This is a genomic window from Streptomyces iranensis (assembly GCF_017874715.1).
GTDB lineage: Bacteria > Actinomycetota > Actinomycetes > Streptomycetales > Streptomycetaceae > Streptomyces > Streptomyces iranensis.
In genome coordinates this window covers 1-57,671 of record NZ_JAGGLR010000015.1, presented here as the reverse complement: position 1 = coordinate 57,671, position 57,671 = coordinate 1, and the positions used below count along the sequence as shown (strand labels likewise).

At 71.9% G+C, this 57,671-nt stretch carries 35 protein-coding genes and 1 tRNA gene (1 of these 36 running past the window's edge); 11 read left to right on the top strand and 25 right to left on the bottom strand.

Translation table 11 applies throughout. From position 1 onward, the window contains the following. Nucleotides 1-11,436, bottom strand: partial view of a non-ribosomal peptide synthetase gene (locus tag J2Z30_RS26575; RefSeq protein ID WP_052701503.1) — the 5' portion only. 336 nt of this gene lie to the left of the window's left edge; only the first 11,436 of its 11,772 coding nucleotides appear in the window; its start codon is at nt 11,434-11,436; the stop codon falls past the left edge of the window. A gap of 157 nt (nt 11,437-11,593) precedes the next feature. After that, nucleotides 11,594-22,651: a non-ribosomal peptide synthetase gene (locus J2Z30_RS26570; protein ID WP_044573540.1), complete on the bottom strand. Its 11,058-nt coding sequence runs from the start codon at nt 22,649-22,651 to the stop codon at nt 11,594-11,596. Nucleotides 22,652-22,927: 276 nt separating this feature from the next. On the opposite strand from J2Z30_RS26570, the gene J2Z30_RS26565 reads away from it, so the two are divergent. Together J2Z30_RS26565 and J2Z30_RS26560 are read left to right on the top strand one after the other, a co-directional pair. Continuing rightward, a complete protein-coding gene (locus J2Z30_RS26565; RefSeq protein WP_052701496.1) occupies nt 22,928-24,145 on the top strand; it encodes a cytochrome P450 family protein in 1,218 nt (405 codons plus the stop codon). Between the two features lie 79 nt (nt 24,146-24,224). Beyond that, nucleotides 24,225-25,298, top strand: a complete 1,074-nt coding sequence (locus tag J2Z30_RS26560) for a MupA/Atu3671 family FMN-dependent luciferase-like monooxygenase (RefSeq protein ID WP_044573537.1) — start codon at nt 24,225-24,227, stop codon at nt 25,296-25,298. Nucleotides 25,299-25,388: 90 nt separating this feature from the next. On the opposite strand, the gene J2Z30_RS26555 is transcribed toward J2Z30_RS26560, so the two are convergent. The 3 genes from J2Z30_RS26555 to J2Z30_RS26545 are packed head-to-tail and all read right to left on the bottom strand — an operon-like array spanning nt 25,389 to nt 28,426. After that, a complete protein-coding gene (locus J2Z30_RS26555) occupies nt 25,389-26,183 on the bottom strand; it encodes an ABC transporter permease (RefSeq protein ID WP_044573534.1) in 795 nt (264 codons plus the stop codon). Next, a complete protein-coding gene (locus J2Z30_RS26550) occupies nt 26,180-27,154 on the bottom strand; it encodes an ATP-binding cassette domain-containing protein (RefSeq protein ID WP_078956811.1) in 975 nt (324 codons plus the stop codon). The genes J2Z30_RS26555 and J2Z30_RS26550 overlap by 4 nt, the downstream gene beginning before the upstream one ends. A gap of 45 nt (nt 27,155-27,199) precedes the next feature. Further along, a complete protein-coding gene (locus tag J2Z30_RS26545) occupies nt 27,200-28,426 on the bottom strand; it encodes a cytochrome P450 family protein (protein ID WP_044581771.1) in 1,227 nt (408 codons plus the stop codon). Nucleotides 28,427-28,751: 325 nt separating this feature from the next. Between J2Z30_RS26545 and J2Z30_RS26540 the strand changes: the two genes are divergently transcribed. The 4 genes from J2Z30_RS26540 (at nt 28,752) to J2Z30_RS26525 (ending at nt 34,250) form a co-directional block, all read left to right on the top strand. Then, nucleotides 28,752-29,363 (top strand): hypothetical protein, encoded by a 612-nt coding sequence (locus J2Z30_RS26540; protein ID WP_078956810.1) that lies wholly within the window; start codon nt 28,752-28,754, stop codon nt 29,361-29,363. 266 nt (nt 29,364-29,629) lie between these two features. Then, nucleotides 29,630-30,661: a 4-hydroxyphenylpyruvate dioxygenase gene (hppD, locus tag J2Z30_RS26535; protein ID WP_209468856.1), complete on the top strand. Its 1,032-nt coding sequence runs from the start codon at nt 29,630-29,632 to the stop codon at nt 30,659-30,661. Further along, on the top strand, nt 30,658-33,144 hold the full coding sequence (locus tag J2Z30_RS26530; protein ID WP_044573526.1) for an aminotransferase class I/II-fold pyridoxal phosphate-dependent enzyme: 2,487 nt from the start codon (nt 30,658-30,660) through the stop codon (nt 33,142-33,144). Before hppD ends, J2Z30_RS26530 begins: the two co-directional genes overlap by 4 nt. Then, the gene (locus tag J2Z30_RS26525; protein WP_044573523.1) at nt 33,141-34,250 is read left to right on the top strand and encodes a prephenate dehydrogenase; all 1,110 of its coding nucleotides are present in this window, start codon (nt 33,141-33,143) and stop codon (nt 34,248-34,250) included. The genes J2Z30_RS26530 and J2Z30_RS26525 overlap by 4 nt, the downstream gene beginning before the upstream one ends. A gap of 132 nt (nt 34,251-34,382) precedes the next feature. Here the strand turns inward: J2Z30_RS26525 and J2Z30_RS26520 are convergent, their stop codons facing one another. The 13 genes from J2Z30_RS26520 to J2Z30_RS26460 form a co-directional block, all read right to left on the bottom strand. Continuing rightward, on the bottom strand, nt 34,383-36,470 hold the full coding sequence (locus J2Z30_RS26520) for an ABC1 kinase family protein (RefSeq protein WP_044573521.1): 2,088 nt from the start codon (nt 36,468-36,470) through the stop codon (nt 34,383-34,385). Nucleotides 36,471-36,631: 161 nt separating this feature from the next. Next, nucleotides 36,632-36,838, bottom strand: coding sequence for an MbtH family protein (locus J2Z30_RS26515; RefSeq protein WP_044573519.1), 207 nt, complete (start codon nt 36,836-36,838; stop codon nt 36,632-36,634). A gap of 78 nt (nt 36,839-36,916) precedes the next feature. Further along, nucleotides 36,917-37,630, bottom strand: a complete 714-nt coding sequence (locus tag J2Z30_RS26510; protein ID WP_044573516.1) for a 2-hydroxychromene-2-carboxylate isomerase — start codon at nt 37,628-37,630, stop codon at nt 36,917-36,919. Between the two features lie 26 nt (nt 37,631-37,656). Next, complete coding sequence (gene fabG, locus J2Z30_RS26505) at nt 37,657-38,403, bottom strand: 3-oxoacyl-[acyl-carrier-protein] reductase (RefSeq protein WP_044573515.1); 747 nt, start codon at nt 38,401-38,403, stop codon at nt 37,657-37,659. Between the two features lie 56 nt (nt 38,404-38,459). Next, nucleotides 38,460-38,954, bottom strand: a complete 495-nt coding sequence (locus J2Z30_RS26500; protein ID WP_044573513.1) for a 3-hydroxyacyl-ACP dehydratase FabZ family protein — start codon at nt 38,952-38,954, stop codon at nt 38,460-38,462. Continuing rightward, nucleotides 38,954-39,379: a 3-hydroxyacyl-ACP dehydratase FabZ family protein gene (locus J2Z30_RS26495; protein WP_044573511.1), complete on the bottom strand. Its 426-nt coding sequence runs from the start codon at nt 39,377-39,379 to the stop codon at nt 38,954-38,956. The genes J2Z30_RS26500 and J2Z30_RS26495 overlap by 1 nt, the downstream gene beginning before the upstream one ends. Next, nucleotides 39,376-40,503 carry a beta-ketoacyl synthase N-terminal-like domain-containing protein gene (locus J2Z30_RS26490; RefSeq protein WP_044573507.1) on the bottom strand — a complete coding sequence of 376 codons (1,128 nt, stop codon included), beginning with the start codon at nt 40,501-40,503 and terminating at the stop codon, nt 39,376-39,378. Before J2Z30_RS26490 ends, J2Z30_RS26495 begins: the two co-directional genes overlap by 4 nt. A 31-nt stretch (nt 40,504-40,534) precedes the next feature. Then, the gene (locus J2Z30_RS26485) at nt 40,535-41,554 is read right to left on the bottom strand and encodes a hypothetical protein (RefSeq protein WP_044573505.1); all 1,020 of its coding nucleotides are present in this window, start codon (nt 41,552-41,554) and stop codon (nt 40,535-40,537) included. Further along, nucleotides 41,551-42,474, bottom strand: coding sequence for an alpha/beta fold hydrolase (locus J2Z30_RS26480; RefSeq protein WP_052701492.1), 924 nt, complete (start codon nt 42,472-42,474; stop codon nt 41,551-41,553). The genes J2Z30_RS26485 and J2Z30_RS26480 overlap by 4 nt, the downstream gene beginning before the upstream one ends. Further along, nucleotides 42,474-43,418: a beta-ketoacyl synthase N-terminal-like domain-containing protein gene (locus J2Z30_RS26475; RefSeq protein ID WP_044573503.1), complete on the bottom strand. Its 945-nt coding sequence runs from the start codon at nt 43,416-43,418 to the stop codon at nt 42,474-42,476. The genes J2Z30_RS26480 and J2Z30_RS26475 overlap by 1 nt, the downstream gene beginning before the upstream one ends. Next, complete coding sequence (locus J2Z30_RS26470) at nt 43,415-44,548, bottom strand: beta-ketoacyl synthase N-terminal-like domain-containing protein (RefSeq protein ID WP_044573500.1); 1,134 nt, start codon at nt 44,546-44,548, stop codon at nt 43,415-43,417. The genes J2Z30_RS26475 and J2Z30_RS26470 overlap by 4 nt, the downstream gene beginning before the upstream one ends. Next, nucleotides 44,545-45,786, bottom strand: coding sequence for a beta-ketoacyl-[acyl-carrier-protein] synthase family protein (locus J2Z30_RS26465; RefSeq protein ID WP_044573497.1), 1,242 nt, complete (start codon nt 45,784-45,786; stop codon nt 44,545-44,547). The genes J2Z30_RS26470 and J2Z30_RS26465 overlap by 4 nt, the downstream gene beginning before the upstream one ends. A gap of 54 nt (nt 45,787-45,840) precedes the next feature. Continuing rightward, nucleotides 45,841-46,092 carry an acyl carrier protein gene (locus tag J2Z30_RS26460; RefSeq protein WP_044573494.1) on the bottom strand — a complete coding sequence of 84 codons (252 nt, stop codon included), beginning with the start codon at nt 46,090-46,092 and terminating at the stop codon, nt 45,841-45,843. A 570-nt stretch (nt 46,093-46,662) separates the two neighbouring features. Here J2Z30_RS26460 and J2Z30_RS26455 point away from each other — a divergent pair. Together J2Z30_RS26455 and J2Z30_RS26450 are read left to right on the top strand one after the other, a co-directional pair. Beyond that, complete coding sequence (locus J2Z30_RS26455) at nt 46,663-47,160, top strand: hypothetical protein (RefSeq protein ID WP_044573491.1); 498 nt, start codon at nt 46,663-46,665, stop codon at nt 47,158-47,160. 139 nt (nt 47,161-47,299) lie between these two features. Then, on the top strand, nt 47,300-47,575 hold the full coding sequence (locus J2Z30_RS26450) for a hypothetical protein (RefSeq protein ID WP_209468855.1): 276 nt from the start codon (nt 47,300-47,302) through the stop codon (nt 47,573-47,575). An 84-nt stretch (nt 47,576-47,659) separates the two neighbouring features. On the opposite strand, the gene J2Z30_RS26445 is transcribed toward J2Z30_RS26450, so the two are convergent. The 7 genes from J2Z30_RS26445 to J2Z30_RS26415 all read right to left on the bottom strand — a co-directional run bounded on the left by J2Z30_RS26445 (nt 47,660) and on the right by J2Z30_RS26415 (nt 54,340). Further along, the gene (locus tag J2Z30_RS26445) at nt 47,660-49,528 is read right to left on the bottom strand and encodes an AfsR/SARP family transcriptional regulator (protein ID WP_308280073.1); all 1,869 of its coding nucleotides are present in this window, start codon (nt 49,526-49,528) and stop codon (nt 47,660-47,662) included. Between the two features lie 85 nt (nt 49,529-49,613). After that, nucleotides 49,614-50,339: an IclR family transcriptional regulator gene (locus J2Z30_RS26440; RefSeq protein ID WP_107073336.1), complete on the bottom strand. Its 726-nt coding sequence runs from the start codon at nt 50,337-50,339 to the stop codon at nt 49,614-49,616. 4 nt (nt 50,340-50,343) lie between these two features. Beyond that, nucleotides 50,344-51,087 carry a thioesterase II family protein gene (locus J2Z30_RS26435; protein WP_044581766.1) on the bottom strand — a complete coding sequence of 248 codons (744 nt, stop codon included), beginning with the start codon at nt 51,085-51,087 and terminating at the stop codon, nt 50,344-50,346. A gap of 157 nt (nt 51,088-51,244) precedes the next feature. Further along, the gene (locus tag J2Z30_RS26430; RefSeq protein WP_044573485.1) at nt 51,245-52,054 is read right to left on the bottom strand and encodes a helix-turn-helix domain-containing protein; all 810 of its coding nucleotides are present in this window, start codon (nt 52,052-52,054) and stop codon (nt 51,245-51,247) included. Between the two features lie 118 nt (nt 52,055-52,172). Then, complete coding sequence (locus J2Z30_RS26425) at nt 52,173-52,901, bottom strand: helix-turn-helix domain-containing protein (RefSeq protein ID WP_052701490.1); 729 nt, start codon at nt 52,899-52,901, stop codon at nt 52,173-52,175. A gap of 651 nt (nt 52,902-53,552) precedes the next feature. Beyond that, nucleotides 53,553-53,810 carry a LysR family transcriptional regulator gene (locus J2Z30_RS26420; protein WP_014061570.1) on the bottom strand — a complete coding sequence of 86 codons (258 nt, stop codon included), beginning with the start codon at nt 53,808-53,810 and terminating at the stop codon, nt 53,553-53,555. 457 nt (nt 53,811-54,267) lie between these two features. After that, nucleotides 54,268-54,340, bottom strand: a tRNA-Thr gene (locus tag J2Z30_RS26415). A 176-nt stretch (nt 54,341-54,516) separates the two neighbouring features. On the opposite strand from J2Z30_RS26415, the gene J2Z30_RS26410 reads away from it, so the two are divergent. From J2Z30_RS26410 to J2Z30_RS26400, 3 genes are all read left to right on the top strand, one after another. Further along, nucleotides 54,517-55,653: an ABC transporter ATP-binding protein gene (locus J2Z30_RS26410; RefSeq protein ID WP_044581764.1), complete on the top strand. Its 1,137-nt coding sequence runs from the start codon at nt 54,517-54,519 to the stop codon at nt 55,651-55,653. A 293-nt stretch (nt 55,654-55,946) separates the two neighbouring features. Beyond that, entirely contained in the window at nt 55,947-56,366 is a 420-nt protein-coding gene (locus tag J2Z30_RS26405; RefSeq protein ID WP_044573479.1) for a hypothetical protein, read from the top strand. A 102-nt stretch (nt 56,367-56,468) separates the two neighbouring features. After that, nucleotides 56,469-57,269, top strand: coding sequence for a nucleotidyltransferase family protein (locus tag J2Z30_RS26400; protein ID WP_044581763.1), 801 nt, complete (start codon nt 56,469-56,471; stop codon nt 57,267-57,269). Nucleotides 57,270-57,671 lie beyond the last annotated feature (402 nt).

Genomic DNA, 57,671 nt, shown 5'->3' with positions numbered 1-57,671 from the left:
GCGGTGGGTCAGCGGCGCGTCGCCCAGGGCGGCCACGTCGTAGCCCTCGAAGTCCAGCAGCACCCGCAGCGCGTCCTGCTCGTCCGGCAGCCGGTCGGGCAGCGGCTGGGAGCGGTCGAGCGGGTACTCGTCCAGATTGACCAGCAGCGCCACCTCCTCGCCCTCGGCCCGCAGCAGCGCCGCCATGGCGTGGATGACCGTGCCGCCGAGCGACCAGCCGAGCAGGGCGTACGGTCCGGTGGGCCGGACCCGGCGGATCTGGGCGACATAGTCGGCCGCCATCTCCTCCAGGGTCCCGGGGAGCGCGTCCCCCTCGCCGGTGAGTCCGCGGCACTGCAGCCCGTAGACCGGGTGCTCGGCGTCCACGCTCCGCAGCAGCGCCGAGTAGCTCCAGCTCAGCCCGCCCGCGGGGTGGACACAGAAGAGCGGGACGCGGCCGCCGTGCTCGCGCAGCGGAAGCAGCACGTCGAGCGAGTCCTGCTCCGCGTCGCCGCCGAGCCTCTGGGCCAGTTCGGCGACGGTGGGCGCGGTCAGCACCGTCCGCATGCCGAGCTTCACGCCGAACGCCGACCGGATCCGGTTGACCAGGCCCATCGACATGATGCTGTCGCCGCCCAGGTCGAAGAAGCTGTCATGGATCCCCACCACGTCAAGCCCCAGCGCCTCCCGGAACAGCCCGCACAGGATCTCCTCCTGCGGGGTGCGCGGTCCGCTCCACTCGCGGGGGTTGTAGTCGGGTGCGGGCAGCGCCTTGCGGTCGACCTTCCCGTTGGCGTTCAGCGGCAGCTCCTCGAGAACCATGAACGCGGCCGGGACCATGTAGTCCGGTACCGCCGCGGCCAGCCGCTCGCGCACCGCGGCGGCGTCCAGCCCACCGCCCGCCGCCGGCACCAGATAGGCGGCCAGCCGCTTGCCCGCGCCCTCGTCCGCGCGCAGCACGACCGTCGCCCGGCCCACCTCGGGGTCCCGGGCCAGCGCGGCCTCGATCTCGCCGAGTTCCACGCGGTAGCCGCGGACCTTGACCTGCTCGTCCACCCGGCCCAGGTACTCCAGCTGCCCGTCCGCGTTCCAGCGCGCCAAGTCGCCGGTGCGGTACAGCCGGCCGCCCGGCGCGCCGAACGGATCGGCCACGAACCGGGCCGCCGTCAGAGCGGGCCGGCCCAGATAGCCGCGGGCCAGCTGGCCGCCGCCGATGTAGAGCTCGCCGACGGCGCCGCGCGGCGCGGGCCGCAGCCCCGGGTCGAGCACGTACAGCCGGGTGTTCGGAGTGGGCCGGCCGATCGGCACCGCGCCCGACGGCGTCTCCTCGCCCGGTTCCAGCCGCAGCACCGCGCAGCCGACGGTGGCCTCGGTCGGCCCGTACTCGTTCACCACGGCCACGTCCGGGTGGGCGGCGCGCCAGGGGGCCAGTGCCTCGCCCAGCAGCTGCTCGCCGCCGATCACCAGCTCACGGGTCGGGGAGCACTCCGGGTCCACACCGGCCAGCAGCGGCAGATGGGAGGGGGTGACCTTGCAGAACGCCGGCCGGACCCGCCCTTCCGCGGGCTGCTCCAGCTCCGCCACGTGCACACAGCCGCCGGTCGTCAGCGGCCCGAACAGCGAGGTGACCGCCATGTCGAAGGAGACCGGCGAGTGCAGCAGGGCCCGCTCTCCCAGCGACGGGTACGCCTCGGCGGCGTAGTCGAGGTACTGGGCGAACGAACGGTGCTCCACCACGACGCCCTTGGGCCGCCCGGTGGACCCCGAGGTGTAGATCACATACGCGGGGCTCTGTGCCTGCCACCGGTGGCCGCCGGAACCGGCGGGGGCGGCGGGGGCGGGCTCGGGCGACTCACTCGTGGCAGCCTCGTCCAGCAGCCGCACCGGCGCCGCCGTCCGCGGCAGGCCGGGCGCGATGTCCGAGCGGGTCAGCACCAGCACCGGAGTCGCGTCGGTGAGGACGTGCGCCAGCCGGTCGGCCGGGTCGCCCGGGTCCACGGGCAGATAGCCGCCGCCCGCCTTGAGCACCGCGAGGGCGGCGATCACCAGGTCGGCCGAGCGCGGCAGGGCCAGTGCCACCAGCCGCTCGGGACCCACTCCGGCCCCGATCAGCTCGGCGGCCAGCCGGTCGGCGGCCGCGTCGAGCCCCGCGTAGCTGAGCCGGGTGCCGTCCGCGGCCAGCAGCGCCGGGGCGTCCGGGGTGCGGGCGGCCTGGGCCTGGAAGCGCTCGGGCACCAGGGCGACGGGCGCGGGCCGCGCCGTGGCGGTGAACTCCTCCAGCAGCGTGCGACGTTCGTCCGCGGTCAGCAGATCGACCCGGATCACCGGCTGCTCCGGCGCGCCGATCATGGCGTCGAACACGCGGACCAGCCGGCCGCCGATGGCCTCCACGGCGTCGGGGTCCACGAGGTCCGGCCGGTAGCCCAGACGCAGCCGCAGGGTGCGTCCCGGCATCGCCACCAGACTGATCGGGTAGTGGTTGGCGTCCGAGCCGTACAGGCCGATGATGCGCAGACCGTCCTCGACGGCGGGCATTCCGTCGCCTTCCAGCGGATAGTTCTCGGTCACCACGATGGTGTCGAACAGCGTGTCCGGCTCGACCAGGCGCAGCACGTCCTGGAGGCCCAGGTAGTGGTGGTCCATCACCGCCGTCTGCTGGCCTCGCAGCCGCTCCAGCAGCGTCGTCCAGGTGTCGGTCGTCCTCAGCTCGGCGCGGACCGGGACGGTGTTGATGAACAGGCCGACCATGGTCTCCACGCCCGGGAGGTCCGCGGGGCGGCCGGAGACGGTGGTGCCGAACACCACGTCGGTCCGGCCGGTCAGCCCGGACAGCACCACGCTCCAGGCCGCCTGTACGACCGTGTTCAGGGTCACGTCGTGGCGTCGGGCCAGCGCGGTCAGATCCGTGGTGGTGCGCTCGGGGAGTTCCACGAGCACGTCGCCGGGGACCTCGACGGTCCGTCCGTCGCTGTCGGGCGCGATGAGCGTCGCGCCGTCCACCCCGGAGAGCACCGTGCGCCATGCTTCGCTCGCCGCCTGCTTGTCCTGCCGGCCGAGCCACGCGAGATAGTCGCGGTACGGGGTGACCTCCGGCAGCGCCGACTCGTCGCCGTCCGCCTTGTACAGCGTGAACAGCTCACGCATCAGCAGCGGGCCCGACCAGCCGTCGAGCAGCAGATGGTGGTTGGTCATCAGGAACCGGGCCAGCTGGTCGCCCATGTGGATCAGGGTGAAGCGCAGCAGCGGCGGACGCTCGGGGTCGAACCGGCGCACCCGGTCCTCGTCCATGAGCGCGTCCAGCCGGGCGGCCCGCTCCGCCTCGGGCAGATGACCGAAGTCCAGCTCGACCCAGGGCAGTTCGAAGTCGGCGGCCACCACCTGTACGGGGCGGCTCAGCCCCTGCTGGCGGAAGCCCGCGCGCAGGTTGGCGTGGCGCCGCAGCAGGGTCCGCGCCGCGCCGCGCAGCCGGTCCGCGTCCAGGGGGCCCGCGAGGTCGATGCCGAGCTGCACGGTGTAGAGGTCGGGCTCGTCCTCGTCGAACTGGGCGTGGAAGAGCAGCCCCTCCTGCATCGGCGTGAGCGGCAGGACGTCCTCCAACCGCTCCGCCCCCGCGGACTCGACCGCGTCGATCTCGTCCTGGGTCAGCGGGACCAGCGTCAGGTCGGAGGGGCTGTAGCCGCCCGCCTCCGGCCCCTCGGCATGCCTGACCAGGGCGGTGAGCGCGGTCAGCCAGTTCTGGCCCAGCTCGTGGACCTCGTCCTCGCTCAGCAGCTCGCCCGCCCAGGACACATCGGCGACCAGATGAGGGCCGTCCGGCAGGTCCTGGGTCATCGCGGTGATGTCGACGGTGTGCGCGAGCGGGCGCCCGGGGTCGCTGCCGCCATCGAGGTCGAAGCCCTCCGGGGCCGGCCCCCAGTCGGCCAGGACGGACTCCTCGGTCGCCACGGCGCCGGGGAAGCGGCCCAGGTAGTTGAAGCTGATCTGGGGCTCGGGCAGCCGCATAAGCACCGGAGCGGTCTGCGGGTTGAGGTACCGCAGCAGGCCGAAACCGATCCCGTTGTCCGGTGGCAGGGCGCGCAGTTGCTCCTTGACCCGCTTGAGCACCCGGCCGGTCGCCGGACCACCCGCGCGGAACTCGGCCCAGTCGTGCGGGCCGGGGTCGAGCCGTACCGGGAACAGGCTGGTGAACCAGCCGACGGTCCGGGACAGATCGACGCCCTCGTCGAGCTCCTCACGGCCGTGGCCCTCCAGGTTGACCAGGACATGGCCGGTTTGGTGGCCCCGCTGTGCGCGCCACTGGGCGACCGCGACCGCGAACGCGCTCAGCAGAACGTCGTTTATCCGGGCGTGGAACGCGGCGGGCACCGTGGTGAGCAGGGCCGAGGTCTCCTCGGCGGGCAGCGTGAGCATCAGCCGCTTCGTCGTCGCGGTGATGTCCCGCCGGGGGTCGAGCGGCCGGTCGGCGAGCGCCGGGTCGGGCTCGGCGAGGGTGTCCAGCCAGAACTGCAGCTCCTCGATCCGCTCCGGCCGCTGGGCGGCGTCGGAGAGCCGCTGCGCCCACTCCCGGAACGAGGTGCCGACGGCGTCGAGCCCGGAGGCGCCGCCGACAGCGAGCCCGGAGGTGTCACCGTCCGTCTGCGCGGACCACGCCGTGGTCAGGTCCGGCAGCAGGATGCGCCAGGACACCCCGTCGACCGCCAGATGGTGGACGGTGAGCAGCAGCCTGCCGGAGACGTCCGGTCCGGCGTCGAACCAGACGGCCTGGAGCATCAGCCCCGCCTCGGGGTCGAGCCGGTCCCAGGCGCCCTTGGTCTCCTCCGCCATCCGGGCACGGGCCCGCTCCTCGTCGAGACCGGTCAGATCGACCCGGCGCAGGCAGTCCGCCACCCGGACCGCGCCACGCTCGGGCACCTCCAGGCTCCACACCACGCCACCGGTGCGGCGCAGCCGCATCCGCAGCGCGTCGTGGTGGTCGAGCACGGTCTGCAACGCGGACCGCAGGCGCTGCTCGCCGACGTCCGCCGGGACCACGATCATGTTGGTCTGGCTGAACCGGTCGGGGCGGCCGCCCCGCTCGCGCATCCAGTGGATGATCGGCGTCAGCGGTACGTCGCCGACCCCCGCGGAGGCCGCCACGGGCTCTGCCTCGGCGGCCTGCGCGGGTGCGTCCTCGACGGCTGTGGCCTTGGCCAGCGCGGCCACCGTCTTGTGCTCGAACACATCCCGCGGCGTCAGCTTGACGCCCGCGTCACGGGCCCGGCGGACCAGCTGGATGGACATGATGCTGTCCCCGCCGGTGTCGAAGAAACTGTCGTGGATGCCGACCCGCTCCAGCCCGAGGACCTCCGCGAACAGCCCGCGCAGCAGCTCCTCGTGGGGGGTGCGCGGTTCGTCGGCGGGGCCGGCGGCCGTGGTGTACTCCGGCGCGGGAAGCGCCTTGCGGTCGGTCTTGCCGTTCGGGGTCACCGGCAGCGAGTCGAGCACCACCACCGCGGCGGGCACCATGTACTCGGGCAGCTCCGCGGCCAGCTGGGTGCGCAGGTCGGCACCGGTGAGCGGCCCGGCCGCGTCCTCGGCCACCGCGTAGGCCACCAGCCGCGGCTCACCGGGGCGGTCCTCGCGCACCATCACCTCGGCCTGCCGCACCGAGGACCGGCGCAGCAGCACCGAGCGGATCTCGCCGAGCTCGATCCGGAAACCGTGCAGCTTGACCTGCTCGTCGGCGCGGCCGACGAACATCAGCACCCCGTCGCGGGTCCACTTGGCCAGGTCACCCGTGCGGTACATACGGGTGCCGGGCGGGCCGGACGGATCGGCGACGAAGCGCTCCGCGCTCGGGCCGGGCCGGTTGAGGTAGCCGCGGGCGAGCCCGGGACCCGAGAGGTACAGCTCGCCGACCACCCCGGGGGCCGTCGGCCGCAGCGCCCCGTCGAGCACCCGCACCCGGGCGTTGGGGATCGGTGTGCCAAGGGGCGGTTCGGCCACGCCGGACAGCGGCGCGCTGATGGTGGCGCACACCGTCGTCTCGGTCGGACCGTACGCGTTCACCATCCGCCGCCCCGCCGACCAGCGGCCGGCCAGCTCCGGCGGGGTCGCCTCGCCCGCCACCAGCAGGGTGAGACCCGCGGGCACCTCACCGTCCGTCATCACACCGAGCGCGGCCGGCGGGATGGTCGCCTGGGTGACGCGCTGCTCGGTGAGCAGCGCGGCCAGCGGGGCGCCGGGGTCCAGGCGCTCGGACGGCGCCATCACCAGCGTGGAGCCGGAGAGGAGTGCCTTGCACAGCTCCGCGAAGGCGGCGTCGAAGCTCGGCGAGGCGAACTGCAGGACGCGGCTGCCCGGACCGAGTCCGAGCGCCTCCGCGTAGCCGGTGAGCAGACTGGCGAAGCCGGTGTGCGGGACCACCACGCCCTTCGGCCTGCCGGTGGAGCCGGAGGTGTAGATCAGATAGGCCGGGTGGTCCACCGACAGCCGGACCTCCGGCGCGGTCTCCGGCGCCTTCGCGATCCTGGCCTCGGTGGCCTCGTCGTCGAGGAGGAGGACCGTGGTGTCGCCCAGGGGAGGCAAGGTCTCGGCGATCGGCCGGGTGGTGACGACCACGCCGGGCCGGGCGTCGGCGAGCATGTAGGCGAGGCGCTCGGCGGGGTACGCCGGATCGAGCGGCAGATAGGCCGAGCCCGCCTTGTGCACGGCCAGTACCGCGGCCGGCCAGTCGGGGGACCGGGGGAGCGCCAGGGCGACGAACCGCTCGGGGGCCGCGCCCTCGGCGCGCAGCACATGCGCGAGCCGGTTCGCCCTCCGGTCCAGTTCGGCGAAGGACATCTCGCGGCCCTCGAAGGCCACCGCGGGGTCGTCGGGCGCCTCGGCCACCCGACGGGCGAACAGCGCGGGGAAGGTCGCCGGGGGAAGGTCGCGCGCGGTGTCGTTCGCGGCGGCCAGCACGGCGTGCTCTTCCTCGGTGAGCGGGGAGATGTCGCCCACCCGCAGGTCCGGGTCCTCGACGACCCGTTCCAGAAGCCGCGTCAGACGCCCGAACAGGGCCTCGACCGTCTCCCGGTCGAAGAGGTCGAGCCGGAAGTCGATCAGCGCCTGAAGACCGGCCGGGGCGCCGCCAGGACCGGTGCTCTCGTTGAAGGTGAAGGCCAGGTCGAACTGGGTCGCGTTGACCGGCACCGGATACGCGACGGCGTCGACCCCGGGAAGACCGGTGGGCGAGGTGGTGGTGGTCTCGAGGTTCTGTACGTTCAGCCAGATCTGGAACAGCGGGTGCCAGGCCAGCGAGCGCTCGGGGTTGAGCAGCTCGACCAGGCGCTCGAAGGGCACCTCCTGGTGGGCGTACGCGGCCAGGTCGTACTCGCGGACCCGGTCCAGCAGTTCGCGGAAGGTGGGGTCGCCGGAGGTGTCGGTGCGCAGCACCAGTGTGTTGACGAAGAAGCCGATCATTTCCTCGAGCGCCTTGTCGTTGCGCCCGGCGATCGGCGAGCCCACGGGGATGTCCGTACCCGCGCCATGCGCGGAGAGCAACGAGGCCAGACCGGCCTGCAACACCATGAACAGGCTGGTCCCGGTCGTGCGGGCGACGCGGGCCAGCGCGCGGTGCAGCTCCGGTGAGATCCGCCCCTCGACCGTCTCGGCCGTGTAGTCGGCCTCCGGCGGACGCGGGCGGTCCGTCGGCAGCGGCAACACGTCGGGGCTGCCCTCGAGTCGCCGCCGCCAGAATTCGAGCTGCTCGCTGACCAGGCTCCCCGAGTCGCTCTCGTCGCCGAGGACCGAGTAGTTCCAGATCGTGTAGTCGGCGTACTGGACCGGCAGTGGCTCCCAGTCCGGGGCCCGGCCGTCCGTCCGCGCCAGATAGGCCGAGGTGAGGTCGGCGGCGAAGGGGCCGACCGACCAGCCGTCGCCCGCGATGTGGTGCAGGATGATCAGCAGGACGTGATGGTCCGGGGCCACCCGGAACAGCGTCACCCGCAGCGGGGTCTCGGTCGCCAGGTCGAAGTCGCGCGCCGCCTGTTCGGCGATGGCCGCGTCCAGCGTCCGCTCGTCGACGGTGGTGACGACCAGCTCGGCCGGGCACTGGTCCGGGGGCAGGATCAGCTGCCGCGCGGAGCCGCCGGTCTCCGGGAAGACCGTGCGCAGCGTCTCGTGCCGGGCCGTGACGTCCCGGACGGCCGCCCGCAGCGCCTCGTGGTCCAGCGTGCCCTTCAGCCGCAGCCCGAGGCTGATGTTGTGCGCCGCGGCGCCGTTCTCGAACCGGTTGAGGAACCACAGCCTGCGCTGGGCGTAGGACAGCGGGATCCGCTCCGGGCGCTCCACCGGGACCACCGGCGGCCGCGCGGAGTCGGCGTCACGGAGCCGTTCCGCCAGCCGCGCCACCGTGGGCGCCTCCCACAGCGCGCGCAGCGGCAGTTCCACGGAGAACGCCGTCCGGGTCCGGCTGACCATCCGGGTGGCGTGCAGCGAGTGCCCGCCCAGCTCGAAGAAGTCGTCGTGAATGCCGACCGAGTCCAGCTCCAGCGCCTCCATGAACAGACCGCACAGGATCTCCTCCTGCGGTGTGCGCGGGGCCACGCTCGTGGACAGTGCGGTGAGGTCCGGCGAGGGAAGCGCCTTGCGGTCGGTCTTCCCGTTGGGTGTCAGCGGCAGCTCGTCGAGCACCATGAACGCCGAGGGCATCATGTACTCCGGCAGCCGCGCGGCGACGGCCCGGCGCAGCGCGGGCACCGGCACCGCCGCGCCCGGGGCCGCGACGACGTACGCCACCAGCCGCTGCTCGCCCGACCCGGCCTCGCGGGCCACCACGGCCGCCTGGGCGACCTCGGGCAGTTCGGCGAGCGCGGTCTCGATCTCGCCCAGCTCGATGCGGAAACCGCGCACCTTGACCTGGTCGTCGGTGCGGCCGGCGAACTCCAGCTCCCCGTCGTCCGTCCACCGGGCCATGTCACCGGTCCGGTACATCCGGGTGCCGGGCGCGCCGAACGGGCAGGCGACGAACCGCTCCGCGGTCAGGTCCGGACGGCCCGCGTAGCCGCGCGCCACGCCCCGCCCGGCGATGTAGAGGTCGCCGAGGACCCCGGGCGGGGCCGGTGACAGCCCGGCGTCCAGGACATAGACCTGGGTGCTCGCGATGGGCCTGCCGATGGCCGGGGGGCCGGACACCTCGGCGAGGCGGGCGGCGGTCGACCACACGGTGGTCTCGGTGGGGCCGTACAGATTCGTCACCTCGGAGCCGAGTTCGCACAGCCGGGTGGCGAGCCCGGCGGGCAGCGCCTCACCGCCGACCAGCACGCGCAGCCCGGAGAGCGCCTCGGGGTGCTGGGACACCAGCGCCTGCCACAGGGTGGGCGTCGCCTGCATGACCGAGGCGCCGGTGTCCTTCAGCAGCGCGGCCAGCCTGGGGACGTCGATCACCTCGTCGCGGGTGGCCAGGACCACCGCGGCGCCGGACACCAGCGGGGTGTACAGCTCCAGGCCCGCGATGTCGAAGGCGATGGTGGTCACCGCGGCCAGCCGGTCCCCGGGCCGCAGCGCGAACCGGTCCCGCATGTCCTGGACGAAGTTGGTGAGGTTGTCCCGGGTGACGACGACGCCCTTGGGCCTGCCCGTGGAACCCGAGGTGTAGATGGTGTAGGCGGGGTGGTCCCCTGCCACCGGGGCGAGCTCCGGGGCCTCGCCGGACAGGGCGGCCAGCCGGTCGCGGACCGCCGGGTCGTCCAGCAGCACCCGCGTCGTACCACCGGTCGCGGGCACCGAGGGCGCCGAGGAGTCCGTCACCACGACCGCGGGGGCGGCGTCGGTCACGATGTACTCGACGCGCTCGGCCGGGTATTCGGGGTCCAGCGGGATGTACGCGCCGCCGGTCTTCAGGACCGCGAGCAGTGTGGCCACCAGCTCCGCCCCGCGCGGCAGCGCCACCGCCACCCGCGTCTCGGGGCCGACACCGAGCCCGGACAGCAGCCGGGCCAGCCGGTTGGCACGGGCGTCCAGCTCGCCGTAGGAGAGCTCGGCCCCGTCCGCGACCAGGGCCACCGCCGCCGGGTCGGCGGCCACCGCGGCCTCGAACAGCTCGGGCACCGAAGTCTCCGGCGCCCCGGCGTCGGGCTCGTTCCAGCCGTCCAGGACGGTGCGCAGCAGCTCGGGCGCGAGCACTTCGGTGCGGCCCACCGGGAGGGACGGGTCCGCCTCGATCCGCTCCAGCATCCGGCAGAAGCCGTCCAGCAGGGCCCGCGCCCGCCCGGCCGGGTACAGATCGGGCCGGTAGCCCAGGCGCAGCCGCAGGGTGGGGCCGGGGGTCGGGAACAGGGTGAGCGCGTAATGGGTGGCGTCCTGGCCGGTGAGGTCGGTGATCCGCGGCCCGTCGATGGGCTCGGTGATGCCGTCGGAGTCCAGCGGGTAGTTCTCGAAGACGACCAGCGTGTCAAAGAGTTCACCGGTGACCGGCGTGGACTCCTGCACGGCGGACAGCGGCAGGTGGTGGTGGTCCAGCAGCGTGGCCTGCTGCCGCTGGACCGCGGTCAGCAGGTCGGTCCAGGAGGCGCCGTGGTCCACCCGCACCCGGACCGGCAGGGTGTTGATGAACAGCCCAACCATGGACTCCACGCCGGGGATGTCCGCCGGGCGCCCGGACACGGTGGCGCCGAACACCACGTCGTCGCGGCCGGTCAGCCGGCCGAGCAGCACGCCCCAGGCGCTCTGCACCAGCGTGTTCAGGGTGACCCCGGCGGAGCGGGCCAGCTCGCCGAGGCGGGCGGTGAGGTCCGCGTCCACCTCGGCGACCAGGTCCTCGGGCAGCACCTCGGCGCCGGGGCCCGCCTCGGGCACCAGGAGCGTGGCCGAGTCCACCCCCCGCAGCGCCTCTCGCCAGGCCCGCTTCGCCGCGGCCTTGTCCTGCCGGGCCAGCCAGGCGAGATACGTGCGGTAGGGGGTGACCGGCGGCAGGGTGGTGTCCTCGCCGCCCGCACGGTAGTGCTGGAACAGCTCCTGCATCACCAGCGGGGCGGACCAGCCGTCCAGCAGGATGTGGTGGGCGGTGAGCACCAGCCAGAAGGCGTCGGGCGCGACCTTGATCATGGTGACCCGCAGCAGCGGCGGCCGCTCCATGTCGAAGCGCCGCTCACGGTCCCCGGCGGCGAACTCCCGGACCCTCGCCCGCTGCTCGTCCTCGGAAACATCGCTGAAGTCCAGCTCGGTCACCGGAAGTTCGAGGTCCCGGAGGATCACCTGCATCGGGTCGCCGGACTTGCGGCGCCGGAACCCCGCGCGCAGGCTCGCGTGCCGCCGCACCAGCGCGGCCGCGGCGCGGCGCACCGCCGGGGCGTCCACCGGGCCCTGGATCCGCACCGCCAGCTGGACGGTGTAGACGTCGAGCGCGTCCGCGTCCTCGGAGTACTGCGCGTGGAAGAGCAGCCCTTCCTGGAGCGGCGACAAAGGCAGAAGGTCCTCGATACGTGTCTGCTTCACTGCACAGGCTCCCTGGGCGTCTTCGTGATGCGATGTGTGACGAGTGCGCAGTCGAGATCGGCGGGGCCCGTCCCGCCCGTCGGCGAGGCCCGCCGATCCGACCGTAATGGCGCTGCGGCCCGGTGAAAGCCGCACATAAACAACTCGGAAGTGGGGGCTACCGCCAGCCGTCCAGTTCGCTCGCGAGCTGGTCCAACTCGTCCTGGCTGACGTCGATCAGATCCATGTCGGAGGGGGTGTGACGGACGCCCTGCGGGGTGTCGGCATGGCGGGCCAGCGCCTCCAGCGCCCGGATCCACGCCTGTGCGAGGTCCCGCACCACGGCCTCCTCCAGCAGCGCCGAGGGCCACTGCCAGAGCACCGACAGCTCGGGGCCGCCGCTGCGGTCCTGGGTGGACGCGGTGACCTCCAGCGCGTGGGCGACCGGCATGTCCGGGTCCTCGCCGCCGACGGCGCCCGCCTCGGGGGCGAGCGCCCAGTCGGCGGCCTCGGGCGCGGCCGAGGTGTCGAAGCGACCGAGGTAGTTGAAGCCGATCTGCGGCTCGGCCAGGCCCCGCAGCGAGGGCGCGGTGTCCGGGTTGAGATGGCGCAGCAGGCCGTAGCCGACGCCGTTGTCGGGCACCTGGCGCAGCTGCTCCTTGATCCGGGCGAGGACGTCTCCGACGGTCGCCCCGCCGGTCCACACCTCGCCCCAGTCGATCCGCCCGGGGTCCAGGAACAGCGGGTACACGCTGGTGAACCAGCCGACCGTACGGGACAGTTCGGTGTGCTCGGCGATCTCCTCGCGGCCGTGGCCCTCGAGGGCCACCAGCACCCCGCCGGTGGCGCCGCCGAAGTGCCGGCGGCGCCAGTCGGCCACCGCCAGGGTCAGCCCGGTGAGCAGCACGTCGTTGACCGACGCGTGGAACATCTCGGGCAGCCGGGTGAGCAGGGTCCGGGTGGTGTCCGCGGGCAGCGTCATGGTGATCGCGCGCTGGGTGCGGGTGAGGTCCCTGGACGGGTCGACGGTCAGCTCGGCCAGGGGCTCCGGGGCCTGGGCGAGGCGGCCGCGCCAGACCGGGAGTTCGGCGATCCGCTCCGGTGTGACGGCTTCCTCGGCCAGCGTCCGCGACCAGCGGCGCAAGGAGGTGCCCACCGGGTCGAGCCGGGGGGTGCGGCCGTCCCGCACCGCCTCCCAGGCCCGTGCCAGGTCCGGCAGCAGGATCCGCCAGGAGACGCCGTCGACGACGAGGTGGTGCAGCGAGAACCACAGCCTGCCGCGCTCACCGGGCCCGGCGTCGAACCACACGAACTGCGCCATCGTGCCGTCCTCGGGGGCGAGCCGGCCCACCGCCGCGTCGCTCTCCTCGGCGAGGCGGGCGCGGCGCTCCGCGTCGTCCAGGCCGGTGAGGTCGACCCGCCGGATCAGGTCCGCCGCGCGGACCTTGCCGCGGGCCGCCACCTCCAGCGACCACTGCCCTTCGGTGCGGTTCAGCCGCGCCCGCAGGGCGTCGTGGTGGTCCAGCAGCGTCTGTACGGCGGTGACCAGCCGGTCCAGGTCCAGCTCCGCGGGCGTCTGCAGCAGCATCGACTGGTGGAACCGGCCGATGGGCCCGTGCCGCTCGCTGAGCCAGTTGAGGATCGGGGTCGCGGGGATCTCCCCGATACCGGCGTCCGGGTCCTCCGCCTCGGCCTCGGGGACGGTGCCCGCGGCGGCCGCGAGGGCCGCGACCGTCTGGTGGCGGAAGACGTCCTTCGGGGTGAAGACCAGACCCGCGGCGCGGGCCCTGGCCACCAGCTGGATCGAGACGATGCTGTCGCCGCCCAGGTAGAAGAAGCTGTCGTCGACGCCGACTTCCTCGACCCCGAGCCCCAGCACCTCCGCGACCAGCCGGCGCAGGGTCTCCTCACGGGCGCCGCTCGGCGCACGTGACGTGCCGCCCTGCTCCGGTGCGGGCAGCGCCTTGCGGTCGATCTTTCCACTGGTGGTCAGCGGAAGCGTCTCGAGCGTCACGAACGCCGCCGGAACCATGTAGTCGGGCAGTCGTCGCACCAGCCCGGCCCGCAGTTCGTCGATGTCGATGCCGCCCGCCCCGGCGGTGGGCACCACATAGGCCGTCAGCAGCCGCACCCCCGGGCGGTCCTCGCGCACGACGGTGGTGGCGCGGTGCACACCGGGGTGGTCCGAGACGGCCGCGGTGATCTCGCCCAGCTCGATCCGCAGCCCCCGCAGCTTCACCTGGTCGTCGGTGCGCCCGACGAACTCCAGCTCGCCGTCGGCGCGCCGGCGCACCAGGTCGCCGGAGCGGTACATCCGCGTTCCGGGCGGCCCGAACGGGTCGGCCACATAAGCCGCGGCGGTCAGCCCGGGGCGGCCCAGATAGCCGCGGGCCAGCGAGACGCCCGCGATGTGCAGCTCGCCCACGCAGCCCAGCGGCACCGGACGGAGCCGCTCGTCCAGCACATGCAGCCGCGAGTCGGCGACGGGCGCGCCGAGCGCCGGTACGGCGTCGTCGGTCAGCAGCCCGCTCATCGCCGCCACACAGGTGGTCTCGGTCGGGCCGTACACGTTGTGCATCCGCACGGTGTGCCGCCACCGGCCGATCAGCTCCGGTCCGAAGGACTCACCGCCGACGACGATCTCCATGCCCTCGGGCAGCCCGCCCTCGGGCAGCGCGGCCAGCGAGGCGGGGGTGATGAAGGCGTGGGTGACACCGTATTCGGCGCACAGGTCGAGATACGCCTGGCCGGACGTCGGCCGGTCGGCCGGGACCACCACCAGCGCGCCGCCCACCAGCAGGCTCATGGACAGCTCCAGGAACGCCGCGTCGAAGCTGGCCGAGGCCAGCTGCGGCACCCGGGCGCCCGGCCCGACGCCCGCCCGTTCCACCAGCGTCGCGCACAGGTGCGCCACTCCGGCGTGGGTCACGGTCACGCCCTTGGGCCTGCCGGTCGATCCGGAGGTGTAGATGACGTAGGCGGGGTGCTGGGGCGACAGGGCGGCGGCGGGCACGGGCGCGTCGGCCACGGCCGCGGAGACATCAGCCCCGGCCACGGGCGCGGGCACATCAGCCCCGTCCACAGGCGGCGCGGGCGCGTCCAGCGTGTCGAACAGCGCCGTGGGCACGGTGGTCCGGGGCAGCCGTCCGGCGACGGAGCCGGAGGTCAGCAGCAGGGCGGGCGCGGCGTCGTCGAGCATGTACCCGATGCGGTCGCCCGGCAGGTCCGGGTTGACCGGCAGATAGGCCGCCCCCGCCCGCACCACCGCGAGCAGCGAGACGATCAGCTCCGGGGAGCGCGGCAGCGCCACCGCCACCAGCTTTTCCGGTCCCGCTCCCCGCGCGGCCAGCGACCGGGCGATCCGCTCGGCCCGCGCGTCGAGTTCGGCGAAGGTCCAGGTGCGGTCCTCGGCCAGCAGGGCGGGTGCGTCCGGGGTGCGGGCCACCCACCCGGCGAACAGCTCCGCCATGGTCGCCGGGGGCACCTCGCGCACCGCGGCGTCGTTCCACTCCTCGACGATCCGGTGGCGCTCCCCGGGCAGCAGGACGTCCAGTTGGTCCACCGAGCGGGACGGATCGGCGACGGCGGCGGCCAGCAGCCGCGCCAGCCGGTCCACCAGCATCAGCACCGTGTCCCGTTCGAACAGGTCGGTGCTGTAGGTGAGCGCCCCCTCGATGCCCGCGGGCGCGCCGTCGTCCCGTTGGGTCTCCGACAGGGTGAAGGACAGGTCGAACTTGGCCACGTCCTGGCCGATCGGCTGCGGCCCCGCGGCCACCCCGGGCAGTTCGACCCTGCCTTCGGCGGTGTTCTGGAACGCCAGCATCACCTGGAACAGCGGATGCCGGGACGCCGAGCGCTCGGGGTTGATCAGCTCGACCAGCCGCTCGAACGGCAGGTCCTGGTTGGCGTACGCGGCCAGGTCGGTCTCCCGCACCCGCTCCAGCAGCTCGGCGAAGGTCGGATCGCCGGAGACATCGGTGCGCAGCACCAGGGTGTTGACGAAGAAGCCGACCAGGTCGTCCAGGGCGTCGTCGGTGCGGCCCGCGATCGCCGTGCCGAGCGGGATGTCGGTGCCCGCGCCGAGCCTGCTGAGCAGCGCGGCCAGCCCAGCCTGGACGGCCATGAAGAGGCTGGCCCGGTGGGCCAGGGCCAGCTCGCGCAGGCCGCGGTGCACCTCGGCGTCGAAGCGGAAGGTGACCATATCGCCGCGGTAGCTGATGGCGGGCGGACGGCGGTGGTCGGCGGGCAGCGCCAGCTCCTCCGGCGCGCCGTCCAGGGCCGACCGCCAGAACGCGGCCTGCCGGGAGATGGTGCTGTCCGGGTCGTCCTCGCTGCCCAGCACCTCATGCTGCCACAGCGTGTAGTCGGCGTACTGCACGGGCAGCGGGGTGAACTCCGGGGCGCGGCCCGCGCCCCGGGCCGCGTAGGCGGTGGACAGATCGCGGCCCAGCGGGGCCATGGACCAGCCGTCGCCCGCGATGTGGTGGACCACCAGCGCCAGCACATGCTCGGTCCGGCTCAGCGCGAACAGCCACGCCCGGACCGGGATCTCGGTGGCGATGTCGAACGCGTACCCGGCCGCCTCGGCGAGCGCCGCCTCCAGACCGGCCTCGGTGACCTCGGCCACCGGCAGTTCGGGCACCACGTCCAGCACCACCTGGCGGGGGCGGCCGTCCACCTCCGGGAAGACGGTCCGCAGGCTCTCGTGGCGGGTGACCACATCGGCCAGCGCCGCGCGCATCGCCTCCCGGTCCAGCTCACCGGTCAGCCGCAGGGCCATCGGCAGGTTGTAGGTGGCGCTGGGCCCCTCGAACCGGCCCAGGAACCACAGCCTGCGCTGGGCGAAGGACAGCGGCACCGCCTCGGGCCGCTCCCGCGCGGTCACCGCGCGCCGCGCCCCGCCCGCGTCGCCGATCAGCCCGGCCAGTCCGGCGGGCGTCGGCGACTCGAACAGGTCGCGCACGCCGAGCTCCGCGCCCAGGGCCGTACGGATCCGGCTGGTCAGCCGGGTGGCGAGCAGTGAATGGCCGCCGAGGTCGAAGAAGTTGTCGTCCACCCCGGCCTCGGCCACCCCGAGCACCTCGGCGAACAGCCCGCACAGCGCGGCCTCCTGCGGCGTGGCCGGCTCCCGCCGCTCGGCGTCCTCCCGTACCGGCGCGGGCAGCGCCCGGCGGTCCAGCTTGCCGTTGGGGGTCAGCGGCAGTGCGTCCAGTACGACGAACGCGCTGGGCACCATGTACTCGGGCAGCGTGGCGGCCAGGTGCTTGCGCAGTTCGGCCGGGGCCGGGGCGGTCCGGTCGGCCAACGGGACCAGATAGCCGACGAGCTGGGGCGCGCCGGGCCGGTCCTGCCGGGCCAGGACGGCCACCGAGGCGAGGTCGGGGTGGGCGGCGAGCGCCGTCTCGATCTCGCCGAGCTCGATCCGGAAGCCGCGCACCTTGACCTGGTGGTCGGCCCGCCCCACGAACAGCAGTTGTCCGTCCTTGCCCCAGCGCACCAGGTCACCGGTGCGGTACAGCCGGGACCCGGCCGGGCCGAAGGGGTCGGCCACGAAGCGCTCCGCGGTGCGGCCCGGCCGCTTCAGATAGCCGCGGGCCAGCCCGGCGCCGGCCAGGTACAGCTCTCCGACGACCCCCGGGGGCACCGGGCCCAGCGCGTCGTCCAGGACGTAGACCCGGTCGTTCCACACCGGGCGGCCGATGGGCGCCGCGGCGGGCCACTCCGCCGGGTCGCCGGGCAGGGTGGTGGCCGTGATCACATGGCTTTCGGTGGGGCCGTAGTGGTTGTGCAGCCGCAGCCACGGGCGGTCGGCCTGGAAGGCGCGCAGCCGCGGGGTGAGCGCCAGCGCCTCGCCCGCCTGGGCGATCACCCGCAGCTCGCCGAGGGCGGCACCGCCCTCGACGGCGGCCTCCGCGACGGCGTCCACCACCAGGTTGGGGGCGTACAGCTCGTTGATCCGGTGCTCCTCCAGCCACCGGGTGAGGGCGGCGGCGTCGCGGCGCACCGCGTCGTCCGGGACCACCAGCGTCTTGCCGGTGAGCAGGGTGGTCAGGATCTCCTGGGCGGAGACGTCGAAGCTGATCGCGGTGAACTGCGCGACCCGCGTCCCGGCGCCGCCGCCGATCTCACTGTGGTGCCAGGCGACCAGATTGGCCATGGCGCCCGCGGGCATCACGACGCCCTTGGGTCGGCCGGTGGAGCCGGAGGTGTAGATGACGTAGACCGGGGCGGCCGGGTGGAGCGGACGGGTGCGGTCCGCGTCGGTGGGGTCGGTGTCCGCCTGCCCGGCCAGGAGGGCGGCGGTCTGAAGTGTGTCGAGGGCGAGGAGCGGAGCCCGGTGACCGTCCGGCAGCACCCCGGTCCGGGTCAGCACCACCGAGGGCGCCGCGTCGGCCAGCATGAAGGAGACGCGCTCGGCCGGGTACTCCGGGTCGATGGGCAGATAGGCCGCTCCGGTCTTGAGTACCGCGCACACCGACACCAGCAGCTCCGCCGAGCGCGGCAGCGCGATGCCGACCGTGTCCTCAGGACCGGTGCCCCGTGAGATGAGCAGACGCGCCAGCCGGTTCGCGGCCGCGTTCAGCTCGGCGTACGACATCCGCGTGTCGCCGTGCACCACGGCCGGGGCGTCCGGCAGCGCATGCGCCTGGCGCTCGAGCAGTTCGGGAAGGAAGGCCCCGTCGAACTGGTGCGCGGTGTCGTTGTAGGTGGTCAGCTGGCGGTGCCGCTCGATCGGGTCGAGCAGGTCCAGGGAGCCGATCGGCCGCTTCGGGTCCTCGGCCGCCCCGGCCAGTACCCGGATCAGACGGTCGGCGAGCCGCTGGACCGTCTCGCGGTCGAACAGATCGGTGCTGTACTCCATCCACCCGGCCAGACCGTCCGGTGCGCCGTCCGGTGTGCGCCGCTCGGTCAGCCCGACGAACAGGTCGAACTTGGCCATGTCGCCGAGGTGGTCGTACTGGTCCACCCGCAGGCCCGGCAGCACGAGCTCGGCCGGGCGGTTGTTCTGCACGGTGAACATCACCTGGAACAGCGGGTGGCGCGCGAGGGAGCGCTCGGGGTTGAGCTGCTCGACCAGGCGCTCGAACGGCACGTCCTGGTTGGCGTACGCGGCCAGGTCGGTCTCCCGCACCCGCTGGACCAGCTCGCGGAAGGTCGGGTTGCCGGAGGTGTCGGTGCGCAGCACCAGCGTATTGAGGAAGAACCCGACCAGTCCGTCGAGGGCGTCGTCGGTACGGCCGGCGATCGGCGTGCCCACGGGGATGTCGGTGCCCGCGCCGGACCGCGACAGCAGCGCCGAAAGACCGGCCTGCACCACCATGAACAGGCTGGCCTGGGAGGTACGGGCGATGGTGAGCAGCCGCTTGTGCAGCTCCTCGGTGAGGTGGAACGTCACGGTGTCGCCCGCGTAGCTCGCCACCGCGGGGCGCGGCCGGTCCACCGGGAGGTTGAGCTCGTCGGGGATCCCGGCCAGGGCATCCGACCAGTAGGCGAACTGCCTCGCGATCGCGCTGTTCTCGTCCGCCTCCTCACCCAGTACGCGCCGCTGCCACAGCGTGTAGTCCGCGTAACTCACGGGCAGCGGCTCCCACGACGGCGCGGCGCCCTTCAGCCGGGCCGTGTAGGCGAGCGAGAGGTCGTGGCCGAAGACGCCCAGCGACCAGCCGTCCCCGACGATGTGGTGCATCACCACGAGCAGGACGTACGTACGGTCGCCGGTGCGGAAGACGCGCACCCGCAGCGGGAGTTCGTGGGCCAGCCGGAACCCGGCGGCCGCCTCCTCCTGCAGCGCCTCGGCCAGCCGCTCCGGTGCCGCGCTCAGATCCACCAGGGACAGGTCGAGCTCGGCCTCAGCGGGATCCAGCACCCGCTGGTACGGGTCGCCGGCCACGTCCGGGAACACCGTCCGCAGGCTCTCGTGCCTGGCCAGGACGTCACTGAAGGCATGGCGCAGCGCGTCCAGGTCCAGTTCACCGGTCAGCCGCACGGTGAGCGGGACGTTGTAGATCGACTTGGCGCCCTCGAACCGGTCCAGGAACCACAGCCGGTGCTGAGCGAAGGACAGCGGTACCCGCTCGGGACGCGGTCCCGCCTCCAGCGCGGGCCGGCCGTCCACGGCCTGGTGCAGCCTGCGGGCTATCCCGGCGGGCGTGGCCGTCTCGAACACCGCGCGCAGCGACAGCTCCTCGCCGAAGACCGCGCGGGTCCTGGTGACCAGCCGGGTGGCCAGCAGCGAGTGGCCGCCGAGGTCGAAGAAGTCGTCGTCCACCCCCACCTCGGCCACCCCGAGCAGCTCGGCGAAGAGCGCGCACAGGATCTCCTCCTGCGGGGTGCGCGGCCCGCGCCCGGCAGGGCCGGCCGCGCCGCCGGGCTCGGGCAGCGCCTTGCGGTCCAGTTTGCCGTTGGGGGTGAGCGGGAGGGCGTCGAGGGGGACGAACGCCGAGGGCACCATGTACTCGGGCAGCGAGGCGCCCACATGGTCGCGCAGCGCGGTGGGGGCGGGCACCTCTCCTCCGCTCACCGGCACCAGATAGGCGACGAGCCGCTTGTCGCCCGGGGTCGGCTCACGCACCACGACCACCGCACGGTCGATCCGCTCGTGCGCGGCCAGGACCGACTCGATCTCGCCCAGCTCGATCCGGAATCCGCGGATCTTGACCTGGTCGTCGGCCCGGCCGGCGAACTCCAGCACGGGGTGCTCGCCCTCGGTGTTCCAGCGCACCAGGTCACCGGTGCGGTACATCCGCTCGCCGCCGCCCGGATACGGATCGGCGACGAAGCGCTCGGCGGTCACCCCGGGCCGGTTCAGATAGCCGCGCGCCAGGCAGGGGCCCGAGACGTACAGCTCCCCGGTGACACCCGGCGGCACCGGCCGCAGCGCCCCGTCGAGCACCCGCAGCCGCGCGGTGCCGAGGGCGGTGCCCATGGGCGGCGCCACCGCGCCGGAGAGCGGCCCGCTGAGGGAGACGCAGACAGTGCTCTCGGTCGGCCCGTAGGCATTGATCATCGTCCGGTTGCCGGACCACGCCTCGACCAGCTCCGGCGCGGACGCCTCACCGCCGACCACCAGCAGGCGTATCGACGGCAGATCCTCGGTGAGCACGGCCAGCGCGGCGGGCGGGATGAGCGCGTGCGTGACCTGGTGCTCGGCGACCAGGTCGACCAGCGCCCGGCCGGGTTGCAGCCGGGTCGCGGGGGCGAGCACCAGCGTGGCGCCGGTGAGCAGGGCGGTGTAGGTCTCCCAGACGGCGGCGTCGAAGCTGGGCGAGGAGAACTGCAGCACCCGGCTGCCGGGCCCCACGTCGAACCGCTCGACGTTGGTGGCGACCAGACCGGCGAGACCGGAGTGCGTCACCATGACGCCCTTCGGACGGCCGGTGGAACCGGAGGTGTAGATGACATAGGCGGGGTTGGCGGACGTCGTCGCGCCCCGCCGCTCGCCCGGCTCGATATCGGTGTCCGGCCGGGCGTCGGTCTCGCGGACGGTGGCCGGGTCGTCCAGCAGCACCCTCGGCGCGGCGCAGACGTCCGGGATCACCTCGGCCGACGCGGCGGTGGCCAGGACCAGTGCCGGGCCTGCGTCGGTGAGCAGATAGGCGATCCGATCGGCCGGATAGGAGATGTCCACCGGCAGGTAGGCCGCGCCCGCCTTGAGCACCGCCAGCATGGCGACGACCAGCTCGGGAGAGCGCCGCAGGGCGAGCGCGACCACCCGCTCCGGCCCCGCGCCCCGCTCGATCAGGGTGCGGGCCAGGCGGTTGGCGCGGCGGTCCAGTTCGGCGTACGGGAGAGAGATGTCCTCGTGGACCAGGGCGACGGCGTCCGGATGGAGTCGTACCTGTTCGGCGAAGAGCGCGGGGATGACGTCACCGCCCGGCAGCGGCTGTGCGGGCATGCCCAGGGCGAGCATGCGACTCGCCTCGGCGTCGCTCAGCAGGGGCAGTCGGCCGATCAGCTGCTCCGGATCGGCCGCGAAGGCGGCGAAGAGGCGGCGGAAGCGTTCGCCGAGCACCTCGATGTCCTCGCGGGTGAAGAGCTCCTGCCGGTAGCCGAAGTGCAGCCGCAGCCCGTCGCCCGGCAGGGCCGCGATGCTCAGCGGGTAGTGGTTGGCGTCGGTGCCCTTGGCGCCCGTCAGCGTGAGGTCACCGGGCAGCTCGGGCAGGTCGTCCCCGCCCATGGGGTAGTTCTCGGTGACGGTGAGCGTGTCGAACAGGGTGCCGCGCCCGGCGGCCCGCTGGATGTCCGGAAGGCTGAGGTGGTGGTGTTCGACCATTCCGGCCGCCTGGCGCTGCATCCCGGTCAGCAGGGACAGCAGGCTCTCCTGCGGGCGCACCCGCACCCGGACGGGCACCGAGTTGATGAACAGGCCGACCATCTGGTCCGCGCCGGCCAGCTCGGCGGGGCGCACCGATACGGTCGAGCCGAACACCACGTCGTCACGGCCGGTCAACTGCCCCAGCAGCAGCGCCCAGCAGCCCTGGAACACCGCGCTCAGCGTCAGGTCGTTGCGCCGGGCGGTCTCCCGCACCCGGGCGGCCAGCTCATCGGGCATGGAGACGACCAGCTCGGCCGGTACGTTCCGCGCCCCGGTGTCGTCGGGCGCGAGCAGCGTGGGCTCCTCCACCTCGGCGAGCACGGTGCGCCAGGCGCTCTCCGCCGCCGCCCGGTCCTGCCGTTCCAGCCAGCTCAAGGCTTCGCGGTACGGCGTCACCGGCGGCAGGCCCGAGTCGTCGCCGCGACGGTGGTAGATCTCGAAGAGTTCGAACATGAGCCGGGCGGTGGACCACCCGTCGAGCAGGATGTGATGCGAGTTGAACATCAGCCGGCTGGTGCTCGGGCCGAGCTTGATCAGCGTGAAGCGCAGCAACGGACCGGACCCCAGGTCGAACCGGTGCGCCGCCTCCTCGGCGGCGAGCCGCTCCAGCTCCCGCTCCTGGGCCCGCTCGTCGAGCCCGGTGAGGTCGAACTCCCGCCAGGGCACCGGGACTTCCCGCGCGATCACCTGCACCGGCCGGCTCAGCTTCTCGTACCGGAAACTGGCACGCAGATTGGGGTGCCGGCGCAGCAGAGTGGCCACCGAGTCACGCATGGCCCCGGCGTCCAGGGGGCCGTCGAGGTCGATCAGGATCTGGGCGACGTAGACATCGAGTTTCTCTTCCCCGTACAGGGTCTGAAACAGCAGACCCTCCTGCAGTGGCCACAGCGGAAGGACGTCGTCGATGGCTGCTCGCGTCATTATGGAAATCTCCACTCGTCATTCCGTCGGTCACCGACAAAAAGGGCTCGGTCGCCTGCCACCAGCCTGGATCGCCGAGTCTCAGCTCCGGCCGGGCCACCGGGCAACGGCGCTGCAAAAACTTCGTTTTGCGCACCGCGTGGCGCGGAAGTGGCCCACTTCGAAGAATTCGCACTGCCGCTGACCGGTCCGGTCCGGCCGTGTTGTCATCGGTTCGGCCGCGCGCCGTCAAGCGCCCGCGGGCCGCTACCCGCACCGCGACTTCAGGGAGTACTGGTGACGAACACCGGCACGCTGTCCCGCTACTGGATGTTCAGCGACGAGTACACACAGAATCCCTATCCCTTCCTCGCCCAGCTGCGCGAGGAACAGCCGGTGTGCCGGGTGGAGACCCCGGACGGGGTGCGGGCCTGGGTGGTGAGCCGCTACGACGACGTCCGCGACGCGCTCTCCGACCCCCGGCTCGGCCGGGACATCGGCAAGCTCTACGCGGCGCTCGGCAAGCAGCTCGGCCAGGAGATCAAGCCCGCCGACGAGATCAGCAACCACCTGGCCAACTCCGATCCGCCGCGCCACACCCCGCTGCGCAAGTCGCTCACCTTCGCCTTCACCCCCAAGCGGGTCAGAGGGCTGCGCGACGGCTGGGAGAAGGTGGTCGACGATCTGCTCGACGAAATGGTGCGGACGGACAACCGGGACCTGGTCTCCGGGCTCAACGAACCGCTTCCGATCATCACCATCGCGCAGCTGATGGGCGTGCCCGACGCCGACTGGCCGCGGTTCCTGGTGTGGACGAACACCCTGCGCCGGGTGGACGCCAGCGATCCGACGGGCATCATCGCCGAGCACACCCGGCAGCTGTCGGACTACCTCAAGGCGCTGATCGCCACCAAGCAGCGGACCCCGCAGGACGATCTGATCTCCGCGCTGGTCCACGCCGACGAGGACAAGCGGCTGACCGCCGCGGAGGCGCTGTCCACCGCGTTCGCCCTGATGACCGGCGGCAACGACACCACGACCAGTCTGCTCAACGGCTCCTTCGCGGCGCTGCTCACCCATACCGGCGAGGCCGACAAGATCCGGGCCGACTGGAGTCTGCTGCCGAACGCGGTCGAGGAGCTGCTGCGGTTCACCAGCCCGCTGATCAACTCCCTGCAGCGGGTCACGCTGGAGCCGGTCGAACTGTGCGGGGTGAAAATCCCCGAGGACGAGATCGTCATCATTTCGCTGGCCGGGGCGAACCACGATCCGCACGCCTTCCCCGACGGTCCGTCGGAGCTGGACATCACCCGTCCCAAGCCCGCGCATGTGAGCTTCGGCCACGGAATCCACTACTGCCTGGGCTCCCATATGTCCAAGGCGCTGACCGAGCTGGCTATTCGACGGGTCTATGAACGCTTTCCCGGTATCAAGCTGGCCGTGCACCCCTCGGAGGTGCGCTATCGGCCCGGACTCATGGTCCGCCCGATGATCGACCTGCCGGTGCGTCTCTGAACGGCGCACAGCAGCGACACCGCCCGGGACCCGCCGTCAGCGCGCCCCGGGCGCTTTTCTTTCGCTTTCCGGAGGACCCATGGATTTCAGCCTGTTCTACTTCGCCAACAACGACACCGAGGAGCGCGACCGCTACCGGCTGCTGCTGGACGGCGCCCGGTTCGCCGACGACAACGGCTTCACCGCGGTGTGGACCCCCGAGCGCCACTTCCATCCGTTCGGCGGGCTCTACCCCAACCCCTCGGTGACGGGCGCCGCGGTGGCGGCGGTCACCCAGCGCGTCGCGGTGCGCGCCGGAAGCGTCGTGGCGCCGCTGCACCACCCGATGCGGATCGCCGAGGAGTGGTCGGTCGTCGACAACCTCTCGGGCGGCCGGGCCGGGGTGGCACTCGCCTCGGGCTGGCACGCCGCGGACTTCGCGCTCCGCCCGGAGAACTACGAGACCCGCAAGTCCGGGCTGATGGAGACGGTCGAGACCATCCGCCGGCTCTGGCGGCGGGAGAGCGTGTCCCTGACCGACGGGGCGGGCGAGACGGTGGAGTTGACCATGTTCCCGCCCCCCGTCCAGCCCGAGCTGCCGATGTGGCTGACCAGCGGCGGCACCCCGGCGACGTTCACACTGGCCGGTGAGCACGGGATGGGGATGCTCACCCATCTGCTCGGCCAGGAGGTCGAGGTCCTCGCCCAGCGCATCGAGGAGTACCGCCGGGCGCACCGGGAGCACCAGCCCGCCTCGGCCGGGCAGGGTCATGTGGCCGTGATGGTGCACACCTTCGTGGGCACCGACCGCGACGCCGTGCGGGAGACCGTGCGCGAGCCGTTCTCCCGCTATCTGGCCAGCTCCTTCGACCTGCTGATCAAGGCGGCCGAGGCGGCGGGGGCCCAGGGCGCGGACATGTCCCGGGAGCTGCGGAGCATGGGCCCGGAGGACCGTCAGTTCCTCGTGGCCCAGGCATTCGACCGGTACTTCGAGACCAGCGGGATGTTCGGCACCGTCGACGACTGCATGGCGATGCTCAAGCAGCTGAAGGACGCGGGGGTGGACGAGGTCGCCTGTCTGGTGGACTTCGGTGTGCCGACCGACGCGGTGATCGGCGGCTTCGAGCATCTGGCCCGCCTCCATGACACCTGGCGTGCGCATCTGGGGAGCTGACCCGGCGGCGCCCGGCCCACGCCGAAGCCCGGACGACCACTCTCGGTCGTCCGGGCTTCGGCGTGGGCCCGTGCGTCCCACGGCCGCGGCTCAGCGCGCGGCGGCCCGCTCGTAGGCCCGGTTGGCCAGCGGGATCACGACGATCAGCAGGGCCACCACCATGATCAGCGAGGCCGCCACCGGATGCCGCAGCGGGAACGCCGGATCGGCGCCGTTCCCCGTCGGGTTGCCCCACAGCTCACGCATCCCGGTGGTCAGGGTGGTCACCGGGTTCCACTCGGCCACCGGACGCACCCAGCCCGGCAGGTTCTGGGCCGGGTAGAAGGTCGCCGACAGGAAGGTGAGCGGCATGGTGATCACCATGGCCACCGAGTTGACCGCCTGGGGATCGCGCAGCAGCAGCCCGATGAGCGAGCCGAGCCACGCCGTGGCGTAACCGAGCAGCAGCAACAGCCCGAAGCCCGCGAGGGCCTTGAGCGGCCCGCCGTGGATGCGCCAGCCGATCAGCAGGCCGACGGAGAGCATCGCGACACAGGAGATGGCGTTGAGCAACACATCGGAGAGGGTCCGGCCGAGCAGTACCGAGCCCTTGCCCATCGGCAGCGAACGGAACCGGTCCACCAGGCCGTTGGAGAGGTCCTCGGCCACCCCCACCCCGGTGTTGATGACGCCGGCCAGCATCATCTGGGTGAAGATGCCCGCCATGATGTACTCGTGGTAGTCGCCCTCCGGCACGTTCATCGAACTGCCGAAGAGGTAGCCGAAGAGGAACACGAACATGATCGGCATCAGGGTGATGCTGAGGATCCGCTGCGGTGCCCGCTTCAGGTGCCGTATGTGGCGGCCCGCCAGGGCGAGCGCGTCGCTCAGGACATAGGTGGTCATCGGCTCGTCGCCTCCAATTCGGCCTCGGGTCCGGCTCCGGTCAGCTCCAGGAACACGTCGTCCAGCGAGGGGCGCCGCACAAGGAAGTCGACCACCTCCACCGAGGCCTCCTGGAGCTCCGACGCCGCCGCGGAGACACCGGCGATACCGCTCTCCAGCGCGATCGACACCCGCATCCCGCTGTCGTCGACGACCGGCGGGGCGGAGCCCCGCGCGGAGATCCGGGCCAGCGCGACCCGGGCGGCCTCCACCATCTCGGTGGTCCGTACGGTGATCTCCAGCCGCTCGCCGCCGACCTTCCGCTTCAGCTCGTCGGGCGTGCCCTCCGCCGCCACCAGCCCCTTGTCGATCAGCGCGATACGGTCGGCGAGCTGGTCGGCCTCCTCCAGGTACTGGGTGGTCAGCAGCACGGTGACCCCCTCGGCGACCTGCTTGCGCACCATGTCCCACAGCGCGTTCCGGCTGACCGGGTCCAGACCCGTGGACGGCTCGTCCAGGAAGATCACCGGCGGGCTCCCGGTCAGACTGGCGCCCAGGTCCAGCCTGCGGCGCATACCGCCCGAGTAGGTCTTGACGACCCGGTCGGCGGCATCGGTGAGGTCGAACATCTCCAGCACCTCATCCGCGCGGGCACGGGCCCGCTTGCGGCCCATGTGCAGCAGCGTTCCCATCAGCACCAGGTTCTCGCGGCCGGTCAACTCACCGTCCAGCGCGGCGTACTGACCCGTCAGCCCGATACTGCGGCGCACCTCGTGCGCCTGGCTCAGCACGTCGTAGCCCGCCACCGTCGCGGTGCCCTCATCGGGCTTGATCAGCGTCGACAGCGTCCGCACGGTGGTCGTCTTGCCGGCGCCGTTGGGGCCCAGGAGCCCGTAGACCGTGCCCGCCTCGACGGACAGGTCGATGCCGCCCAGCACCTCGTTGTCGCCGTAGCGCTTCCGCAGACCCGCCGCGGAGATTGCGATATCCATCAGACTCCTCATCATCGGCCGGTACGCCGGTCCGGTCCGCCTCGCTCAGCCGAGCCGGACCGGCAGTGACTCCAGCCCCCGGGTCAGGTTCACCTCGCGGCGCAACTCCTCCGGCGCCACGGCCAGTTCGATCCGCGGGAAACGGTCGAGCAGCGCGCCGACCGCGATCTCGGCCTGCAGCCGGGCGAGGGGCGCGCCCATGCAGTGGTGGATGCCGTGGCCGAACGCCAGATGCCCACCGGTCTCCCGGCGGATGTCGAACCGCTCGGGGTCCTCGAAGCGTTCGGGGTCGTGATTGGCCGAGCCGAGCGAGACGATGACGAACTCGTCGGCCGGGACGCGGACACCGGCGATCTCCACCGGTTCCGAGGTCACCGAGAGCGTGTTCAGGTGCAGCGAGTTGTCGTAGCGGCAGAACTCCTCGACCGCGCCCCGCAGCAGCGACCGGTCCGCGCGCAGGGCGGCGAGCTGGTCCGGGTGGCGCAGCAGGGCGAGCATCCCGTTGCCGATCAGATGCGCGGTGGTCTCGTATCCGGCCACCAGGAGCTGGAAGACCATCGACACCAGCTCGTTCTCGCTGAGCCGGTCCTCGTTGTCCCGCGCCTGGATCAGCCCGCTGATCAGGTCGTCGGCCGGGGCCGCCCGCTTGGCGGCGATAAGCCCGGTGAGGTACTCCGCCATCCGGTCGGCGATGCGGTGCATCTCCTGCGGCTGGACGGCCACGGTCAGCGCGTTGGACCACGCTCCGAAGGCGGCCTGGTCGGCCTCGGGGACGCCGATCATCTCGGAGATCACGGTGAGCGGCAGCGGGAAGGCGAACACCTTCAGCAGATCCACCTCGCCCTGCCCGGCCATGTCGTCGAGCAGGGCGCCGACCGTGTGCTCGATACGGGGCCGGAGCGCCTGGATCTGCCGTGCGGTGAACGCCTTGGCCACCAGCTTGCGCAGCCGGGTGTGGTGGGGCGGGTCCATGCCCAGCATGTGCTCCACCAGCATCCGCTGCCCGGACGACTTCGCGGCGGGCTGCTCGACGGGGTCGATGCCCGCGTGCTTGGCGGCCAGCCGGGCACAGCGCTCGGGGTCCTTGTGCAGTTTCGGATCGGTCAGCGCGGCGCGCGCCGCCTCATGGCGGAGCACCAGCCACATCGGTGCCCCGCCGAGCACGACCCGCGCCACCGGGGTCCGCTCGCGGAGCCGGGCGTACACCGGGTACGGGTCGCGGATGAAGTCCTCACCCAGCACCTCCGGTGTCCGGCTGGTCTCCTCGGCCATGTGTCCGGTCCTCTCGGTCGGCCCGCGCCGCATGTCGCGGACGCAGGGTGGGTGAACGACGTCTCCGACCCGTTGATAGCAGGCTTTTCCGCCCTTCCCCGGCGCACTTCGAGGATTTCTATCGAGCTCCCACGGAGCGTGTTCGAAAGCCGTTCATCCCCTCCCTCACGGTCATCCGGACGGAGGAGGGAGCGAAGGGGGGCTCCACCCGACGGCGTGTGGGTTTGCCTCCGTGGGAGGAGTCGCGTGCGGGATGCCGTATGCCATTCTCCTGGCAGCGATCCAGCAACGGACGCACGTTTCCCGGTGTCTCCTGGAGGGCCCCGTGTCCGGAATCCTTACCGCCGTTTCCCGTGGCTATCGAAAGCTGCACGGCACCCCCGCCGAAGGGGTGCCCCTCTGGGCCCGGCGCGCGGCCTTTCTGATCCCGTTGGCCGTGCTGCCCTCGGGGCTGTGGCGCATCGCCCAGGTGACCTTCGGTGTTCCGCTCACCAAGAACGTGGACATCGGCCGGGGACAGTTGCCGGGCTGGCTGCCGCTGGAGATCTACGTCGTCATCCTGTCCATCATCGCCGAGGGGCTGGCCTTCCTCGCCGTGGGGCTGGTCTCCACCTGGGGCGAGGTGTGGCCGCGCTGGGTTCCCTTCATCGCCGGGAAACCCGTACGGCCGCTGTCCGCGATCGTTCCCGCCGCGCTCGGAGCGGTGGTCCTCACCTTCACCTGGACCATGACCCTGGTCCTCTCGCTGCAGGGGCGCGCGCTGGACGGCCGCCAGTTCGGGGGCGGCGGCTGGCGCGGATCGCTCGTCCATGACGTCGGCGAACTCGGCTGGCGGGCCTGGGTGTTCGTCACCGCCTATCTGCCGCTGCTCGCCTGGGGGCCGCTGCTGGCCGCCGTCACCTACGCTTACGCGGTGCGCCGCAAAGCGTTCAAATGAAGAGAATCGAATAAGCCATTGCCAGGGCCCGCCGACCGTCTTCACGATCAACGCCGACCGCCCGAAAAGAGGCGATTGACGCGGTCGGCAGACCTTCTTGGCGCTACGCACTCGACCGCCTTCCGCGAAAATGCCGGACCCGTCTCTTTCCGTCTATAGAAGAATTCTTGGCGGCCCATGGCACCGCTTCCCCGTCCCGGTACCGTGCGATTCCACGAGTTGCACACACACATGTGTGGCGAGGCAATCGTCGGATGGGGAGCATCGTGACCGCGCATGACGTCGAGTACATCGAGATCTACACCAGCGATCAGCGGAAAACCACGGACTATTTCGTGTCCGGTATGGGATTTCAGGAAGAGGCCCGGTGCCGGACCGGCGCGCTGGAATCGACCCTGCTCCGCCGACAGGAAATCCAGCTCGTCATCACCTCGGGACCGGGCACGGCCGACTTCCTGGCCGAACACGGTGACGGCATCGCCGACATCGCCTTCGCCTGCGAGGACCCCCTCGCGGCCCACGAGGGCGCCCTGGCCGCCGGCGCCCGCGATCTGACCTCCGGCAACCCGGCCGGCCCCGCGGTCTCCGGCTTCGGCGCCGTCCGCCACACCCTCCTCGAGCGCTCCGCGGACCGGCCGCACGGGCTGCCCCCGGGCCGGGACTGGGTCACCTCGCCGAAGAGCGCCGACCGGGCCGGCACCGCGACCGAACTGCGGCTGCTCGACCACATCGCGGTCTGTCTCGAGGCCGGCACCCTGCACGACACGGTCCGGTACTACATCGACGGATTCGGCTTCGAGCAGTATTCCAGCGAATACGTCGCCGTCGGCGAGCAGGCGATGGACTCCATCGTGGTGCGCAGCCCCTCGTCCGGGATCACCTTCACCATCATCGAGCCCGACAGCACCAAGAAGCCGGGCCAGATCGACGAATTCCTGGAGCGGAACGGCGGCCCGGGGGTGCAGCACCTGGCGTTCCTGGTGGACGAGATCATTCCGGCCGTTGTCGAGTTCGAGACCCGGGGCATCGAGTTCCTGCAGACCCCCGGCACCTACTACGACGCCCTCGCCGAGCGGATCGACAACCTCGACGAGACCATCACCGACCTGCGCAAGACCAATGTGCTCGCCGACCGCGACGAGTGGGGCTATCTGCTGCAGCTCTTCACCCGCTCGCCCTACGAGCGGCGCACGCTGTTCTTCGAGCTCATCCAGCGCCACGGGGCCCAGGGCTTCGGAAGCTCCAACATCCGCGCGCTGTACGAGGCCGTCGAGCGCGCTCGGGCGGCCAACTCGTGACCGGCCGCACGACCCCCTCCGGCGCCTCCCGGCCGCCGCTGTCCCTCGATGAGTACGCCGAGCGGGCGCGCACCCGACTGACCCCGGCGGTCTGGGACTTCATCGAGGGCGGGGCCGGGGAGGAGCGGACGCTCGCCGCCAACCGAGCGGCGTTCGACCGCACCCGGCTCAGCCCCCGGGTCCTGACCGGGGCGGGTGAGTGCGACCCGTCCACCACGATCCTGGGACGGCGGTGGGCGGCGCCGGTGGCCGTGGCGCCCATGGCCTACCACACTCTGATGCACTCCGACGGCGAGACGGCCACCGCGCGGGCCGCGGGCGCGGCCGGCCTCCCGCTCGTGGTGAGCACCTTCGCCGGGCGGACCTTCGCAGAGATCGCCGCGGCCGCCACCTCGCCCCTGTGGCTCCAGGTCTACTGCTTCCGCGACCGCGCCACGACCCGGCGGCTCATCGAACACGCGGAGGCCGCGGGGATCGAGGCGCTGGTCCTGACCGTCGACACCCCGCGGCTCGGCCGCCGACTGCGCGACCTGCGCAACGACTTCCGGCTGCCGCCGCACATCACACCCGCCAACCTGCCTGCGGACGACGCCGATTACTCATCCCCGTCCGAGCACGGCCGCACCGGCCTCGACCCCGCGCTCGACTGGTCGGTCATCGACTGGCTGCGCTCGGTCAGCCGGCTGCCCGTACTGGTCAAGGGCGTCATGACCGCCGAGGACGCCCGGCGCGCGATCGCCGCCGGCGTGGACGGCATCGTGGTCTCCAACCACGGCGGACGGCAGCTGGACGGGGCACCGGCCACCCTGGACGTGCTCGCCCCGATCGCCGCCGCCGTGGACGGCCGCTGCGCCCTGATCCTGGACGGCGGCGTCCGCCGCGGCCGGGACGTCCTCGGCGCCCTCGCCCTGGGGGCGGACGCCGTGCTGCTGGGCCGCCCGGTGCTGCACGGACTGGCCGTGGCGGGCGGGGTCGGCGTGGCGGGCGTCCTGGACCTGGTCCTGGACGAGCTGTCGGAGGCCATGACGCTGACCGGCACCGCCACCGTCGCCGACGCCTCGCTGCTGACCGGGCCGGAGGGCACCTCCCCGGCGCGGCACCGCCCGTCCGGCGGAACACCGCGGCACGACCGGCCGCGCCCGCCGGAGCCGACAGCCGAACTGCACAAGCGGGACCTGCACCGCAGCGTGTCCGACCCGGTGCTGGACACCATGAACTTCCTGAACGAGATCACCGGCCGCTTCCCGGACGTGGTCTCCTTCGCCCCCGGAAGGCCGTACGAGGAGTTCTTCGACAAGGACGAGATCCTCGATCACATCCGCCGCTATCTCGACCACTTGGCCGCGGGCGGTGCCTCGGACGAGGCCATCCGCACCGCGCTGTACCAGTACGGCCCGACCGCCGGCCAGATCCGCGGACTGATCTCCGACTCGCTCCGCGCCGACGAGGGCATCGACGCCCCGCCGGGCGCGATCGTGGTGACCGTGGGCGCCCAGGAGGGGATGCTGCTGGCCCTGCGCGCGCTCTTCGCGGACCCCGGGGACGTCCTGCTGGTCGCCAGCCCCTGCTACGTGGGCATCACCGGAGCCGCCAGTCTGCTGGGGGTGCCCGTGCACCCCGTCGAGGAGCGGGCCGACGGTCTTGACGTGGCCGATGTGGAGGCCGCCGTCCTCGCCGAGCGGGCCAGGGGCCGCCGCCCGCGCGCCTTCTACGTGGTGCCGGACCATTCGAACCCGTCGGGCAACACCATGTCCCGGCGCGCCCGCGAGGAGTTGCTGGAGCTGGCGGCCCGGCACGATCTGCTCATCCTCGAGGACAGCCCGTACCGGCTGGTCAGCCCCGGCGTCCAGCTGCCCACCCTGAAGTCGATGGACCACGCACGGCGGGTGATCCACCTCGGGTCGTACTCGAAGTCGGTCTTCCCCAGCGCCCGCGTCGGATTCGTCGTCGCGGACCAGCCCGTGCGGGATCCGTCGGGGGCCGAGAGCCTGCTCGCCGACGAACTCGCCAAGATCAAGAGCATGGTGACGGTGAACACCCCGGCGCTGAGCCAGGCGGCCGTCGCCGGTGCCCTGCTGGCCTGCGGCGGCCGGCTCACCGAACGCAACGCGGTGCCGGCCAAGCACTACGGCGAGGCGCTCCGCGTCACCCTCGAGCAGCTGGACCGCCACTTCCCCGAAGACGTCCGCGACCGGCTCGGCATCGGCTGGAACCGGCCCAGCGGCGGCTTCTTCCTCACCGTCCGGGTTCCGTTCCCCGCCGACAACGCCGCGCTGCTGCGCTCGGCCGAGGACCACGGCGTCATCTGGACGCCGATGGCCTACTTCTACCCGGGTCCCGGCGGGGAACGGTCGATCCGGCTCTCCTTCAGCTATCTGAGCCCCGCGGAGATCGAGGACGGCATCGCACGGCTCGCCGCCTTCCTTCAGGCGGAGATCGAGCGCCCCGGCGCCACCGGACCCACATCGGGACGTGACACATGAGAACCGCCGTCGTCGTCGGAACCGGGCTGATCGGGACGTCCATCGCCCTCGCTCTGAGCCGCTGGGGCGTCCTGGTGTACCTGGACGACGCCGACACCACGGCCGCCAGGACCGCCGAGGCCCTGGGGGCGGGCTCGCTGGAGATGCCCGACGGGCAGGTGGACCTCGCCGTCCTCGCGGTGCCGCCCGCGAGCATCGGCACCGTGCTCGCCCGCTGTCAGCGGGACGGGCTGGCGCACACCTACACCGATGTGGCCAGCGTCAAGGTGCGGCCGCACGAGGAGGTCCGCGCGGCCGGTGGCGATCCGTCCCGCTACATCGGCGGACATCCGCTGGCCGGCGCCGAGCGCTCCGGTCCGCTCGCGGCCCGCGCCGACCTCTTCGAGGGGCGCCCCTGGGTGCTGACCCCCTCGCCCCTCACCGATCGCTCGGCGCTCAACCGGGGGCTGGAGCTGGTCTCGCTGTGCGGTGGCGTCCCCGTCCTGATGGACACCGACGCCCATGACCGCGCCGTCGCCCTGACCTCGCACGCACCGCATCTGGTCGCCTCGATGATGGCGGCCCGGCTGGAGCACGCCGAGACCGAGCACATCCGGGTGTCGGGACAGGGGCTGCGGGACGTCACCCGCATCGCGGCGGGCGAACCCGCCCTGTGGAGCGACATCCTGACCGCGAACGCCGACGCGGTGGCCGACGTCCTCGACGACTACGCCAAGGATCTGGAGCAACTGATCGCCGCCCTGCGGGCGCTGCCCGGCACGGAGTCCGAGGGGCGCCGGCAGGCCGCCGCCGATCTCCAGGAGTTGCTGCGGCGCGGCAACCGGGGCCACGCCCGCGTACCGCACAAACAGCGTTCACGGCCCGCCGAGTACGTGGCGATCCCGGTGGCCGTCCCGGACCAGCCCGGGGCGCTGGCCCGGCTGTTCTCCACCGTCGGCGAGGCCGGCGTCAACATCGAGGACGTGCGCATCGAGCACTCCCTCGACCAGCCGCGCGGCCTGGTCGAACTGCTCGTGGAGTCGACCTCCGTCGCGGGCGTACGGCGGGTGCTGGACGCCAACGGCTGGACCATGCGGGAGAAGCCGCTGCTGGTCGGCGACGCCTGAGGAATCCGGACCGGCTCCGCCCGGGAGCCGGTCCGCTGATGTGCCCACCGGATGCCCCGCAGAACGTGTCGCGGGCGGGCCCACCGGATGTCCCGTACCGCGTCGGCCGGGGTTCGCCCCGGCCCCGGGGGGCTAGAACGTGTCGTGGGTGTTCGGCCGGCGTAACGCGGTGTAGAGGGCGCGCAGCATGAGGATCGCACTGACCGCGAGCATCTGATAGCCGAGCAGCGGGAACAGCTCCACCTCCGCGGTGACCCGGGGCCCGCGCCCGGTGCCGAACACCACCAGGACCACCCCCATCAGCCCCGTGCAGGCCCCCAGCAGCGTGACCGTCATCTGGTGGATCAGCCCGGAGACGAAGCGCCGCTCCCGCTCGTCGGCGAGCACCCGCACCCGGACCGTGAACCGCCCCTCCTCCAGCGACGCGCTGATCCGCTCCGCCCTCCTGGGCAGCCGCCGAAGCATCGGCAGCGCGGACAGGAACTCATGGGTCGCGCTCCGCGCCAGCGATGAGAACCCGGACGCGATCCCGCCCTCCTCCTCGCTCCCGGTACCCGTGGCGCGGAACCGCAGCCGGTCGGTGAGGAGGTCCACGGCGATCGCCCGAGCCTCGTCGATCATGTTGAAGTCGGGGGTGATCCGGCCCAGGGTGCCCTCGATGGTCGCCAGGGCCCGGAAGACGGCGGCCACCTCCGGCGGCACGGCGAGACCGAACCGGGCGAGCAGCTGGAACAGCGCGGTGAACATCTCGGTGTCCGGCCGCGCGCCCGCCCCCAGGTGCTGGGCCATGAACTGCCCCAGCTCACGCTCCAGCAGCAGCGAGTTGAGCATCAGGTCCTCGCTCCTGGTGGCCCTCGTGCCGAGCAGGGCCATCAGCGCGTCGTGCAGACCGGCCCGGTCGCCGCGGTCGACGGCCACCAGCATCTCCTGGAGGGCATGGCGTACGGACGGGTCGATACGGCCCACCGAGCCGAAGTCGAGCAGGCCGATCCGCCCGTCGTCGAGCAGCAGCACATTGCCCGGATGCGGATCGGCGTGGAACACCCCCGCCTTCAGGATCTGGTGGAGCATGGCGGCGAAGGCGGTCCGGGCGATCTGGTGGCGGTCCTGCCCCTTGCGGTCCGCGACGGCCGCCGCACGGTCGAAGGTGACCCCCTCCAGCCACTCCTGGACCAGCACCCTGGCCGTGGTGAACTCCTCGTACACCCGTGGCACGCGCACCAGGGCGTCCGCCTCGTACCCGCCGCAGGACGCCGCCACCACCGCGGCGTTGTTGGCCTCGATCCGGAAGTCCAGCTCCTCCCGCACCGACGCGGAGAAACCGTCGCCCAGATCCCGCAGCCCCATGGCGTGGGAGGACCGGGACCGCTGCTGGAGGCCGCGGCTGACCGCGACGACGATGTCCAGGTCGCGCTCGACCAGCTCGCGGATCCCCGGGCGCTGGACCTTCACCACGACCACCGGACCTCCGCGCAGCTTGGCGCGGTGGACCTGGGCGATCGAGGCGGCCGCGAGCGGGACCTGCTCGATCCACTCGAAGGCGTCCTCCACCGGCCTGCCCAGCTCCGCGCGCAGCAGCGCCGCCACGTCCCCCCACGGCGCGGGCGCCACATCGCTCTGCAGACGGCTGAGTTCGTCGATGAAGTGCGGGGGCAGCAGATCGCGCCGGGTGGACAGCAGCTGGCCCAGTTTGATGAAGGCCCCGCCGCACTCCTCCAGCGCCAGCCGCAGCCCCCTGGCCATCCGCTCGCCGAACTCGCCCGGCTGCAGGGCCCGTTCCAGACTGTGCCGGCTGCGCAGCGGACGGCTCAGCCCGTGGCGCATGAAGATCCGGCTGATCTGCGAATAGCGGCGGGTGCGTCGCAGCCGGCTGCGCATCGCGCGCCACAGCCGCATGGGCAGCGCCCAGCTGCCGCGCGGCAGAAAGACCTCGGCCAGCACCAGGGTGGCCATCGCGGCGAGTACGGACACCCCGACCTGCACGCCGTACAGCACGCCCATGCTCTGCTGGTCGTGCATGGTCGGCTTGAAGACGAGCATCGCGCCCAGCCCGACCAGACCGGCGCCGAGGGCGCGCAGCGGGCCCACCCGGATGCCGAGCAGCCGACCGGATATCGCCGAGACGCCGAAGACGAAGACGCCCAGCGACGATACGGCGATCAGCACGATCAGCAACCCGAAGGACAGGTCGTCGATGCTGGTGGCAGCCAGCAAGGTCATGGCACGTTCCCCCGGGTGCGATGAACAGTGCGTCAACAGTAGTCCGGATCGTCCCTCTCGGACCGTGCTGCCCGCATGTCACGCAGCAACCTGCCAGACACACACCACGGGGCCCGACATCGGAATGTCGGGCCCCGTGGCACGGGAGGGCGTGACGGGCGTCAGCCCATCGCCTCGATCAGGCTCTTGGGCCGCATGTCGGTCCAGTTCTCGTTGATGTAGTCCAGGCACGCCTGGCGGTTGTCCTGGCCATGGACGACGGTCCAGCCCGCGGGTACCTCCGCGAAGGCCGGCCACAGCGAGTGCTGCTGCTCGTCGTTGACCAGCACGTAGTAGCTGCCGTTCTCGTCCTCGAAGGGGTTGCTCATCGCGTGATCGCCTTTCTGACGGATCTGTCGGGTCTGTTCGGTCTGTCGGGTCTGTCGGGTCTTTGTGAACGGGGCCGGTCAGCCGCAGCCACCGGCGTGGCCCGCGTCACCGGCCGGGACGAGCAGGGCGGGTTCGACCCCGCGATCGTTCTCCCGCTGTTCCATGGCGGCGGTCCGGGTCCTGGCACGGACGCTCGCGACGAAACCCGAGAGCCGGTCCAGTCCCCAGAACTTGTCGTGCCGGTGGATGAAGAACGGCACTCCGAACACTCCGTCGCGGTCCACCGCCCGCAGCGCCTCGATGCCCCGGCGGCGGATCTCCGGATTGTCGACCGCACCGTCCAACGCGTCGGGGTCGAGGCCGAGTTCATGGCCGATCGCGGCCATGGTGGCGCGTTCGGAGATGTCGATGCCGTTCTCCCAGCGGGCCCGGTACACGGCGTCGATGAAGTCCCGCCCGCGGCCGGCGTCCTCGGCGACCAGATAGGCGAGATGGGAAACGTCCCAGTTGGGAGCGGTGTCGATCGGCCAGACCACCGACAGACCACGCTCGATGGTCGCCCGCTTGACGTCCTGCAGGATGTAGAAGTGCTTCTCCTTCGACATCGCGACGTAAGGGAGGTGGATCCCGGCGTCGGCCAGCATGCGCTCGCTCACCTCGTCCGGCTCCCAGTACGGGCGCCATTCGATCGCGTCCGCCACATCGGGCGCGTTCTCGGTGAGTTCACGGTAGGCGAGCCAGGAATAGGGGCTGCGGAGTGAGAAATACCAGCGCGGTGGTTTGACGGCCAACGAAACCTCCTGGGTTCGGGGCGAAGCTAGATGGTGATGCCGCCGTCGATCTGGACGACGGAGCCCGTGACATAGGCCGCACGGTCCGAGACGAGGTACGAGACGAGGTCGGCGACCTCATCGGCCCGCCCCAGCCGCCCGAGCGGCACCGACTCCAGCGCCTTGTCCTTCACCTGGCCGGTGAGCACGGAGGTCATATCGGTGTCGATGAACCCCGGGGCGACGACATTGGCGCGTATTCCGTACCGCCCGACCTCCTTGGCCAGGGCCCGGGAGAACCCGATGATCCCGGCCTTGGAGGCCGAGTAGTTGGACTGGGTGGCGTTGCCGTACACACCGGCGACCGAGGAGATATTGACGATCACCCCGCTCTTCCGCTTCATCATGCCGAACACCACGGAGCGGCAGACGTGGTAGACCCCGTCGAGGTTGACGTCCAGCACGTCATGCCATTCGTCGTCCTTCATCAGCAGCAGGGGATTGTCACGGGTGATACCGGCGGCGGTCACGGCCACGTCGATCGGACCCAGCGTCTGCTCGGTCTCCGCGACCAGCGCACGCACCGCCTCGGCGTCACGGACTTCGACCTTGCGGCTGAGTACCCGGACCCCGGTCTCCGTGACCTCTTTCTCCAGCTCCAGGGCGGCCGCCTCGTTCGACCGGTAGCAGAAGGCGACATCGAAGCCGTCCCGCGCCAGACGCTCCACCGTCGCCCGGCCGATTCCCCGTGAACCGCCGGTGACCAGCGCCACCCGGGATGCGTTCTCTGCCATTGGCTCTCCAAAGCGATTCGGCCGGCCGCGTGGGACCGGATGTCTGTTGCCAGGGATCAGGCGAAGGCGGGGGCCGGGTCCCCGGGCCGCAGCTCCCCCGCCGGGCGGAAGGCCAGCACCGCGAGGCCGACCGTCAGAGCGGGCTCACCGGCCACCGTGGAACCGCCCTCGATGATCACGGTGTCGTCCACCACCCGGGTGATGGACGCCCGGTGTTCCAGTACGTCCCCCGGCAGCACCGGCCGGTGGTACTCGACCCCGGACACGCTTCCGAAGAGCATGACCTGGCCCGCGAGCACATCGGGATCCGGCGACTCCCAGGTGGCCAGCAGCCCGGCCGACTGGCACCAGGACTCCAGCAGCAGCACCCGCGGATAGGCGTAGGCCTCCGCCGCCGCGTCCGGTCCGAGCCCCTGGTACCAGGGCTCATTGCAGGTCACGGCCTTCACGGCGGTCACCCGCTGCCCCGGGACCACTTCGGTCACCCGGTCCAGCAGCAGCATCGGGAACCGGTGCGGCAGCACCTTTCTGATCTCGACCTGACCGATCATCACGCCTCCTCGGCCGTGAACCGCAATCTGACCTGGGCGGCGGCACCGCGCTCGGTGGCCACCTTGGCGGCGCACCGCCACGCCCCGGACCCACCGGTCCACACCAGCTCCACCTCCAGCCGGTTGCCCGGGAAGACCGGCCTGAGGAACCGCGTGCTCTCCACCGCCACCAGCTCCAGACCGGCCGAGCCGGGCGGCGGGGTCCGCAGACCGCTGAGGTGCACGCACTCGATCACGCAGACCCCGGGGAAGATGGGGAAGCCCGGGTAGTGCCCGGGGAAGACCGCCTCGTCCTCGCCCACCGTGACGGCCGTCACCGCACGCACCTTGCCCCGGCTGTCGGCGGCGGCCGGACGGACGACCTCCACCCGCGCGGCGATCGGACTGCTCGGCCCGGCACCCGCCACCCCCGCGGCCCCGGTCATCGCGGACCGGCCAGACGCAGCAGGGCGCAGCCGACCGCGCCGTCACGGTCGACGGAGGTCACCAGCGCCACCCGGTCGGCGGCCTCGGGGGTGGTTTCGGCGTGCACCAGCACCCCGGCGATCTGGAACGCCGCCGCCGCGGCCCCGGTGTCCCCGATGAGCGCGGCCTGAGTGAGGTGGACGGGGTCCGCTCCCTCGGCGGCCTCCGCCACGGCGGCCCGCTCCTGCTCCCCGGACGGGCCGGGCGCCTCACTGGTGGAGACCGCCCAGATCTCCTCCGGGCGCACCCCCGCACGGCCCAGGGCCCGGCGCAGACAGGTCGCCAGCGCGGGGCGGACCCCGCCGTCCAGGGCGATGCCCATCTCCACCGCGAGGATCTCCGCAAGCACCGGCTGTTCGGCGTCGTCCCGCGCGCCGGGGCCGCGCTGCTCCACCAGCAGCAGTCCGCAGCCCTCACCGGGCAGTTGCGCGGGCCCCTCGGTGTCCGGCCGGTGTGCGTGCCGCTCCAGCCAGGAGCGGGCGTGCGAGAACTCCTCGACCGCACCGCACAGCACGGTCCTGGCCCGGCCGAAGGTGAGCAGCCGGCGCGCGTAGTTGAGGGCGTAAAGACCCGCCGCGTGGCCACCGGCGATCGTGGTGTTCGGCCCCTTGAGCTGGTGCCAGATCGCGCTCTGCCCCGCGGCGCAGTTCATGACGGCGTTGGGAAAGCGCGCCGGGTCCACCAGATACGGCTTCTCCTCGGTGAGCGAGTCCCGGGTGAAGTCCATCTGGCTCTGCACACTGCCGGTGGTGGTGCCCAGGACGAGGGCGGCGTCCTCGCCGGTGGCCACCCACCGGTTGCGCGGCGCGTCGTCGAGCAGCCGGGCGACCGTGGTGACCGCGAGGCCGGTCACCCGGTCCATCGAGCGGACCCCCTTCTTCCCGAGCACCGTGCGCAGGTCGAAGTCGGGCACCAGACAGGCGCGGTCCCCGGCCGCCTGCCACCGCTCGTCGTCGAGTCCGGCCGCCGCGGGCCGGCGTTCCCTGATCCCCTCGGTGAAGGCCGCGCGGCCGATCCCGAAGGGCGATACCGCCGACCAGGCCGTGATGACCGGTCGATTCACAAGAGCTGTGCCGCCACTCATGTCTGCTCCGTCGCTCCGTCGCCGTCGTCGGTCAGGATTCGCCGCGCAGCGCCTTGGAGACGCGCTCGTCGAAGTTGATCAGGTTCCAGTCCCGCCGGTTCTCGATCAGGGCGTAGCCATGGGTGACCTTGCCGGTCGCGGTCGGCACCAGCCGGCCGTCGCGCACCACATAGCAGTCCATGCGGGAGGTGTAGGTGAAGTCCTTGAAGACGTTCTCGACGGTGTAGACCGTGTAGAGGTCCTCCTCCATCAGCGCCTCGTCCAGGATCTGGATCCGGGAGTGCGGGCAGGCGGGGATCCACCGGCGCTCGTCCAGCAGGGTCTTCACCGAGATGCCCCGGTCGGCGAGGAAGAGGTCCACGACCTCCTCCATCTGCCGCAGATAGCTGGACATCTGGAGCCGCTCGGAGAAGTGGCAGTACGGGTAGGGGATCCGCCACTTCCAGCCGAACGCGTTCTTCCCCGAGGTCAGCAGGTCGAGCACCGGGTCGGGGCCGGAGGTGCCGCGGCCGGCCGACAGCGAGGTGGTGACGGCCATGAGGTCGGCGCCGGTCAGCTCCGGCGGCTCGGGGGCGACGGCGCCGGGGGTGCTCAGCCGGTCGGTGACGAACCGGGCGAGCTCGGCGGGCGGTTCACCGGCCGCCTCGACATAGCTGTCCGAGCGCAGCACCACCTTGGCGTTGGCGCCCACCACCTTGGTGTCCGCGCCGTCCCGGTCGGCGTGCAGGGACACCGTGAAGGAGATGAAGGAGTCGTCGTCCCCGGCCGTCGGCACCACCCGCGCCTGGACCGTCTCGTCCATGTAGAGGGCGTGCAGGATCCGGGTGTCGAGGTCGACGATGTCCACACCGAGGCCGGCTTCCGCGTACAGCGCCCGCGCCGGGAGGTCCGCGTCGGCGAAGTGGCAGAGGATGGCCTCCTCGACCAGGTAGTTGATGTGCTTGAACCCGATCCAGGTGCAGATGTTGGAGCCCTCGTACCGGGTGCGCAGCGACGCGGTCGTCTCGCTGGTGAGCAGCCTCTTGACGGCGCCTTCGGCCACTGTGGTCATCGATCGTGCTCCCATGGGAATCCGGGGCCGGGACCGCCGTGCGGACGGACGGCCGAACAGGTGCTGACGAAGTGGTCGAGCAGGGTGGCGAACTGCCGGGCCCGCTCGATCATCAGGAAGTGCCCGCAGTCGGGCAGCAGGCGGAACTCGGCGTCCGGGAGGCCGTCCGCGAGCGCGCGGCCCTCGGCCGGCGGCGCGGCGAAGTCGTCCGCACCGGCGAGGACGAGGCACGGCACGGTGAACCCTCCCAGCCGCAGGGCGGGGGTGCGCAGATAGATCTCGAAGAACCGCATCCAGCCGTAGGGGCCGACCCAGTCCCGGATGCGCTCGGCGAGGTGGTGGCGGGCCGCCCGGGGGACCCGGTCCCCGGCGTGCACCCGGATGCCCTCGGCGATCAGCGGGGCCATGTTGTCCACGGAGTACGCCAGGCTCGCCCAGTCGAACTCCTCGGCCGTGCGCCGGTAGAACGGGGCCACCAGCACCAGACCGTGGACGCCGAACTCGGTGAACGGGTCCAGGCCCTCCTCGATCCGGCGGCCCAGGAACTCCATCAGGACGTTCGCGCCCATCGAGTGGGCGACCACCACAGTGGCGCCGCCCGGCACCGCGCGCAGGGCGTCGCCCAGGTACGGCACGAGATCGCCCCGGGCGCTCCACCCGGCGACGCTCCGGCCCCGCCAGGGCAGGTCGGCGGCCCACATCTCGGGTCCGCCGGCCCGCCGGCCGTGCTCGACGCAGGCGTCCCACACCGCGCTGCTGTTGGACAGTCCGTGCAGGAAGAGCACCCGGCCCCGCCCCGGGTCGCCCTGGGCACGCCGGGTCACGACCACGGGGCTCTCCTTGTCGCCCCGCGCGGACACCTCGGCGGGCCCACCGTCCTCCTGGGCGAGTCCCCGCACGAGGCGGTCACCGGCGGACATCAGGCCGCTGCCCGCCCGCGCAGCGCGATGCCCGCACTGGCGTCGTCGGCGTCGGTGCCCGCGGTGGCGTACACCGGACCGGCTCCGCCCTGGGCGAACCAGCCGACGGCCGCGGCGCACTGAAGCACTCCCAGCGCACCCGAGCCCAGGCCGAAGACCTCGCCCAGATCGTGCCGGTCCACGCCCTCCAGCAGGGTGTCCGGCGCGGCGGCCGCCCGTTGTTCGGGCAATTGCCACAGGGCCGGCCGGTCGCCGGTTGTCTCGGCCAGCCGTTCCAGAGTGCGGCCCAGTCCGGCGCCCCGGACGTAATCGCCGAGAACGGCCGACGCGGTCGCTCCCCGTTCCGCGGCCGATTCCTCGCTCTCCAGCACCAGCGCCGCCGCCCCGTCGATGGTCCGCGATCCGCCGGTGAAGGCGCGCACGGACTCGTTGTCGGGTTCGACGCCGAGGACCAGCGCCCGGGAGGCCCGGCCGCCGCGGATCAGCGTGGCCGCCCAGTGGACGGCGTCCAGCCCGGAGGTGGCGCCGTTGCACAGCATCAGGTTGGGGCCGCGCAGCCCGAAGCGGATGGCGACGGAGGAGGCGATGACATTGCTCGAGGCGTTCGGCAGGTCCATGGCGCTGCCCGCCGCCGCCGTGTGCTCGGCGATGGTGTCGATCGCCCGGCAGATGGTGTCGAGATTGCCGTAGTTGGAGCTCGCGACCATCGCGACGCTTCCGCCGGGGACGCGCAGGCCCCCGTCGTCCAGCAGACCGGCGTCCCGCAGGGCCGCGTCGGCCGCGCAGTAGGCGAGTTGAGTGGCCCGGTCCTTGTACCGCAGGCCCTTCCGGCCGACCAGGTCCTTCGGCTCGACCGGCGGGGCGCCCGCCGCCGGTGCCATCAGCTCCGGTGCCGACCTCGCGCGGGGCAGCACCACGCCGACCCCGCTCACCACCACGGTCATCGAGCCGCCTCCAGGATCGCGACGGCGTTGATGCCGCCGAAGCCGAATGCGTTCAACTGCGCCACGGTCAGCGGCCGGTGAGCCGCCTCGCCGGTGACGAAGCGGAATCCGGCGGCCTCGTCCACCGGGTCGTCCAGGCCCACGGTCGGCGGCACCCGCCCCTCGGCGAGGCAGCGAAGGGTGACCACCAGGTTGAGCAGCCCGGAGGCGCCGGAGGTGTGCCCGGTCATCGACTTGGTGGCGGTCACCAGGGGCTTGTCCCGGTCCGGACCGAAGACGTCCGCGAGCGCGGTCGCCTCCGCCTCGTCGTTGAGCAGCGTCCCGGTGCCGTGCACCATCAACAGGTCGATGTCCGCGGGCTTCACCCCGCCCCGGGTGTGCGCCTCCCTGATCGCCTCGGCGATACCGGCCGGGTCCGGCGCCGTCACATGGAAGGCGTCACAGTTGACCGCGACGTCCCGGACCAGGCCGTGCACCGGACGTCCGCCGGGGACCCGGCTGAGCACGACCGCCGCCGCGCCCTCGCCCATCAGGACGCCGTCCCGGCCGCGGTCGAACGGCCGCACCCGGGTCGGGGGCACCGGCTGTACCCGCTCCAGCAGGCCGTACATGGTCTCGGTGAGCACATCGACCCCGGCCACGACCACCGTGTCCGCCCCCTGCGCCAGCAGGTCCACGCCCAGCGCCAGGGCGTACAGCCCGGCCGAGCACGCGTTGGACAGGGTGTGGGTGTCATCGGCTTGGAACGCCTCGCGCAGCGCGGTGCCGAAGTGGAGCTCCGCGGCGGGGAAGTCGGCGCCCCGGGTGCGCCACAGCTCCACCGAGCGCAGCTCGCGCAGCCCGGTGCCGACCAGGACCGGCACCCCGCTCAGATCGCTGTCGTCGAGGCCCGCGTCGCGGACCGCCTGGCCGACCGCGTCCAGCAGCAGTCCGGTCGCCCGCCGGGTGACGTCCACCCCGGGTGCGGGGCGGTTGTCCACCTCGTACGCGTGGCGGGCCGTGTGCAGGGCGTGGTCGAAGCCGCGCAGCTCGGCCACTCCGGAGCGGCCCGCGCACAGGTTGCGGAAGAGCTCGTCGACATCCCCGCCCAGCCCGGCCACGGCCCCCATGCCGGTCACCGCCCAGCTCATGCCGGCACCCCGTCGTACCGGCCGAGCAGCACCACCGCGTTGTTGCCGCCGAAGGCCAGGCCGTTGTTCTGCACGACCTTCAGCTCCGCCTCGATAGCCACATTGGGCACGCAGTCCACATCGCACTCGGGGTCGGTGGTGGTGTGGTTGATGGTCGGCGGAATGAACTTCTCGGTGATCGCCAGGGCGCAGCCGATGGCCGACAGCGCGCTGGCGGCGCCCATGGTGTGGCCGATCATCGACTTCATCGAGATGGTCCTGGGAGGACGGCTGCCGAAGACCTCGCGGATGGCGCGTGCCTCGGTGACGTCGTTGGCCTTGGTGCCGGTGCCGTGGGCGGAGATGAGGTCCACCTGGTCGGCCTTGACCCCGGCGTTCTCCAGGGCCAGCTGCATGCACCGGCCGACGCTGTCCTGGTTCGGCGCCACCTGGTGGTAGGCGTCGCAGTTCAGGCCGTACCCGAGCACCTCGGCGTAGATCCGGGCGCCACGGGCCAGCGCGGACTCCAGGCTCTCCAGGACCAGCACTCCGGCGCCCTCACCGGTGAGGATGCCCTTGCGGTCGACGTCGAACGGCCGGCACCGGTCCGGCGCGATGGTGCCCAGCCGGTAGAAACCGGAGAACGTCTTGCGGCACATCGCGTCGGCGCCACCGCACAGCGCGTACTCCGCGTCCCCTGAGCGGACCGCGTCATAGCCGTAGCCCAGGGCGTAGTTGCCGGCCGCACAGGCGGTCGGAATCGTCACCGCCTCCACATCGGACAGCTGCAGCTCCTGCGCGATCGCCGCCGACAGACGGCCGGCCGGAACGCGGCGGGCGAGCTCGGGCGGCATGTGCTCGGGACCGTGGACGATCTCGGCCTCGACCAGGTGGTCCAGGTCCCTCGATTCACCGTCGGTGGTCCCGATGGAGATCAGACCCGGCAGCGACCGCCAGTCGCCGATGGCCACCCCCGCGTCCTCGATCGCCATCCGGGCCGCGGCGACCGAGTACTGCGTCGCCCGGCCGAGGTGCTCGACCGCGAGGTGGCGTATCCACCGCTCGGGGTCGAAATCCTCCACCTCACAGCCGTTCGCGTGGTCGAACCCCTCGACGTCGAACACCGTGATCGGCTTGGCCCCGCTGCTTCCGGCGCGCAGTCCCCGCCGGAACTCCTCGACGCCCATACCGATACTGGAGACCACACCGAGACCGGTGATCACCACTCTTCGCGGGTTCGCATGCCCCGACTCCGCCATCCCGACCCCTCCGTCCGCTGTTCCGGCCGTGTCCGCAGATACGAAAGCGCCGCTTTACCAGCCGGCGGACTCGGCGACTACCTCGTAGACGCCCTTGAGGTGCACCATCCGGGGGAGTTCCGACTGGTCGATGGTGACGTGGAATTCCTTCTCGAGATTCGCGAGAATTTCGATGGAACGCAGCGAGTCAGCCGAGTGGTCCTCCTTGAAGAGGCTGGTCTCGATAACCTCGTCCTCTTCGATCTCCAGAACATCGCAGACGATCTCCTTGATCTTCTGCACCCGCTCCTCGTGCTCCGAACTCATGATGGATCCCCCACTTTCGAACAAGCCGACCCACAGGCCGTTTCCATTTTGGACTCGGATCTTTCTATGGCACCCCGCGATACCGCGCAATGCCCACTGCATAAAGCTGCCACATCCCGGTCGGCAGACCTGCCCGCTACCCGGATTCCCGCTCATCGGCGGTTATTTATCGGCGCTTCCCACCAGAACTATCCGCGCGGCCGGTACCGCGCAACAGCCGGTACAGGAAGCTGCCAGCGAATCGTTCTCGTCCGCCGCCATCCCCTGATCAGGGGCCCGGTCCCGTGGATGGTTCACACGGTGGGTCCGAGCCCCTGACCTCCTCCTCCCGGCATGCCGCGGCGGGTGCGCGGAGCACCGCGGGCGCGCCGAAGGGAGGCACCGGCGGTCGTTCGGGGGATGACCACCGCCGGAGTCGGATCTCCCGCCGTCCACTTCCGGGACACGGGGTGTTCCGCCAACTGCCTGGATTTCTATCCGAGTCCGTTGATCTTCCACAATGGCGCTAACAGGAAGGTGCCAGCGCAACCCCCGCCGCGGGCCGGCGGGACGCCATGACACCATCGGTCGGTGATCGAGCTCGGCTACTCCCTCTCCCACCGCTTCCCGGACCCTTCACAGACGGACTACCGGGGCGCACCGGTCCAGGCCCTGCGCCACGACCTGTTCTGCGGCGATGTCCACCTGACGGACACGTCAACCGGCCGTGAACTGTCCACAGCCTGGGGATGGGTGCCGGTGCTGGACTTCGCCTGGGCGCTGTGCGACATCGTCGAACTGCTCGACCGGGATCCGCGCGGCAGCCGCTCCGCCACCCCCGTCCACGCGGAACTGGACTTCACCGAATCCACCGACCGGATGCGCTTCGAGCGGCGCTTCGGATGGGTGGACATCACCGCCGACTGGGCACCGGCCACGGATCCACCGCTGAATTTCTCCCATGCCGCACTGCGCCGCGAGGCCCGGGACTTCCTGCACGATCTGATCGCGGATCTGGTGGATCTGCACGACGGGCTGGCGGACAACTCCGCCATCTGGAATCTGCAGGCCCGTTTCCCCCGCGTCTAGCCGAACGTCGTAGGCCCGCCGGCCCGTCTATCACCGGCCTATAGTCGTGGACCCCCACTGGAATAGGACGGCCATAGGCGGGCATTCCATGCTGGCCCTGCGGACATGGATGCCGGTCCGCACAAACCAGGGAGGTGCAGTGGAAAACGTATCGACCACTGAGATTCCGGCCGGAGTGGAACTCGATTTCACGGCCTGGCTGCAGCACCTGGAACGCCGGGACCTGGGCGATCCGACCGAGTTCGCCGCGGTCGTCAGGGAGCTGGCGCTCGACCCGCACCGCACGGAGTACGCCGAGTACATCGGGCCCCGGCAGTCGCTGATGAGCGACGCGGGCGCCCGCTGGGCCAGCCTGGTGGCCATGCTCATCAACACCGTCCACAGCACCATCGCGGACACGCCTGAGGCGTCCTGAGCCGGATCGGGCGGGGCCGGGGCCCGGGGCCGCCAAGGACCGCCCGGGGCCCGGCCCGGACCAGCTCCGAAGGCCCGGCCCGGATCAGCCCATGCCGCCCGGCGGTGACTGCGGCCCCGGTCCGCGGCCCCGCTGCTCACGGGCGAACAGCCATACCAACGGGCGGTACCGGTACCGCAGTTGATCCCCGTCGGCGATGATGTCCAGCAGGCGGACCTCCGAGATCGACTCCAGTACGTCCTCGGCCCGCCCCTCCGGCCACCGCAGTTCCATGGCCGCCTGACGCGCCGTGAACGCGGAGTCCTCGTCCCGGTACGCCAGCACCCGGAACGCGTACCGGGCCGTCGGCGCCAGCCGGGCGTGACAGCGGCTCAGGGTCGTCCGCACATCGAGGCTGCCCAGGGACAGCTCGCCCAGCCGCCGCTCCACGGACGCCAGCCGGTCCGCCAGATGCGCCAGCCGCCACTGCGGATAGGCCGCCAGCCGCGCCGCGCAGATCCGCAGCGCCAGTGGGAGCCCGTCGCACCGCGCCACGATCCGGTCGGCCGCGTCCGGCTCCGCCGCCACCCTCCCGGGCCCCGCGAGTGCCGCCAGCAGCCGCCGCCCCTCCGCGGCGTCCAGCGGATCGAGCCGCACCAGGCGCACCCCCTCCACCGAGGTGAGCGAGGAGTGACCGGTGATCAGCGTGCGGCAGCCATCGCCGTTCACCAGCAGCGGGCGCACCTGCCGGTCCTCGACCGCGTTGTCCAGCACCACCAGCGCCCGGCGGCCGGCCAGCCGGCTGCGGTACAGCTGCGCCCGTTCGTCCAGGGCGGCGGGCAGATCGTGGTGGCCGACGCCGAGCGCCCGCAGGAACCAGCCGAGCACATCCAGCGGATCCTTGGGCCCGCCGTCCTCCGCCCTCAGGTCGGCGTACAGCTGCCCATGCGGGAAGTCCGCACGGCACCGGTGCGCGGCGTGCACCGCCAGCGCCGAGGTGCCCGTCCCCGGAGCGCCGGTCAGCACCGTCGCCCCGCCGCGCCCGGGGGCTCGCAGCCCGTCCGACACAACCGCGAGCTGCTCGGCGCGGCCGCTCAGATCGGCGATGTCGGTCGGCAGCATGGCGGGCATCAGGCCGGCCCAGATGTCCCCGGCCATCGGCTCGGGCCCGGGGACGCCCGCCCGCCCCGCCTTGTGCAGCCGCACCCGGACCGGCTCCGGGGCGGCGGGACCGGGCAGATCGCCGCGCAGCACGCCGTGGTGGACATGGCGCAGCCCCGCGCCGGGATCCATCCCGAGCTCGTCGCGCAGCACCCGCCGTCCGCGCTCGTAGACCGCCAGCGCGTCCGCCCGCCGGTCACACCGGTACAGGGCGGTCATCAACTGTCCGCGCAGGCCCTCCCGGAGCGGATGCTCGGCCACCAGCCGGGTCAGTTCGGGTACGGACCGGGCGTGCCGGCCCAGCGCCAGCTCCGCCTCGATGCGGTGCTCCACCGCGCTGATCCGGGCCTCCTCCAGCCGCGGCAGCTCCGTCTCCTCCAGGAAGCCGGTCACATCCGACAGGGCGGGCCCCCGCCACAGGGCCAGCGCGGTGTGCAGCCGCTCGGCGGCGTCCCCGTACCGGCCGTCGGCGAGTTCACCGCGCCCCTGCTCGGCGAGGCGCTGGAACTCCTCCCAGTCGAACCGGGCCCCGCTGTGGTCCATGGCGTACCCCGGGCCCCGGCGGGCCAGATGGAGCCAGGGGGCGCAGCGCTTCCGCAGCCGCGAGATATGGGTATAGAGCTGCGCGGTCATCGTGACCGGCGGATTGCGTCCCCACAGCAGCTCGCTGAGCCGGTCGTCCGAGACCACCCGGCCGCCGGACAGCAGCAGCGCGGCCAGCACGGTCCGCTGTTTGGCGCCTTCGACGGGCAGCAGCAGCCCGTCCACCCGCACCTCCACCGGCCCGAGGATTCCGAACTCCACCTGCCGCACAGCTGCCTCCCCACGGCCTCGGTGTCGTTCGGTCCGACCACCCCCGCCCTCGTTCGTCCCACCCCGCCCCGCCGTCCGCGAGACGTCAGCAACCTGACAACTCGGCGATCCGCACCGCCGCGTCGATCGCCTCACAGCCGAGCTGATGCCCCGGACTGCGGCTCACCCGGCTGATCGGCCCGGAGAGCGACAGCGCCGCGACCACCCGCCCCTCCGGGGAGCGCACCGGCGCCGATACGGTCGCCATGTCCGGCTCCCAGCCCCCGACGCTCTGGGCCCAGCCCCGCCGCCGTACGCCGGAGAGCATGGCCGCGCTGAACCGGGCCCCGCGCAGCGCCTCGTACAGCACCTCGGGTTCCTCCCACGCGAGCAGCACCTGGGCCACCGCCCCGGACTTCATGGGAAAGGCGGTGCCCACCGGCATCGGCTCACCGCCCAGCACCTCGGAGGAGGCCACACAGATCCGCATCCGGCCGCGGCGCCGGTGGAGCCGGGCGCTCGTCCCGGTCCGGGCGCTCACCTGCGCCAGCACCGGGCCCGCCTGGGCCTTCAGCCGGTCCTGACGCGCCTCGACGACCATGTCGCCCAGCCGGGGGCCGAGAGCGAAGCGCCCCTGCCCGTCGCGGGCGACCAGTCTCAGCCGCTCCAGGGCCACCACCAGCCGGTGCACGGTGGGCCGTTTCAGACCGGTGTCGGAGACCAGCCGGGCCAGCGTGGCGGGGCCGCTCTCCAACACGCCCAGCAGCAGCGACGCCTTGTCGAGCACGCCCACTCCGCTCAGCGGCGGTGAGGTCATCATCGAGTGGGCCATGGGCTCAGCCCAGATGCGCGGCAAGCGCGCGGACGACGGCGTCGCGCTGCTCCACCAGGTAGAAGTGGTTCCCCGGCAGCACCCGCAGTTCGAAGCCCGCCGGTGCCACCTCGCGCCAGCCGGCCATGTCCTCCGCGGTGATGTGCGGGTCGCCGTCCCCGACATGGGCCACCACCGGGCAGCCGACCGGCACCGCGGTACGTGGGCCGTACGTCCCGACCGCCTTGAAGTCCGCCCGGAGCGCGGGCAGCACCACCTCGCGCAGATCCGGGTCGTCCAGCAGCTCGGCGTCGGTACCGCCGAGCCCCCGCACCTCCTCCAGCAGCGCCTCGTCGCCGCCCAGGTAGGTGGTCCGGGGCAGCACCTCGTGCGGGGCCTTCCGGCTGGAGACGAAGAGCGCCTGGGGGCGGATGCCGTACCGGCTCTCCAGCCGCAGCGCGACCTCGTACCCCACGGACGCGCCCATGCTGTGGCCGAAGAGGGTCAACGGCACGTCCGCGAAGGGCAGCAGGGCCGCGGTGACCTCGTCCGCGAGATCCTCGATGCGGTCGATGCCCGGCTCGGCGAGCCGCTCCTGCCGGCCTGGATAGCGCGTGGCGAGCACTTCCACCCCGTAGTCGAAGGCGGTCCCCCAGCCGTGGAAGAACCCCGCGGATCCCCCCGCGTGCGGCAGGCAGACCAGCCGCCTGCGCGGCGCCGCCCCGGTCCCGTATCTGCGGAACCACTTGCTGTCGATGCCGACGGCCATCTTCTCCACACACCTCCTCGTCATCGTCGGCCGATCCCCCGTCGCCCTGGTGACCCGCCCGCATTCCTTGCGGCCAGTTCTAGCCGCGCCCCGACGCACCGGGCAACGGCCGGTCATGAAGCTGCCATTGAGCCGCTGAAAAGAATGCGATGGCTTGTCACCGTCGCTCGCCGGCGGATTGCGAGATGAGCAGACCGAGTTCCGCGGCGCGCACCCCGGCCTGAAATCGTGAATTCGCCCCGAGTAATGCCATGATCTCCGCGACATATCTTCGGTAGGTGCGCACGGACATCGCGAGTTCCCGGGCCGCGACCTCGTCGGTCACCCCGGCCCGCAGCCGCTCGAGTATCTGCTGTGCGATGTCCGCCCGCGTCTTGTCACCGAATTCGATGCGGTCGGAGACCTCCACCGCGTTGCGCCATACCCCGTCGAACAGCGCGACCAGCGGCTGGATGACACCGGGGGCGCGGACCACCGAGGCCCGGCGGCCGGCCACCGACGCGGCGCACACCAGCGCGTGCTCATTGTCGGCGATCACGGCCACCAGCGCGGGGATCCGGGCCACCCGGGTCCGTATCCGCGGTTCGGCGGCATGCGCCGAGACGAACCGCCAGTCGAGCGTCGAGGGCGTGCACAGCAGGCGCACCCGGGAGGTCTTCCGCGCCGTACCGGACAGCAGCGCGGTCAGGGCGCCGTGGACCGCCTCGGAGTACGCGGGCTCCGCGGCGAGCACCACGTCGATGCCCTTGGTCGCACCCGTGACCAGCCGCGCCGCCGTCTCGACGGCCTCCTCATGGGTGTCGATGACGTCCACCAAGGAGTCGCGGTGCAACTGATTACGGCGTCTGTCCACCGTGGACGCGAGGAGCGCGCTGACTTCCAGCAGCTCCCGTTCGAATTCATCGGCGGCCTCGACCGGAACGAGGTCGACCTCTCGACGGCTGCTGCCCGAAGAGCTCTCGGGCACCCCGGATGGCACACCACTCACCCCCGCGTGAGTTGTCCATTGCGTATCAACCGCGGAACACCCACTCGTGTCCGCCCATCGGCGGCACGGCACGCCCCGCACCGCGTCGCTCCACGCGTCAGTCGGCCGTCGACAGCAGGCCCAGCTCGACCGCCCGCACTCCCGCCTGGAACCGGGAGCTGGCCCCCAACGCCCGCATGATCTCCGCGACATGGCGCCGGTAGGTGCGTAACGACACCTCGACCTCACGTGCCGCGACATCGTCGGTGTACCCCTTGCAGAGCCGCTCCAGGATGCGCCGGGCGGACTCGGTCCGCAGCCGCTCGCTGATCCAGCGGTGCTCCGCGAGGCGCACCGCGCCCGACCACGCACCGGCGAACAGCAGATCCAGGGCCCGGACGGACGCCGTGTCCTCGATGACCGACACCACGTCCCCTCCCCCGCGCTCCACGGAGGACCGGACCATGGCCACGCTGCCGTCCACGATCAGCATCTCCATGACCGCGTCGACCACCTTGACCTGCGCGTTCACACCGCTTTCCACGGCGGCCCGGGTCGCGGGGTCGGCGAGCGCACCAGGAGTGCACAGCAGCCGCACCGGAATGCGCTCACGGCCCGGTCCGGTCAGCCGACGCAGCGCCGACACCATGATCTCGGCCCGGTCGCCGCCGGCGGGGAGCGCGATGCTGATGCCGTGCCGGGCCCGGTCGACGAGTCCCTCCACGGCGTTCGCGACGGCCGTGTCATTCCCCTTCATCGTCACCACGGCGTGCCGGGCCACGGTGCGGCGGTGCAGATTCACCGTCGATTCGATCAAATTACGGGCCTGGAGCAGTGCCTGCACCACACCGTCACGTCCCGGTTCGGGACCACCAGGCCCCGAAGCCACGCCTATCGCCGCCGGTTCCCCCGCTCTCGCGGAAACAGGCGCCATCGCCAAACCTGTCACGCTTTACCCCCGTTATGACACAACGATCACCAGCGGACGTCGGACCGGTAGGTCCGGGATGCGGCTGGGAGGTTGAAGTGAGTGGCCATCCCCCTGAATGGCCAGGTATGTTCCGTCGCCAAAGGTTGAAAGGCGGAACACTTCAATTATCGATGCGCGGCCGACAGTAGTTCCCACTCCTACGCCAGTCAACGCGTCCGAGTCGGTACAGAAAGAGTAGGCACGTCTTCCCCTTATCGGCCTCCCCTTTGCCCCCCGCGCGAACCCCCGAAGTTGTCAGCTAGCTGCAGTACAGCCCCCGGGCTCACCCGCCTCCGACGTCGTGATCATCACTGTACGCATCGGTCAGGAGGCTTTCAGCGAGCGTCTCGGGTTGTTTCTGTCCTGTTACTGCCAGCCAACATAGGGAATCGGAGAATGACCCCGACAAGCCGCGAACCAGCGGGTCATACCGCTCCAAACCCATGTGGCGATCATTCACATGAGGAGTTCCTCATTCCTGGGTGACCGCCGCCACAAGCCGGGCCGAAGTGGCGATTGCAGCATGCGTCAGGCCGCCGCGCAGACGCCCTTCATGCTGTCGATCAGCGCGAGCACCGCCCGTGCGGACGGAAGAATCATGCGACCTTCCCTGGTGAGCTGGGCACCGGTGGAGTCGCGGGTGAAAAGCTTTGTGCCAAGCATCTGTTCCAGGCACTTGATCTGGTAACTGATGGCCGGTTGTGAATAGCCGAGCGCCTTGGCCGCTTGATCCATACGTCCTATCTCAGCTATGGAAACGAAAGCGCGGAACTCCCGCTCATGCATTTTGCCCCCTGTCCGGCGGCCACCCAACCGATGGCCGTCGAGAACCCGTCGCCGTGATGGCACGGGTTATCCGATCCGTCGAGACCATATCAACGTACTCAATCTTGGAAGGCAACATCCGGTGCAGGAAGCTGCAATGCGACGGGCCGCGAAGACTTCACAAGAGCGGAACATGCTGCAACGCCGGAGGTGAAGAACCCGGCCCCGATGAAAGTTCATCCGGCGTTCACCGCACACACCGCGCGGGCGGTCCAGGCGACTCGGCCGCGGGCGCAGCCGCGGGCGCACCGTGGCGGTCCACCGGGCCAAGCGGTGTGAGGACGAGGAGGACGAGAAGGAGAAGGCGAGCGGTTCCGGCGGCCGCGAGGACTCCGCGGGGCGCCCGGAGGCGGTCGAGTGAGATGGCAAACGCCCCGGAGGGCAGACCATCCGGGGCTTCTTCCCTGCTCGGGCTCAGAGCCGACTGTCGGGTTCGAACCGACGACCTTCGCTTTACAAGAGCGGTGCTCTACCAGCTGAGCTAAGTCGGCGTCCCCTGCAGTGTACCCGGCCCCGAGGTGTGATCCGTTCGAAAATTCCCGGGCCCTGGCTAGAGACATGGCCGCCCTCGCCGGTATAGCGTCGCGCCAATCCACCTCCGGTGGACTAGACCCCTCCTTTACTCGGATCGTCCGGCACGTTCCTGCCGGTGAAGGGACAGATCACCATGGCCACGGTCACGTACGACAAGGCAACCCGGGTGTACCCGGGCACCGAGAAGCCCGCTGTCGACCAGCTCGACATCTCCATCGAGGACGGCGAGTTCCTCGTACTCGTCGGCCCCTCCGGCTGCGGGAAGTCGACCTCCCTGCGGATGCTCGCGGGGCTGGAGGACGTCAACGGCGGGGCCATCCGGATCGGGGACCGCGATGTCACCCATCTGCCGCCGAAGGACCGGGACATCGCCATGGTGTTCCAGAACTACGCGCTGTACCCGCACATGTCCGTCGCCCAGAACATGGGCTTCGCGCTCAAGATCGCCGGCGTGAACAAGACCGAGATCCGGCAGAAGGTCGAGGACGCGGCGAAGATCCTGGACCTCACCGAGTACCTCGAGCGCAAGCCGAAGGCGCTGTCCGGTGGTCAGCGGCAGCGTGTCGCGATGGGCCGGGCGATCGTCCGGGAGCCGCAGGTGTTCCTCATGGACGAGCCGCTGTCCAACCTGGACGCCAAGCTGCGCGTGCAGACGCGTACCCAGATCGCCAGCCTGCAGCGGCGGCTGGGCATCACGACGGTGTACGTCACCCACGACCAGGTCGAGGCCATGACCATGGGCGACCGGGTGGCGGTGCTGAAGGACGGTCTGCTCCAGCAGGTCGACTCGCCCCGCAACATGTACGACCGCCCCAACAACCTCTTCGTCGCGGGCTTCATCGGCTCGCCCGCGATGAACCTGGTCGAGGTGCCCATCACCGACGGCGGTGTGAAGTTCGGCAACAGCGTCGTCCCGGTCTCGCGTGAGGCGCTGAGCGCCGCGTCCGACAGGGGCGACCACACGGTCACCGTGGGCGTCCGGCCCGAGCACTTCGACGTGGTCGAACAGAACGGCGGCGCCGCCCAGGGCCTCACCAAGGCCTCCGACGACGCCCCGGCCGGTCTCCCCGTCACCGTCAACGTCGTCGAGGAGCTCGGCGCCGACGGCTACGTCTACGGCACCGCCGAGGTCGGCGGCGAGGTCAAGGACCTGGTCGTCCGCGTGAACGGGCGCCAGGTGCCGGAGAAGGGCGCGCAGTTGCACGTCGTGCCGCGGCCGGGTGAGACGCACGTCTTCTCCACCTCGTCCGGGGAGCGGCTCAGCGACTGAGGCCGCTGACCCGTCAGTTCGTACCGACGGCGCCGTTCGTCCGCTTCCCGCGGACGGGCGGCGCCGTCGCGTTGGGTGGGCAGGGGGTACGTCGTGGTGTTGCGTTGTCGATAAATTCCCCGACATTCCGTGCATTTCGCCCCCGAGCGTCAACCCTCCGAACGCCAAGAGTGGGTTTCCGTCACCCGGCCTGGTGACGGAATGTCGCCAAATCGTCGCTCCTCGCTACGATCACCGCATACCGCAGTTCCGTACCACCCACTCCGTACCACCCACCCGCGAGGAACCACCCCGTGAACCACGCAGCCCGCCGCATCGGCAGAACGCTCGCCCTCGTCCTCCCCGTCGTGCTCGTCCTCTCCGGCACCCTCGCGGTCACCCGCGTCCCCTGGGCCTCGCCGAGCGCCGAGTCGCAGATCCTCACCGCCTCCTCCGACCGGGCGTCCACCCATGCCACCCACCGGGCGCCGCATGAGCTGCTGCGCGACCGGCTGCTCGCCGAGCTCCAGGAGAAGAACCCCTCCGTGGCGCTCACCCACCTCCAGGTGGCGACGGCCGAACGGCCCTCGCTCGCCAGGCACTGCGCCTCCATCGCCCGTGCGCTCGGCCGCGCCGCGGTCGCCAAGTACGGCGGGGTGAGCCGCGCCCAGGCGTACGCACGGCCCGTCTGCGACACCTCGTTCGCGTCCGGGACCACCCAGGCGTACCGCTGACCGCGTCCCCCGCCGTACCGCCGGGGCTCTGCCCGCCCTTCCCACCCCTGTCCCGCTCCGGCTCCGCCTGTGGCGGTCCCCGCACCGCATATGGTGCGGTTCATGAGCGATGACGACGAGCGCAGGCCCGGACATCACCACCAGACCGCGCGCCCCACACAAGCCGTCGTCCTGGCCGGAGGCCAGGGCTCACGGCTGCGTCCGTACACCGACGACCGCCCCAAGCCGATGGTCGAGATCCCGGGCACCGGGACTCCGATCATCGGCCACCAACTGGCCTGGCTGGCCGCCGAGGGCGTCACCGACGCCGTAGTCTCCTGCGGCCACCTCGCCGCCGTCCTCCAGGACTGGCTCGAGGGGGCGGAGCTGCCGCTACGGGTGAAGACCGTCGTCGAGAAGGAGCCGCTGGGGCGCGGCGGCGGCCTGAAGTTCGCCGCCACCAGGCTCCCGGAGCCCGACCAGCCCTGGTACGCCACCAATGGCGACATCTGGACCCGCTTCTCACTCCGCGACATGGCGGACTTCCACGACGAGCGCGGCGCCACCGCCACGCTCGCCCTCGCCCGGCCGCGCATTCCGTGGGGGGCGGTGGAGACCAATGAGTTCGGCCACGTCCTGGACTTCATCGAGTCACCGCCCTCGCCGTACCTCATCAACGCGGGCGTCTACGTCTTCTCCGCCGCCTTCACCGCGCTGCTGCCCGACCGGGGCGACCACGAGCGCACCACCTTCCCGCGCCTGGCGCGGGAACGTCGGCTGGCGGGCTTCCCACTGCCCCAGGGCGCGTACTGGCGCGCCATCGACACCGCCAAGGACCTGACCGAGGCCGCCAAGGAACTGGCCGCAGGCCCCGCACCCCACGGCCACGGCCCCTTCGACACGACCCCTGTGCCACACGGCTGAGCCGCGGACGCGCCGTGCGGCGCCGGCAGGGTCGGCCGCGGGCGCCGTTTACCCGGCGGTCCGGCGTCCGCCCACCCGACGGACCGTGACGCCTGCGGCGGGCTGTTCCCCTCCCCGCCCCTTCCCACAACTGGGGCTCCGCCCCAGACCCCGGGAGGTCCGGGGACGAAGCCGCATACCGATGCCGCGGGGAGGGGCACCGCCAGACCCCGCCGCCCCGGCGCACCAACGCGCCAGGAAAAGCCGCGAAACGCGACTCCGCCGCAGAATGTAGCTCCGCCCCAGACCCCGGACCCCACAGGCGAAGCCCCTGCCACGCGGCCAAGCCGCAAAACAACCCTGCGGGAAGCGACGCCGCCAGACCCCGCCGCCCCGGCGCACCAACGCACCAGGAAAAGCCGC

Excerpts from the sequence above, each read along its gene's own strand:
- J2Z30_RS26475 (WP_044573503.1), bottom strand. The coding sequence starts at position 43,418 with ATGACCGTGGTGGTGAGCGGGGTCGGCGTGGTGCTGCCCCGCGCGAGG.
- J2Z30_RS26560 (WP_044573537.1), top strand. The coding sequence starts at position 24,225 with ATGGATTTCAGCCTGTTCTACTTCGCCAACAACGACACCGAGGAGCGC.
- J2Z30_RS26490 (WP_044573507.1), bottom strand. The coding sequence starts at position 40,503 with ATGAGTGGCGGCACAGCTCTTGTGAATCGACCGGTCATCACGGCCTGG.
- J2Z30_RS26555 (WP_044573534.1), bottom strand. The coding sequence starts at position 26,183 with ATGACCACCTATGTCCTGAGCGACGCGCTCGCCCTGGCGGGCCGCCAC.
- J2Z30_RS26550 (WP_078956811.1), bottom strand. The coding sequence starts at position 27,154 with ATGGATATCGCAATCTCCGCGGCGGGTCTGCGGAAGCGCTACGGCGAC.
- J2Z30_RS26515 (WP_044573519.1), bottom strand. The coding sequence starts at position 36,838 with ATGAGCAACCCCTTCGAGGACGAGAACGGCAGCTACTACGTGCTGGTC.
- J2Z30_RS26495 (WP_044573511.1), bottom strand. The coding sequence starts at position 39,379 with ATGACCGGGGCCGCGGGGGTGGCGGGTGCCGGGCCGAGCAGTCCGATC.
- J2Z30_RS26460 (WP_044573494.1), bottom strand. The coding sequence starts at position 46,092 with ATGAGTTCGGAGCACGAGGAGCGGGTGCAGAAGATCAAGGAGATCGTC.
- J2Z30_RS26400 (WP_044581763.1), top strand. The coding sequence starts at position 56,469 with ATGAGCGATGACGACGAGCGCAGGCCCGGACATCACCACCAGACCGCG.
- J2Z30_RS26435 (WP_044581766.1), bottom strand. The coding sequence starts at position 51,087 with ATGGCCGTCGGCATCGACAGCAAGTGGTTCCGCAGATACGGGACCGGG.
- J2Z30_RS26520 (WP_044573521.1), bottom strand. The coding sequence starts at position 36,470 with ATGACCTTGCTGGCTGCCACCAGCATCGACGACCTGTCCTTCGGGTTG.
- J2Z30_RS26470 (WP_044573500.1), bottom strand. The coding sequence starts at position 44,548 with ATGAGCTGGGCGGTGACCGGCATGGGGGCCGTGGCCGGGCTGGGCGGG.
- J2Z30_RS26570 (WP_044573540.1), bottom strand. The coding sequence starts at position 22,651 with ATGACGCGAGCAGCCATCGACGACGTCCTTCCGCTGTGGCCACTGCAG.
- fabG (WP_044573515.1), bottom strand. The coding sequence starts at position 38,403 with ATGGCAGAGAACGCATCCCGGGTGGCGCTGGTCACCGGCGGTTCACGG.
- J2Z30_RS26545 (WP_044581771.1), bottom strand. The coding sequence starts at position 28,426 with ATGGCCGAGGAGACCAGCCGGACACCGGAGGTGCTGGGTGAGGACTTC.
- J2Z30_RS26410 (WP_044581764.1), top strand. The coding sequence starts at position 54,517 with ATGGCCACGGTCACGTACGACAAGGCAACCCGGGTGTACCCGGGCACC.
- J2Z30_RS26480 (WP_052701492.1), bottom strand. The coding sequence starts at position 42,474 with ATGTCCGCCGGTGACCGCCTCGTGCGGGGACTCGCCCAGGAGGACGGT.
- J2Z30_RS26500 (WP_044573513.1), bottom strand. The coding sequence starts at position 38,954 with ATGATCGGTCAGGTCGAGATCAGAAAGGTGCTGCCGCACCGGTTCCCG.
- J2Z30_RS26485 (WP_044573505.1), bottom strand. The coding sequence starts at position 41,554 with ATGACCACAGTGGCCGAAGGCGCCGTCAAGAGGCTGCTCACCAGCGAG.
- J2Z30_RS26440 (WP_107073336.1), bottom strand. The coding sequence starts at position 50,339 with ATGGCCCACTCGATGATGACCTCACCGCCGCTGAGCGGAGTGGGCGTG.
- J2Z30_RS26525 (WP_044573523.1), top strand. The coding sequence starts at position 33,141 with ATGAGAACCGCCGTCGTCGTCGGAACCGGGCTGATCGGGACGTCCATC.
- J2Z30_RS26465 (WP_044573497.1), bottom strand. The coding sequence starts at position 45,786 with ATGGCGGAGTCGGGGCATGCGAACCCGCGAAGAGTGGTGATCACCGGT.
- J2Z30_RS26420 (WP_014061570.1), bottom strand. The coding sequence starts at position 53,810 with ATGCATGAGCGGGAGTTCCGCGCTTTCGTTTCCATAGCTGAGATAGGA.